Origin of the sequence: Acinetobacter kyonggiensis, assembly GCF_900107285.1 — a bacterium.
In the GTDB taxonomy this organism is placed as follows: Bacteria; Pseudomonadota; Gammaproteobacteria; order Pseudomonadales; family Moraxellaceae; genus Acinetobacter; species Acinetobacter kyonggiensis.
This window is the reverse complement of the sequence record NZ_FNPK01000014.1, coordinates 1-57671: the sequence shown is the minus strand read 5'-3', so window position 1 is coordinate 57671 and position 57671 is coordinate 1. Positions and strand designations below refer to the sequence as shown.

Below are 57671 nucleotides of genomic sequence, written 5' to 3'. Positions count from 1 at the left end.
GTTATTTTCAAAGTAGATTCAGTATAGGGCTTAGAAATTTCGAAGATTGTTATGCTTCTGTTTGTAAAGTGTTCAATTGAGTGGTAAGTATATGATTAAAAGTAAAAATAACATTCCATACATCATGAACTTGAACACGCTATAATAAGCAATATTCTTTATTTTTTCACTTTTATGATCGAGCAATTACGTCCGCAATTCTGGAAAAAATATCCTTTAGCTGAACTGAATCATGCTGAATGGGAGGCATTATGTGATGGCTGTGGTTTATGTTGTTTAATCAAATTGGAAGATGAAGAACTTCAAGAAGTGGCCTATACCAAAGTGTCCTGTAAACTTTTAGATTGCAAAACGGCACAGTGTAGTAATTATGCGCAGCGCCTTGATTTTGTCCCTGATTGTATTCAATTAACCCCAGAGAAATTAGCGACCATTCATTGGCTGCCAGCAAGTTGTGCTTATCGTCGTTTAAAAGAACAGAAAAAATTACCTTCTTGGCATTATTTAAATACCGGTACACGCAGCAGTGTGATCCAAGCCAGAAAATCGGCAGCAGGTCGTTGTATTTCTGAAGTTGAAGTCAATGAAGATGAGATTGAAGATTATATCGTGCGTTGGGTACGTTAAGTGGATGGATGGAATAATTCAAAAAAAGCCGTTTCTGAGATCACGTTAAAACCATGTTGTCTCAATAGTGCAGTTGTTACGCCCATCGCACTGACTTTTTGATTGGAAAAAGTACCATCATAAATAAAGTTACTTCCACAGGAAGGGCTATTTTCTTTTAGCACCACAGTGGATACATGATGCTGCTGAGCCAAAGCTAAGGTTTGATACGCCCCTTCAATAAAAGCGTGCGTGACATCAACACCATCTAGATCGATGACTTGCGCACGACCTGTTAACACATCTTCTCCAGTACCCCCAAAAATTTCTGCGGGTTTACGTGGAATGGAGAGTCCTGCTAAAACTTCAGGACAAGCCGTGATGACTTGTTTTAGTTCAATGAGGTGTTGAATTTGATCATGCAAATATGATTTTCCATCATAACGTACCGCTTCACCTGCAAGACAAGCACTGATTAAATACATGGTAGCCCCCAAGTTTATTGGTCATATGATCTGAATCGAATAAAGTTTTGCAATAAAACAATGTGCTCAGACATTTACTGTGTCATAGATTGGCGCAGCAGTGAGTAGCGATTTAAGATTCAGAATCAGGTGCATCCACAGGCTGTAATAATGCTGTGATATGATCAAATGCCATCGGACGATGAAAATAAAAGCCTTGTCCAATATGACAGTCACATGCTTTAAGTGCATCTAATTGTTCTAGATGTTCAATGCCTTCAACCAATATATTTAACGAAATGCTGGCGCCTATTTGGCTAATGGCTTTGACAATTGCCATTGCGGAAGGATCATCATGCATATTTTCGATAAAGTTACGATCGATTTTAAGACAATCTACAGGATAATTTCTTAAGCGGGTTAAGGATGAATGTCCTGTACCAAAATCATCTAATGAAATGTGAATTCCCGCTTTTTTTAATAATTTAAGGGCACGAATGACATAGTCTGAGCCGCGTTCTGAAAGACTTTGCTCAGTAATTTCGATTTCCACCATTTCATATGGAATATTAAACTGCGCCAGTCGATTTAATAACGTTTCTGCATAATTATCTCTTAAGAATTCAACCGGTGCAGCATTAATTGAAATGGGTAAAAGCTGCATGCCTGAGTCTAGCCACTGCGTCATATCTTGAAAGACTTTTAATTGCATAATTTCGCTGATGCGCGTCGCCAGTTCATAATCTTGAAAAGATGAAAAAATATGCGAGGGCAGTTGTATGCAACCTTCTTTATCGTACCATCGCAGTAAAGCCTCAAAGCCAATCACTTTCGCATCAGCCAGACGTACTTTAGGCTGATAGAACGGAACAATTTTATCATTTTGAATGATTGCTCGAGCAAGGGCCAATTGTTTTGTGGCGACCTCGATGGCTTTAAACATGGTACTTTTAAACATACGAATGCCACCACGGCCACTGATTTTAAGATCATTCAAGGCGACATCTGCGCATTGCAGTAACGTTGAGCTATTTTGCGCATCGCGAGGATAAATGGCACAGCCAGTACTCATGCCACCATTGATATATTGGCCTGCATAACAAATCGGGATATCCAGCTGTAAACGAGCTGTTTTTGCAATCTGTAATAATTCTGATTCATCAGTCAGATTGGGGACAATAATCGCAAATTCATCACCACCTAATCGTGCAACCACGACCCCACTTTTAAAACAACCACTTAAACGTTGACCTAAAATTTGAAGTAAATAATCTCCAGCAATATGACCGAGAGTGTCATTGATATGTTTGAAATAATCTAAATCAATCAGTAAAAAGCCGACCGATTGTTGCTGCTGACGTGCATTTTGAATGGTTTTTTTAAAGATTTTATTAAATGCCCGACGATTATATAAACCTGTTAATTCATCTAATTCAATGACTTGTTTTAGTTTTTTTTCAGCCATTTTTTGTGGGCTGATATCACGAGAAACACAGAGGATGCTCTGGATTAGACCCGCATCATCCAGTACAGGACTTAAAGTATGCTCCCAATACTGCGCTGGTTGACCTGCAATGACCATCATGCCATCAAAATGTGAATTTTCTCCTTTTATGGCATGATTGAACGCATTTTGGCCTGAATTTCGCATGGATTCAGGTAATAAGTTTAACCAAGACATGCCGAATTTTTTTGCATTTATGGATACGCCAAGCGCAAGACAAGCTGAGCGATTCATATCGCTGACCCGACCATCCGCTGTTAACATTGTAATGCCATCTAGACTTGCATCTAACATTTGGCTTTTTACGGTGACTTGGTGAGCTAATTCAAGTTGTTTTAAATAATGCTCATGGATATCGTTCACGGTGACCATCCAAGCAAAATTATTTAAATTTTTAGGGTGGTGCTGTACGGAAATCAAACAAAATCGATATCCTTTTTGCACATGCTTAATGCGACATTCTTTTGCAAAATCGTGTTGTGTGAGTAATGCTTGTTGCCATAAAACAATGAAGTGTTCAAAATCTTCAGGATGAATAAAGTTTTGCCAAAAAATTATCTCATGTTGATTGAGATTTTTACCAAGATATTGGCATATTGCTTGATTATAATAATACTGATTTTGTTTGCTTTTCACCCAAATAGGTTGGGGTAATTCATCTAATAAGGCTTGGGACGTTAAAGTTTCTGTAGGTAATTGAACATTACTTACTTCATTGATATGGTCAAGCTGAATATTAAACTCCTGTCTAAGAGGTACTAGCTTGCTTTTGAAAGTATATTTCATACAGCCTACCCATTTAAAAACGACCATAATAATGAGAGAAATGTGATGCTATTCACATAATAATTATACACTTTTTTGATAAAAAGGAGAATTATTAATCTATAATCACAGTAAATATAGTTTATTTTAGTTCAATCTGGATTCAGATAATCAACAGTAATATGGCATAAACTTAAAAAAAAGCGATATGATTTTTTTGTAAAAGCCTTAAATTGAAATACGCGAGCTTAAAATTACATAGTAGACTTGTTTTAAGCACAGTAAAGAAATAACAAGATGTCAGACAGTAACATTCCTCTTCCTGAACGGCTCCGCCCACGCGATTTATCCGAGATTATGGGTCAAGACCATTTGTTAGGTGCTCAAGCACCGTTACGCCAAATGATTGATCAGGGGCATTTACCCTCCATTATTTTTTGGGGCCCGCCTGGTGTTGGAAAAACCACCATTGCTTTGCTGTTGGCACAAGCGGTAGATCGACCTTTCGTCAGTCTATCGGCACTCAATACTGGGGTGAAAGAGCTTCGTGAAGTGATTGCCGAAGGTGGGGATTTACTAACGCCTGTGGTCTTTATTGATGAAATTCATCGCTTTAATAAGTCACAACAAGATGCATTACTGAATGCTGTGGAAAAAGGCAAAATTACTTTAATTGGCGCGACCACTGAAAACCCTTCTTTTGAAGTCAATAATGCTTTGCTATCACGTTGTCAGGTTTATAGCTTAAATGCATTAACAGACGATGCTATTCAGACCTTGTTGAATCAAGCGTTGCAAAATGATGATTTTTTAAAACAGCGCTATATTCAAATTGAAGAATATGAGGCATTGATCCAATTTGCGGCTGGAGATGCACGTAAGGCATTAAACCTTTTGGATCTGATCGCCAGTACTTTTGAAGCTGAATTGGAAAATAGCATTACCAATGCTGTGGTGGTAAAAGTTGCACAGCAAAGTATTGCCCGTTATGACAAATCGGGTGAGCAGCATTACGATTTGGTTTCTGCCTTTATTAAGTCCATTCGCGGTAGTGATCCAGATGCGACCTTATACTGGATGGCACGTATGCTTAAAGGTGGTGAAGATCCAGTTTTTATTGCCCGTCGTATGTTAATTGCAGCCTCGGAAGATATAGGTAATTCCAACCCAAATGCCTTGTTGCTGGCTGGTGAATGCTTTCGTTCGGTTCAAGCGGTCGGCATGCCAGAATGCCGAATTATTTTGGGACAATGTGCTGTGTATTTGGCCACCAGTGCCAAGAGTAACAGCACCTATTTAGCCATAAATAAGGCGTTGGATTTAGCTGAAAAAACTGCTCATTTATCCGTGCCATTGCATTTAAGAAATGCGCCGACCAAGTTAATGAAAGAGCAGGGTTATGGCGTGGATTATCTCTATCCACATAACTATCCTGAGCATTTTATTCTGCAAGAATATTTGCCGCCTGAATTAAAAGGCACCAAGTTATATGAGTCAGCTCGAAATAAACGTGAAGTGGAAGGTGAAAAACTTCAACAACGTCGTTGGCAGCAGGAACAGCAGCAGCAATAAAAAAAAGCCCAACTCGGGAATGAGTTGGGCTAAAAAGGATGTCTGAGATTGGGAGAGGACATCCTTTAGGAATAATGGTTGAGCGCATTAAATTTGACTTCAAGACCTTAAAGTTGATCTTGTCTTCGATATGATTATTTTAGCGCGATAACTGAATTTTGTAAAAACGATCATTTTTATTAGTAACATTTGTTTTTTCGATTTATGGGCGCATAAAAAAACCGAGCCATCAGGCTCGGTTTTTTGAATCAGTATGCGGATTAGATATCAGAAAGGTCGATACCTAAACGTGTAGCCACTTCTTCATAGGCTTCAACAACACCGCCTAAACCTTGACGGAAACGGTCTTTGTCGAGTTTTTTCTTGGTGTCTTTGTCCCATAGACGGCAACCGTCTGGAGAGAACTCATCACCAAGAACGATACGGTCGTGGAACACACCAAATTCAAGTTTGAAGTCAACCAGAAGCATATTGCCTTTGTCGAACAAATCTTTTAGGACTTCGTTTACTTTGTAAGTCAGTACTTGCATTTGTGCAAGTTGTTCGGCAGTCGCCCAACCTAAAGCAATGGCTTGAGATTCATTGACCATTGGATCGCCAAGCGCGTCGTCTTTGAAGAATAATTCAAATGTAGAAGGGGTTAATTCTTTACCTTCTTCAACACCTAAACGACGGCACAAGCTACCCGCTGCGTAGTTACGAATTACACATTCAACCGGAACCATTTGCAATTTTTTCACTAAAACTTCAGTTGGAGAAAGAAGTTTCTCAAAGTGAGTTTCAATACCAGCAGCAGCCAATTTTTCCATGATAAAGGCGTTGAAACGGTTATTAACCTTGCCTTTGCGATCTAGTTGTTCGATTTTTTCGCCATTAAACGCAGAGGCATCATCACGAAAGACTAAAATCAGGTGATCTTCACTGTCTGTTTCATAAACAGATTTCGCTTTACCAGTATAGAGCAAGGTTTGTTTCAACATGGGGGAACCTTTTTCAAAAAAAAATACCTAGTACGACTAGGCTGGCCAATTTTGGTAAATCTGGGTTAATAGTTCAGCAGCGATTTCTTGGTCTGCAAAGCTATTATCGGCATTGAACACGGCTAGGTTATTACTTGCACCGACAGAGGTCAGTCTTAATACATACACTTTTTGATCGACCTTAATGGTTACTTCGTAACGATTTTTGCTCTGACCAACAATGCTATGGTTAAGGCTGCTGAGGGTAGCAAGTGTGTACTGCCAAATTGTAGCAGAATTTCCATCAATTTTGAGTAACGGATTTTGATTTCCATCACGAACAAGTTGTGGACGATTGACATTGGTATTGTCATCTTGACTATTGATTAAGCTGTTTTCTTGCACTTGATTTGGACGGGGAATCGCAAAACGGTTGCCCTTTTTATTTTCCAGTTTAGGTGCGTGTTCAAGGGCAAGAGGGTCAACCTTTGGAGCTGGGTACAATGGCGTTGCAGGTCGAACCATTGAACCTTCAGGATATTTCAGGGGTTCAAGGGATGCAGTATTTTTATAATCCAGAGAACCATTGTTGATTCCCATAGAACTACAACCCATTAAACCAAATGCTGAAAGTGCAAGGGTTAAACCAAAACGTAATTGCATAGTGTTGTGCTCTTTATTGAATGACACCCGAAGCGTTGAGTGCTTCACGCAACGGTGTGCGATATTGTTCTGCAAGAGGAGTTAATGGTAAACGAATACCCGTACCAATTAAGCCCATTTCATGAAGTGCCCATTTCACAGGAATTGGGTTGGATTCACAAAATAGAATATTGTGTAAATTTGCAATTTCGTTGTTCAAAGTTTCAGCACGTTCTGCATCACCTGAAATAGCAGCAGCACAAATTTGGCTCATTTCTTTCGGTGCGATATTTGCAGTCACAGAAATGTTGCCTAGTGCGCCTAGTGCGATCAGTTGATAAGCCGTTGCATCATCACCAGAGTAAACGGTCATTTCTTTACCGCGTAATCCTTCAATCAGCGCTTGACCACGTGGTACATCACCTGTGGCATCTTTAATCCCAACAATTTGCGGGATGTCAGCAAGGCGAATCACGGTTTCATTGAGCATGTCTACACCAGTACGGCCAGGGACATTATAAAGAATTTGAGGTAAATCAACTGCTTCAGCAATCGCTTTGTAATGCTGATATAAACCTTCTTGTGTGGGTTTATTATAATAAGGGGTCACTAACAGTGCGGCATCTGCACCCAACGCTTTTGCTTCTTTGGTGAGTTCGATTGCTTCATGGGTCGAGTTGGCACCCGTACCTGCAATGATTGGAATACGTTTGTTGGCTACACGAACGATTTCTTTAATGACTTGTTTATGTTCAGCCAGACTTAAAGTCGATGCTTCGCCTGTCGTACCAACCGCAACAATACTGTTCGTGCCTTGTGCAATATGCCACTCAACGAGCTTTTCTAGACCCTTCCAATCTACGCTGCCATCTTCAAACATCGGAGTGACGATTGCGACAATTGAACCTTGGATGATCTGTGCTTGCTGAGTCATTTTAAAAAAATATCCTATTTGTCCATCCGGCAGAGGTAGAAAAACATAAATTTGGATGGGTGCGTATTTTGATTTATAGCAATTTCAATACGATTAAAGCGAATTGAATAATGCTTATGCAAATTATGAACGAACAAACGATGAAGAACAATATGCTTTAGTCAAAGCATATAAAAACTTTATGCAAAGTCGTTAAAATAAATATAGCAAAGTTATGTTCAGAAAACCTTTAGCCCTAAAATTTTAATGAATATCATGACCAGTGTCAGGCTATTTTTGTATAAAAAATACGAGTAAAAATGTCCTATTTGCACTTTAAAGCCAACAGCAGCAGCAATTCCGTGTAAAAACATCAGGATTTAAGATTTAATAGAGATTAGCATAGACTTTTAAGCTATATAAAACAAGAATTTAATCTATGTAAAACCGTATTAAAAAGTTGCAGAATAATCAGTTAAAACGATGACTGCCATTTTTTTATTTCATTATAAACAGGCGTATAAAGTTGTAATTATAGAGAAAGACTTCAGTTTTTTACGCTGTGGATAATCCGATTAAGTGTTTTTGCGACTATTTGTTCTGCCCACGAAAAACGTTAAATATCTATTATTTTTGTTCATAAACTGTAAATCCTTCCACTTATTGGTAGTTATTTGAATTTCCTGAGTCATGGATGATGGCGTTCTATTTTGGACACTGATTGAATAGGGAAATTGCCAATGGAAAGATCAGATAACAGGCATGCTGCAATTACGGTGGCAATCTGCTTTTTAATTGCGGTTATTGAAGGTTTGGATATTCAGGCAGCAGGCATTGCAGCGGCGGGTATTCGTGAAGCCTTTGGTTTAGACAGTTCGCAATTGGGTGTGTTTTTTAGCGCAGGGATTTTAGGTTTATTACCTGGAGCGCTGATTGGTGGGCGATATTCAGATCGTATTGGGCGTAAAAAGGTATTGATTTGCTCCGTTGCAGTTTTTGCCTTATTTACTTTATGTACGGTATGGGTGAACAGTTTTAACAGTCTGTTATTGGTTCGTTTTTTAGCGGGTGCAGGTTTAGGTGCGGCAATGCCGAATTTAATTACGCTGGCTTCTGAAGCGGTTAAAGCTGAAAACCGAGGACGTGCTGTTGGTCTAATGTATTGTGGTATGCCTGTCGGCGCTGCAATTTTGTCGTACATTGCAAGTTTAGATTTTGGTTCAAATTGGAAAAACATTTTTTATTTAGGTGGCTTGCTGCCTATTTTTGTTATTCCAATCATGATGAAATTTTTACCCGAGTCACGTGAATTTTTAAAAGCAAAAAATACAGCGGAAACCACAGCAGTAACGACTCAAGGTTCTTTTAAAGATTTATTCAATAGTCATAACGTGGCGCGTACCTGCTTAATTTCAGTGAGCTACTTCTTTACCTTGATGGTGGTTTACATCATGTTAAGTTGGTTACCTTCACTGTTTATCGAGCTGGGCTTTACGCGTAAAGAAGGCAGTACTGCACAATTCTTCTTTATGCTCAGTGCAACCATTGGTACGGTAGTGTTAGGCATGTTGACCGACCGCTGGAAAAAAACCTATGTGATTATTTTAATGTACGGTGGTATTTTAGCTGGTTTATTTTGCTTAAATGCGGCAAGTTCATTGACGCAAATGTATTTGGCTTCAGCATTGGTAGGTGCCTTTGTGATTGGTTGCCAAGGAGTACTGTATGCGTTTGGCAGTATTGTCTACCCAACTGAAGTCCGTGCAACAGGTGTGGGAATGGCTTCAGCTGTAGGTCGGATCGGTGCAATGCTGGGTCCTGCAATTGCAGGTCAACTCCTTGCAGCGGGCTTTGGTGCAGCAGGGGTTATTTCAGCCGCTATTCCTTGTATTGTGATTTCAGCAATCTTCATGTTGATTTTGGTTCGTCGTTTACAAACATCAGCTTAAGTTTTCGTTTGATGAAATAGCTCGCATATTGCGGGCTATTTTTTTAACTTAAAATGTATTTCTATCTTTTAGCTATAGTAAAAAATTTCGAACTTTAAATGATGCTGTGTATCGAATTTGCCCAAGTATCGTAATTATTTAAGTTGTCAGTCATCTTATTTTTACTGTCCAGCCTAAATACTGAAATTTATTTTGTTATATGCTTAGTCACAAAAATGACAACTCACTAAGAATGGACTGAAAATGATGCAAAACAATACTGCGCTGATCGTCGTGGATGTGCAAAATGGTTTTACCCCAGGTGGAAATTTAGCTGTGGCGCATGCAGATCAGATTATTCCGAACATTAATCAATTGGCGCAGTATTTTAAAACGATAGTGATTACTCAAGATTGGCATCCTGAAAATCATGTGTCATTTGCTATCAATCATGATGCTAAACAGCCGTTTGAAACGATTGAGCTGGACTATGGTACGCAAGTCTTGTGGCCTGTACATTGTGTTCAAGGTACGCCAGATGCAGAACTGCACCCTAATCTTCATTTGCCCAGTGCCCAATTGATCATCCGTAAAGGCTGTCATGCGCATATCGACAGTTATTCTGCTTTTATGGAATCTGATCAAAAGACCACGACAGGCTTGGCAGGTTATTTAAAAGAACGTGGCATTGATACAGTGTTTATTGTCGGCATTGCTACCGATTTTTGTGTGGCATGGACGGCAATTGATGCATGTAAGTTTGGTTTTAAAGCCTATGTCATTTCCGATGCCACCAAAGGCATCGACTTAAATGGTTCATTACAGCAGGCATGGCAAGAGATGCTGGCGAAAGGGGTGAAACGGATTTTGGTGAAAGATATTATTCAGCAGCATGCATGAAAAATGCATAATCGGGTCGAAAACAGAAACACTTGAGTTCGATGAGCCTGTTAAAAGTGATCTCACGATTTGAGACTAGAATAAATAGGGGATGTCACCGTTATGTCTACTTTTTTGCGCTTTACCCAATTTATTCAGAAAACCTTTGCGCTCTGGGTGGTGTTATTTGCGGGTATTGCGTTAATCGTACCTGAAGCTTTTGTCTGGCTGAAAGTCTATATCATCTGGATGCTGGGGATTATTATGTTCGGTATGGGCATGACCATGACCGTAGATGATTTTAAAGGGGTGCTACACAGTCCTAAAGCGGTGCTGATTGGCGTGGTGGCACAGTTTATGGTGATGCCGGCACTGGCTTATCTGTTGTGTCAGTTGTTTCAACTGCCGCCTGCAATTGCGATTGGGGTAATTCTTGTCGGTTGTTGCCCAGGGGGAACCGCATCCAATGTAATTACCTATATGGCCAAAGGTAATACCGCTTTATCGGTGGCGTGTACTTCCGTTTCGACCATTTTAGCCCCTGTATTCACTCCAGCAATTTTCTATCTTTTAGCCAGTCAATGGATTGAAATTAATGCACTCTCGATGCTGGGTTCAATTTTAAAAGTGGTGTTATTTCCCATCATTTTGGGACTGATGGTTCGTTCGGTGCTGAAACAAAAAGTAGCGGCTTATATTCAAGTCATGCCACTGATTTCGGTGGTTGCGATTGTCGCCATTGTCGCAGCGATTATTGCAGGCAGTAAGACGCAAATTTTGGAATCGGGTTTACTGATTTTAGCCGTGGTGGCATTGCATAATGGTTTGGGCTATTTACTGGGTTTTGGGGCAAGTCGTTTATTTAAATTGCCCTATGCCGACAGCAAAGCGATTGCCATTGAAGTCGGTATGCAAAATTCGGGTTTAGGTGTGGCTTTGGCTGCGGTGCACTTTGCTGCATCACCGATTACTGCTGTGCCGAGTGCTATTTTTAGTTTATGGCATAATATTTCGGGGCCAGCGCTAGCGACATATTGGGCCAGCAAAGCCAATCAAATAAAAACAGATCCCATCGAATAGTCTGTTGTTTGAAGCGAAAAAAAACCGAGCACATCGGCTCGGTTTTTGGTTGCATCCGTTTTAAGATGCTTTCGATTGTTTAGCTTTTAAAATTTCAGTTCTAAAAGTTTGTGCCAGTTCAGCCACTTCGCTGTCCATACCATTCATCATAAATGCGTGACGCGTCAGCACATTGGTTGGATTAGGAATACTGACCAATTGGTAACGATCTGAAATGTCTTTGAGTAATTCATTGGGCAAATGAATCGCACTTTCTTTTGCAGCCAATTGTTGCACCAGACGTTCCGCTGCTTGTACTGGTGTTAGTTGCATGGCATCGACATGACTGGAAATGGCACTACGGGTTTGTAAAACAAAGCGCTTTTCTTCACGGTAGCGTTTGTATAAGACATCTGACAACAATTGGAATACGGTGCTGATCATGACCAAACATTGCACTGCATTTGGTGTTTCTACCGACATGCTAATGGTGGCACCATGTTCATCAAATTTATGTACTGTAGAAATATCTGAACTATTGAGTTTGTAGTGTTGTACACATAACTCTGCTGTTTTATTCAGGAAAATTTGACACAAATTAAAATAAGGCACCGAAACTGTTTTATTGACCGAATCCATCAGTTGTTTAGGGTCATAGAACTGAATATTTAAGGCAATACAGTTGTCATTCAGTACGACAGGCTTTGGCTCTTTGATTTTAGCTTTTGCTTGCGCATGGTGTTGTGCTTGAGCAATAGCGACAGCAGCATTGTGTTGTTCTTGTTGTAAAGCTTGAGTCAAGGTTTGAATTTCATGTTTTAGGCGTGATTCATTATTAATCCGCGCCAAATATTCGGTACGACTTGGGCGGGCAATTGCACGGTAAGCCAACCAAATTAAGCCATGAATGATAAATGACAATAAAATGGCCAACCATTGGGTACGTAAAATTTCACCAATACTGGATTGAATTAAAGTAATTTCAATACTGCCGACTTTCTTTTCATTTTGCAGCGCTTCACGAACAAAGACTTCACCTTGACGTGTTTTGGTTAAACCACCTGTTGCAAGTACCTGATTATTCGCATCTAAAATACGAATAGAAGCAACACTTGGGTTGGTTGCATAACGGTCGGCTAATAATGCTAAGGACACAGGATTGGCAGGTTCAAGCTCGGATAGGCTGTCTGTGACCAATTGTGTGGTCATCAGTTGTCCCTGACTGGCACGATTTGCATTGAGTTGGTGTGTCGTCGCAAGTACCAGTAAAAACGTGTGTAAAGCAAAACTTACAATTAGTAGGCTAGCAAATAGCCCTTGTCTAGGCGCATTCAACGTAAACTTCCAAGGCATTTATATTCAAATTGGATTATGATTCTTACAATAGTTGTAGCTCAGATCCGAGTCAATTCATGCGAGAAATCATTCTTATATCATTTTTGGGACCAGACCAGCCTAATCAATTTACACGATTAATGCAGGTGTTGTCCGTACATTCTTTACAAATTCTGGATGTTGGACAAGCCGTCATCCATAACCAACTGACTTTAGGTATTGTTGTTTCGTCAGATGACCAAACTGCTACAGCATTAGCCATGAAGGAGATCTTGATTCTAGCACATGATATTGGCTTAACAGTGCGCTTTAAACCAATCTCTACAACAGAATATGATCAATGGGTCAGTGAGGGTGGTCAGACCCGTTATATCGTTACGGCACTGGCACCAGAATTGACTGCTTCGCAATTACAAGCCGTGACCAAGATTGTCTCGAATCAAGGTTTTAATATTGAAACCGTGACACGCTTATCGGGTCGTCCAGATCTTCATCGTCAAGTCGATGAACCTAAACGTTCTTGCGTACAATTTGGTTTAAAAGGGCAGATGTTAGATGCCATTGCCATGCGTGCGGCATGTTTACGTTTATCCTCTGAGCTGAATGTAGATGTCGCGGTTCAAGAAGACAATGCGTTCCGTCGTAACAGCCGTTTGGTCTGCTTTGACATGGACTCGACTTTAATTGAACAAGAAGTGATTGATGAACTTGCGATTGAGGCAGGTGTAGGTGAGCAAGTCGCTGAAATTACTGAACGTGCGATGCAGGGTGAACTGGATTTCCAACAAAGCTTCCGCGCTCGTGTGGCCTTGTTGAAAGGGATGGATGCATCTGTGTTACCTAAAATTGCAGAACGCTTAACGGTCACAGAAGGGGCGGAACGTCTGATTTCAACCCTGAAAGCATTGGGCTATAAAACTGCGATTCTTTCAGGTGGTTTCCAATATTTTGCTGAATATTTGCAAGCAAAATTAGGCATTGACGAAGTGCATGCCAATGTTTTGGATGTGCAAGATGGCAAGGTAACAGGTGAAGTCAAAGGGCATATTGTCGATGGGGCGCGTAAAGCTTTATTGCTGCGTGAACTTGCCGACAATATGGGCATTTCATTAGAACAAGCGATTGCTGTAGGTGATGGTGCAAATGATTTACCAATGTTATCGATTGCAGGTTTAGGGGTCGCATTCCGTGCCAAACCTTTGGTTCGTCAAAATGCAAATCAAGCGATTTCAAGCGTGGGTCTAGACGGTGTGTTATATCTGCTTGGTGTACATGATAAAGACCTTAATCGTGCCTAAGTATTGAAGTTTATTGACGAAACGCGACACTAATGTCGCGTTTTTTGTGGCAAAAATCACTAAAATACGATGAACGGTTGACTTGGATTGCTGATAAAAACAGCGTTCAATCGGTTCTGAAAAAATATTTTTTTAAGGCTAAAAATGCCTATTTTTTTTGTAATGACACGGCAAGTCCTAGCCCATCTCACTTTTAGAAAAAGTTAAAAATAAAAAAATGTAATGACAAAATAATATTGCGACAAGGTATGTCGCTTTATAAAAATACAAGACTTTTTTTCTTGCAAAAACTCCGCATAATGTTTGCATAAGAAATTGATATAGATATATTCCATCATTTATTTAACGGTCATCGGGGATTCGATTTAGGCAAAACTTAAATGTCCAAATGGAGTCTTAGACGGAGGTTTTTATGGTCACAGCAAATTTAGCAACCATTGTGGGCTTAAGCTTTATTGCGGCTGCGTTAATAGCTGTTTTCTTCTCACCTTATCGTCGTTTGTTAAGCTTTATGTTCGCAGGGATGTTGTTTTGGGGTTTGATTGAAATCGTCCGTTTCAGTACAGAAATGGTGTTTGAATTGCCCATGACCTATAGCTATCTCACTGCGATCATGTCAGCGATGCTGATTGTGACGATGCTGTTATTTCGGGAAGACCACCGTGCAGAACGTGCTTTAGCCAAACGCCGTTGTATTGAACATACTCCCGTGTACGAAGATGACCAACAACAATGCTCGAGCCGTTAAAGCGACGGATCTAAAAAACTTCAAAAAGAGGTGCTTTGGGCACCTCTTTTTTGTGCATTATTATTATACAAAGCCTTAGTTCAAAAAACACAACTTATGTTAGGATAAGTCGTCAATTTTTCAACAATTACAATAGGCTTAAATGTCATGAAACTTTCTTCGATTCCTGTCGTAAAATTACCACTGGTCGATGTCAGCACGGATCCGCTTGATTTGTTAGTGGCGGGTTTGGCTTTGCGTATGAAGCAGTTGGCGCGTACCAGCCCAAAATTTATTGAGCTGGTTCATGAACGTCAATTCCGTATTCAAATTGGGACTGATTTGGGCGTTGCACGTCAAATTATCGTCAACAACGGGCAAATTGATAGCGTATCTGGTGCTGCTGAACAAGCTGACTTTATTTTGCAATTTGCAGACAGTGAACAAGGGGTAAAAACCTTAATGAAAGGTGATCCGACCGCTTTCATGACAGGCATGCAAAATGGCAGCATTAAAATGGAAGGCGATTTTGGTCTTTTGGTTTGGTTTAATAAAGTCGCGAAGTTGATTCCACCTAAACTACCAAAACCAATTAAAGAAAAAGTAAAATTGGTTCGTTCATTTATTCGTGAAAAAACGGGTAAGTAATTCAGTTTTAGCTGCTTAAATGCATTAAAAAAGCCCTGAATGATCAAACTTCAGGGCTTTTTAGTTTCTGATTGCTTTAACGGCTTATTCAACTTCCAAATTGAACGTCACAGGTCCATCATTGACCAAATGTACTTTCATATCAGCGGCAAAAATACCGGTTTGTACAGGTGCAAATTGGCTTTGAGCATAAACAACCAATTGTTCATATAATACTTTGGCTTCAGTAGGTGGCATGGCCGGTCCAAAGTCAGGACGTAAGCCTTTTTGTGTTTGTGCCATTAAGGTGAATTGAGAAACCAATAATAATCCACCCCCTGCTTGAGCAACATTCCAGCCCATCTTGCCTTGTTCATCATCAAAAAAACGATATTTTAAAATCTTATCAATCAGCTTTTTGCCTTTTGCGAGATTATCTTCTTTCGCTAAACCCAGAAAGACCACAATACCGTGTTGAATTTCTCCCGTTGTTTCAGCATCCACGACAACTTTTGCTTCAAGAACTCGTTGCAATAACGCACGCATAATTTAACCAAATCAGTAATTTCAAATTTGCTGTGAATTGTAGCAAATACACACTTAAAGACTAAACCAAGTCCGTCTTACTCTATGTTGAAATAATTGGTTTATTTTCACTGAGACTGGATTTAGATCGCCTTATTTGAAAATGGCTGGGTTTATTTTTTAAGATGCCATAGTGCGAATTGAACGAAGTGAGTAGGCGGGTTGAGCTTTTATACAGGCGCTGTAAATCATCCAATTGCTTTGAGCATTTACGAAAACTTTCGTTTTCAACTGAATAAAATATGCTTTAATGCAAGTAGTTGATAAAAACTGAAAGTTATATGTCTGCAATTATTCATTCATTATTAGATACCGACTTGTATAAATTTACCATGTTACAGGTGGTCTTACATAAGTTTCCTCAAACGCATAGTGTCTATCATTTCCGTTGCCGTAATTTGGAAGATACGGTTTATCCACTGACGGATATTTTGCATGATTTGAATGAGCAGTTGGACTATTTATGTCAGCTGAAGTTTAAAGAAGATGAGCTGCTTTATCTGCGCAGTTTACGTTTTATCAAAAGTGACTTTGTTGATTATTTAGAATTATTCCAACTGAAACGTCGTTTTATTAAAGCCAGTATTGATTCAGAAGGTCGTTTGGATATTTGGGTTGAAGGCCCGATGGTTCAAGCAATGATGTTTGAAATTTTTGTCCTCGCCATTGTCAATGAATTGTATTTCCGCCGTATTCGTAGTGATGAGGTTTGGGCAGAAGGCGAACGCCGTTTACAGGCCAAAATGGTGCTGCTGAATCAATATCAACAAGAACAAAATTCGAATGATCCACCCTTTTTAGTGTCCGACTTTGGCACGCGCCGTCGTTATAGTTATGACTGGCAAAAACATGTGATTGAAGCCTTTAATCACGCTGCGCCTGATATTTTTCGTGGCACCAGTAATGTCCTGATTGCTAAAGACTTGGGTTTGACCCCAATTGGTACTATGGCACATGAATTCCTGCAAGCCTTCCAAGCTTTAGATGTGCGTTTACGCGATTTTCAAAAAGCAGCATTGGAAACATGGGTGCAAGAATATCGTGGTGATTTAGGTATTGCGTTGACCGATGTGGTCGGTATGGATGCTTTTTTGCGCGATTTCGATCTGTACTTTGCCAAACTATTCGATGGTCTACGTCATGACAGTGGCGATCCCTATGAATGGGGCGATAAGGCCTATGCACATTATAAAAAACTCAAAGTCGATAGCAAAAGTAAGATGTTAACCTTTAGTGACGGGCTGAACTTAGAAAAAGCTTGGGCTTTACATCAATACTTTAAAGATCGTTTCCAAGTGAGTTTTGGTATTGGCACCAACTTAACCAATGATATGGGACAAACCCCCTTAAATATTGTGTTGAAACTGGTTGAATGTAATGGTCAATCGGTGGCGAAAATTTCCGATAGCCCCGGCAAAACCATGACCGATAATGATACTTTCCTTGCCTATTTACGTCAGGTGTTCCAAATCACAGAAACAGCATAAAGTTCGCTTTGCTATATCTGATTTTTTGCTAAATGAATGCAAAAAATCAGAATAATAGTGAAAATGACTTGTGCTAAGATCACAGATGCTGATCTAAATAAAACGCGAAAAGTATGACGATATCTACATTTAATTTTGCGCTGCTGATTGAAGCAGAACAACTGTTGCCACATTTGGGTCATGATAAATTACGTATTGTCGATTTAAGCCGTAGTTCTGTTTATGATCAATTACACATTCCGCATGCGATTCATGTCAAACCTAAGCAGTTGCTACGCCAAGAAGAACAAGCTTCGGGTTTACTGCCAGATGTGGAGGCGCTACAAGCACTGATTGAGTATTTAAATATTTCTCCACAGCATCATGTCGTGGTCTATGACGATGAAGGTGGTGCATGGGCAGGGCGTTTAATTTGGAATTTACATTGCTTGGGTTTTAAAAATACCAGCTTACTCAATGGTGGAATTCATGCTTGGTTAGCTGCGGGTTACCCAACTTCGTCAGAAGTGGAAAAATTAACCCCTGTCGAACATTTAGTTGAAATAAAGCAAACGGATATTGATCAATACCGGATTGAATATCCAGAACTGCTGGATAAAGTACAAAACAATGCAATCCAAATCTGGGATTGTCGTACAGAAGATGAGTACACTGGACTGCGACTTGCAGCGCGACGCGGCGGTCACATTCCAAATGCCCGACATTTTGAGTGGAGTACTGCCCTTAACCGTGAAAATCATTTAAAATTACATCCCTTAGAACGCACTCAACAACGCTTAGAACAATTGGGATTCAATTTAAATGAACCAGTCGTGGTGTATTGTCAGTCACATCACCGTTCAGGTTTAGCTTATATCTTGGGTCGATTACTCGGTTGGCATATTCAAGCTTATGACGGTGCGTGGAGTGAATGGGGCAACCGCCTCGATAGTCCGATTATTACCGGAGAGTTACCATCTTGAGCTTCACATCACGTTTAAAAAAACAAATTTTTATTCAAGCACAACGTGTTGTGCCACAACATCAATTATCACGTGTGGTGGGCAAACTTGCAGCCAGTGAAAACCCAATTGTAAAAAATACGGTGATTCAGGCTTTTAAAGCTCAATATGGTATTGATATGTCAATTGCTGAACAAAGCAATACATTGAAATATAAATCATTTAATGAGTTTTTTACTCGTTCATTAAAAGACGGTGTACGCGCGATTGATACTGATCCTAAAAGTATCGTTTCTCCAGCAGATGGCGCAATTTCACAATTGGGTAAAATTGAACAAGGTGATATTTTCCAAGCCAAAGGTCAAACTTTCTCGGTGGAAAAATTAATTGCCGATCCACAATTGGCTGAACCGTTTAAAAATGGTCAGTTCGCAACAGTGTATTTATCACCTAAAGATTACCATCGTGTACATATGCCTGTTGCAGGGACGTTAACTGAAACGCTCTATGTGCCAGGTGAATTATTTTCAGTCAATCAAACCACTGCGGAAAATATTCCGGGTTTATTTGCACGTAATGAACGCATGGTGTGTTTGTTTGATACTGAATTGGGTCGTATGGCCGTGGTTTTAGTCGGTGCGATGATTGTGGCTGGCATTGAAACTGTAGCAACAGGCAAGGTGAAACCTACAGGGCGTTTGGAACTCAATCAACATGACGTATTCCTTGAAAAAGGGGCAGAATTGGGGCGTTTCTATTTAGGTTCTACCGCAGTCATTTTATTTGAACAAGACAAAATGGTTTGGGATGCCGCATTTAAAGCCAATTCAACAGTGGTGATGGGTGAAGCTTTAGGACATGCGGTTTAATGCTTTTAGCCTCCCTTTTTAAAAGGGAGGTTGGAGGGATTTAAAGAATTTACTTTTATTAAGTGATGTAAATCCCCCTCACTCCCCCTTTTTCAAAGGGGGAGGCTCCTTCTCCTAAATGCAGAGGAGTCGGGCAAGGTCAAAAAAAGCGCCATTAGGCGCTTTTTCATATCTGGGGTTTATCGTTTCACCACAATTGAATCAATACCACTACGTTGTAGCGTTTGCTGAGCCATGATCGCAGCTTCAGGTGAATCATAAGGGCCAGACATAACACGATACCAAGTTTGACCATTTTCCACTGATTTAACCACATCGGCAGATAGACCATTTAAAATAATTTCAGCACGTCGCGCATCGGCACTATCTGGATCTGCATAGCTACGGACTTGAAGAATATAACTGGGCTGATGTACAACGGGCGCTTCTGATGCTTGAAGACTTGGTTCGGTGACGGGAGTGTTGGTCGCAGGTTCTGCTTCTGGTGCTTCCACAATGACTACGGTGCTTGCATTCTTGCTTTCAGGCACAGCTTGTTCTGGAATAGGTGTGACTTGCTGTTGAGGCAATAAATCGTAGAAACGATAGTCTTTATTGGTGTCTTCTTGATAATGTTCAGAATTAATCTGATTCTTCGGCTGAACAGGTGCCCACGGTTTCCATAGCATTAACGCTACGGCAAAACTTAACACGATTAAAATGACCACAAGCGTCCCCAGCCATGTTGGAATCAAGGGCTTTTTCGGTTTATTTGGTCGCTCTGATACACCGCGCTGCGTTTTTCCAAACACTTGTGAACCTCATTATTCTAATATTCAATTGGTTGTGCTTTAAGCATGGCCCACATCAGGAGCCATACCCAGTATTATTTCACATATGGACGCAGACAATAGTCGTCATCAAGTGAGCATAGCAGTGTTGATATGCTCACTCGGACTTTGTCTTGCAGCAATGTAAAATATTACATGCTCTCGGGAGCGGATACACCTAATAATTCTAAACCATTACGTAGCACTTGTTGTACGTTTACTGAAAGTAATAAACGTGCTTGCGTAAGTTCAGCATCATCGTTGAGTACTTTATGCTCATTATACCAACCGTGGAATAATGCAGCCAATTCTTTCAGATAGTTACCCACTTGATGTGGTTCATAACTATTTGCTGCGCGAATCACAATTTCAGGATAAGCGGCAAGTTTAGCTAAAATTTCCGTTTCAGCATCCAGATCAAGTTTTGCTGCAAATTGACGTGCATTCACAGCATCAAAATTCACCTCAGTCGCTGCTGCTTTTTCGAGCATACGGCAAATACGTGCATGGGCATATTGAATGTAATACACCGCATTGTCTTTGCTTTGTGACACAGCAAGGTCAAGGTCAAAGTCAATGTGTTGTTCAGATTTACGCATCACGTAATAGAAACGTGCGGCATCATTACCGACTTCTTTACGTAGGTCGCGTAATGTCACGAACTGACCTGAACGCGATGACATTTGTACCATCACGCCACTACGCCATAGGCTGACAAACTGAACCAACAGTACCGTCAATTTTTTCGAGTCATAGCCGAGCGCATCAATGGCTGCTTTGACACGGGCAATATAGCCATGGTGGTCAGAACCCCAAATATCGACAATGTCGGTATAACCACGTTGTAATTTATTCAGGTGGTAGGCAATGTCAGAGGCGAAGTAGGTGGTTTGACCATTACGACGTTTTACCACACGGTCTTTTTCGTCGCCAAATTCAGTCGATTTAAACCAGATGTTACCGTCTTGTTCATATAAGAAGCCACGTTGATCGAGCATTTGTAGTGCTTCATCAATTTTTTCAGTCAAACTGGCTTCACTGAACCATTGGTTAAAAGTTACCCCGAATTCGCCAAGGTCATCTTTAATGTCATCAAGAATGGCTTTTAACGCCGCTTGATGGAAAACACGGTAGCCTTCGCCAATCAAACGCTGTGAATTATAGATTAAGCCATCGATGTGTTTTTCTTTGTCACCTGAAAGTACCACTTTATTGCCATCGCTATCTGGCTCAGCTGCATATTGCACATCTTCAGGTACATCTTGATAGACTTCAGCGACAGGGCGTGCGTATGCATCACCATCTTTGTCGATAATACTTTGTGCAATTTCTTTAACATAGTCGCCCTGATAGGCATTTTTTGGAAAAACCAGTTCCTGACCTGTTAATTCAAGGTAACGTAAATACGTCGATGTTGCGAGGATGTCCATTTGACGACCTGCATCATTGACGTAATATTCGCGGTCAACCGTTGCACCCGTTGCTTCAAGTAGATTAGCAACAGTCATACCATACGCTGCACCACGACCATGACCGACATGTAGGCTGGATGTCGGGTTGGCAGAAACGAATTCTACTTGAACACGTTTGGCTGCATTTGCACTGGTGCGACCGAATTGATCTTGTTGTGCTTGAACCTGATCCAGTACAGCAAAGCGTTGGTCGGCATTTAAAAAGAAATTAATAAAGCCAGGGCCCGCAATTTCTGCTTTGCTGATATCAGCGACTTCGGGAAGATGTGCGAGGATTTTTTCCGCGAGATCACGAGGCTTGAGACCCGCAGCTTTAGAACCAATCATTGCAATATTTGACGCGAAGTCACCGTGGCTTCGGTCTTTGGTTCGCGTTAAGTTACCACTGTTATTAAAGTCGGATGGGAGTACACCTTCAGCTTGAAGAGATTGCACTGCATGTTCGAGAGCTGCTTGGATTGCCGTATTCATAATCAGTCGAAAAATAAATGTCGCGGAAAAACAATGAATATAGCAAATTTTGCCGTCTTTAGGTAAACCCATTTGTATTGAATAAAACATGTCCGATAGTCTGCATCGGGAGGAAGGGGATAAAACGAGGAAAATATTCAAAAAAGCATGATTTATGGCATATTAGAAGACTGTAAAAAATCCGAGTCGAGCATATGCAACCTGACCGTCCTATGATTATCGGTAATATTCCTAAGCTGCCTGCAAAATGGGCCACGGTAGTGATGCCGTTTATGTTGTCTTGTCTAATGAGTGGTATTATTTCTTTTATTAATATGCTGCGCAATTTGGGTTGGATCGACGGTTTTATCAGTTTATGGCTGCATAACTGGATGATTTCTTGGGCTTTTGCTTTTCCTATTGTGTTGGCTATTTTGCCGCTAGTACGTAAAGTGACGGGCAAACTGGTTGATATGCCTGCTCAGAATGCACCAAAGTAAATCAATACTTAAGTGCAGATTGCCTGTGGGTCGAAGATGATTTTTTATCTGAAACACATTTTTACAGTACTAAATCAACCAAAGCACGAATAATCCCAAGCACCAAGCCAATAAATGCACCGACAACCACGCCATTGACGCGGATCATGTGTAGATCACCACCGACTTCATTTTCAATTTTGTCGATCATTTCTCGTGAATCCCATTCATGAATGCGTTCGCTAATAAAACGAATGACTTTTTCACTATATTGATCACTTAAATTGATGGCAATAGCACTCATTTTTTCATTCAGTAGATCACGTACTGCTTGATTAGAAATAATATTTTCACCAACTTGTTGAATGGCGACCCGCAGATTTTGGGCAATGCCTGAATTGGCTTTCAGTAAGTCCGCTTTAATCGCATCACATAAAATCACCACCGCGCCACTAATAAAATTCAGCACTTGTGGACTATCGAGCAAGGCATTTTTGCTGCTGTTTAAGCGATGGCTGGCACTACTTTCATCATCCGACAGTTCTAGCATGAGCTGATGACCGATTTCTTCAATCTGTTGTCGCCACGGATGTTCTGGGTCGGCCAGCATGGATTCAACCCGTGCGATTAATGAATCAATGGTACGCTGTTGTACATCAATGCCAATCCAACTGGCACCTTTGGCCAGTTTTAACACCCCCAGTTCTTTGAATAATCTATGGGTCAGTTCGCGGGTTTCTTCTGGATGTGAAAGCATCCATTCATGCGCTAAGTCGAGTCCGTGTTGTAACACATCTTGGTGGAAATCATTTTCTAAAACGGCACGCAGCATTTCACTGGCGAGGGTGTTGATTTGGGTGTTACGTACCCATTGCACGCTATTATTTTGAATAAAACGTCCAATTTGTTCCTGTCCGACAAATTCAAAAATTTTCGGTACGGTTTGCTGAATAACCTGTGTAACTTGAGCATTATTTTCAGCTTTTGCCAGCCATTGGCCCACAGCAAGGCTAAGGTCAGTACTGTGTAGACTTCTTTCGACCACTTGTGGAGACAAAAAGTTTTCTTGAACAAAGCGGCCCATCGATTCTGCAATACGTGCTTTATTGCGTGGAATAATTTCGGTGTGATCGAGTAAAAATTTAGGAATGGGCATTTTGCCAAACGGGTTGCGAAACAGCACCGTAATGGCATACCAATCTGCTAAGCCACCTACGACCCCTGCTTCAGCAGCGAGCATTAGAATGTGAATCAGCCACACATATTCAGGAAGGAGCTTGGCAACCACCATCAGGATTAACCATGTGACAATCGCCATGATTAGGGCAATGGTGGCAAGGCGTTTACTGCGTTGCAAACTTGGGGTGGTTTCTGCTTCCGCTATGGTCATGCAAGCTTCCTGTTGATGTGTGACATCGGGTTATTTTGTTGTTGTCGGCATTTGCGGTGCTAAGACTTGACCTGTCGGGCTAAGTCCGTATTTTTGACCCAAAGACTGTAAAATTAAAGTGGCATCAAAAGCATCGCTCGGTGCTTTTTTCTGATCTTTATAGCATTCAATGGTATAGGAAACTTGCACGGGGTCAATCGTGACCACTTGTGGCATATCATAAAATGGATCAGGCCAGAAACCAGGGTAACGACGGTAATAACCGTATGGAGCGTACATTGGGGTTGGATAGACTACGGCTTTGCGTGGTGGTTGGTTGACATTGCTCGGATCATTCAGCACTTTAAAATAGCGGAATCCGTTTTGTATTGTGGTTTGCGCTGCTTTGACTAAGGTAATTTCTTCTGCTGTGCCAAAACTCATATTGGGACGGGCTTGAAAACTGATGCGATAGGATTGAGCATTCAACGGCGTGTTACTGAATTGACCCAGTTGGTCAAAAGTCAGCGGTTTTGAAGGCGTCATGGCACAGCCAGAGAGGGCCATCACCAGTCCTATACTTAGGATAAATTTATTCTTCATGTTAAACCTCCATACTAATTTACTGTGCAAGGGAGGAGACACAATAAATACTTAAAAGCTACTGTTGGGTTGAGTTAAAAATTCGAGTTCTTCGGCAGTCGAGGGACGCGCTAAAATTTGGTTACGATGCGGATAGCGCCCGAAACGATCAATAATGACTTTGTGCTTTTTTTCATAATCCAGACCGATAGGCAGGCCTAATTGTTGAAACAATTTTAGCCCAACCTCGTGGATCAATTTTGATTCACTGTGCATAAAGGGCATATATAAAAAAGCACGTTGTTCTGGGTTTAATTGCTGATCTAAATTTAACTCGATGACTTCTTGGGCAAGTGCCAAGGCTAAAGCATCTTGGGCAAAGGCTTGCGCCTGATCACGAAACAAATTACGCGAAAATTGGTCGAGTATGATCACTTCAGCTAAGCGACCTTCAGCGCTTTTACGCCAAGACCATAGCTCGGTTTGTGCGGCTTGATGATGTATGTCATAAAATTTTTGATGAATTAATCCATCAAAATCATCATTTTTTGCAAACCAGTAGGCTTGAGTGTCTGGATGAAACCAAAAGTCCAAAATATCTGAATAATTCATAATATTTACAATTCTTTAGCACTTATTATTCAATACAATCACAAAATTTAGATGTCTTGTAGAGTAACTTTGTGATAAAAATTTGCCAGAAATATAATTGACAGTTTACTTGAAAAATATACAGCAGATCATGTGACCGTCCCAAATCACGTTATACTGCTATAAACTGATGATTTTATTTTAGTAGTTATCTTCCGATAAGCGAGATTGTAATGAGTCAACCCGAATCGACCTCTCACGTTGTATTGCCAACTTGGGTGGATTCTTCGCTGTTTAAAGGCATGTTGCGCGGTATTGAGCGTGAAAGCCTGCGTATGCAAAGCAATGGTTTTTTATCGCAAGCCTTGCATCCAAAAGCATTCGGGTCGGCTTTAACACATCCGCATATTACCACTGACTATTCTGAAGCCTTGATGGAGTTTATTACCCCTCCACAAGACAGCATCAAAAAAGCATTACATTATTTAGCCGATATCCATGCGATTGCACATCGTCATTTGGAAAATAGTGAAAAGCTCTGGCCGTTGTCGATGCCGTGTATGCTAGATGATCAGGAAGAAAACATTCGTTTAGCCCAATATGGAACATCGAATGTTGGTCGCTTTAAGACCTTGTATCGTCATGGTTTAGGGGTGCGTTATGGTCGTCGTATGCAGACCATTTCAGGGGTGCATTATAATTTATCTTTCCCTGATCAAGTCTTTGAAGCACTGCAACAGCATGAGAGCGATGATGCTTTAAAAAGTTTGAGCTTGCAGGATTATCGTAGTCATCGTTATTTTGCTTTAATTCGTAATTTTATTCGTTTAACCCCATTGGTGATGTTCTTGGTCGGCGCAAGTCCTTCGGTCTGTCAGTGTTTTATGACCGGACGCGAACATCACTTATTGCCCTTACTCAAAGGCACGTTATTTCTACCTTATGCCACAGCATTACGCATGGGCAATTTTGGCTATCAAAATTCAGCGCAGAAACAGTTGGGTATTCACTACAATACCATGTCGGGTTATTTAGAAGGTTTACAAAAAGCAGTCAAAACGCCTTATGCACCGTTTAGCCATTTAGGTTTAACCGATGAACAGGGTGAGCCGATTCAAATCAATGATCATGTGCTACAAATTGAAAATGAATACTATAGTTTAGTGCGTCCGAAACAAGTGCCTAAAGCGGGTGAAACGCCATCGCAAGCGCTTGAAAATCGTGGGGTAGGTTATGTTGAATTACGTGCCGTAGATGTCAATCCGTACAGTTCAATTGGCATAGATGAAAATACCGCGGCATTCTTGGAAGTGTTAGCACTGCATTGTTTATTGCAAGATAGCCCCGATTTATTAGACGAAGAACAATTACAGATTGAGCGTAATCAAGCGGAAGTGGTCAATCGTGGCCGTGCACCCAATGCATCCATTATAGATGCGACAGGTGAGCATCCGATTGAAGCATGGAGCCGCATGCAAGTCATCGCAATGCAACCTTTGGCTGATTTACTGGATGTAACCTATAGCACAAATCTGTATTCAGCTGCCTTAGCGTTGATGCTTAAACGTATTGATGAAGTGGATGAAACGCTGTCTGCACAAGTGATTGCCGATACTTTAGAAAATGGCGGTACATGGGGCTTTGGTAGTCTGATGGCACAACAACATGCCATGAGCTATGAGCAGCATCCGTTAAGCCCAGATACCTTGTCGTATTTTGATGATTTGGCTGTACAGTCATTGCAACAACAACAGCAACTTGAACAAGATAGTAGCCTCAGTTTTGAGCAATATCTTGCTGATTATCGATAAAAATTAAGAGGATTTGCCATGCAATGGCGTTATCGTTCCGTGAGTGGTTTTTTATTTTTAGCCAGCGTTATTGGCATGGCTTTTGCGCTGTATTTAGAACATGTACAAGGTCTTGAGCCTTGTCCACTCTGCGTCTTTCAGCGTATTGGATTGATCGGGTTAGGGCTTATTTCTTTGCTTGCTTTCATTCATAATCCGAATTCAAATGTTGGGAAACGTGTGTATGCCTTTTTGGGCACGCTTTCTATTCTTTGGTCGGCAGGTGTGGCAGCACGTCATGTTTGGCTGCAAAATTTGCCACCTGACCAAGTGCCGAGCTGCGGTCCGGGCCTAGATTATTGGCTCAATACCTTGCCATTAAAATCGGTTTTCCAACAAGTTCTAACTGGTTCTGGTGAATGTGCAGTGGTTGATTGGACCTTTTTAGGGCAATCCTTGCCTGTCTGGTCATTCTTGTTTTTTGCTGTATTGGTGCTGGTGAGTGTGTGGCAATTATTGCGTAACTATGCTTTGACTACGCCTAAAGCAGGGAAGAAGAAATAAAAATGGTCATCTAAAAAAGCCACCGCAAGGTGGCTTTTTTATGATTCATTTAAATTGGTGCACTGTTGGATAAATCTTCGAACTGCATCCGATATTCATGAACCTGTTCTTTAATTGGGGCATCAGGAGGCGGATAAAACCATCTCACAATCTGTTCAGCTACATTGGAGTGATAGTGAATCTCAAAGTGATGGATGCCATAGAAAATGGCTTTATTTGATTTGGGCAGCTTCAATTGAAAACGCGGATTAGGATGTTCTCCCAACGCACTTTTAACACTGACTAAATAGTCACCTAGCAGGTCGAAATGACGATTTTTTCTATTTTCATAGACAACAGACCCTGCAATTAAAAAGGTGTTGATATGCGAAGGTAGCGGGGCAGGTTTACGATTGTCATCCATGCCACCAATGCGGGCCGTATTATGTTCCCAATCATCATCACGCACGCTGCCATAACGTAAATCCAGAATGCCATTGCTGCGAATATTCACAATATGTCGGACAATTTTTACAAACGGGAAGTGCCCCAGTCGATCTTGTAAAATAAAACCAAAACGTTCTAAAACTGCCCCATGATGTGGTGAGCCTAAGCAGACTAAATTTTCAGTCAGGTGCATCCATTGATGCATATTTTGTTTGCCATAAAATAAGGCACTGCGTAACACTAAGCCCCCCATACTATGTCCAATTAAATCAATACTGGTAATCAATGGGTTACGTTGAAGTAAATCTTCTAAAGTGTTGGCAAGGCTGCGACCATTGGCAGAAATACGGCGTCCAGTATTGTAGTTTAAGTAGAGCATGGTGTTATGGTCACGCTGAGCCAATAATTTTTCACCAATACCGCCGTATTGACGGGTTGACCAGTCTAAATGGTTCATGCATAAGCCATGGGTAAAAATAACCACACGGCCTGAAAGATCACCTTTTTGTAATTCAGTATAGTGGTCGTAGAGCACCATGGGTAATGCAAGCGGGTTTTGATATTTTAATAAATAATCACCCAGCACCCCGTTTAAAGCCCCAACTAAAAAATGCAATGCAGGGGTGAGTGGTTTTTCATGTAATTTTGGATATTTTTCAATAATTTGTCGCAAACTTGGCGCAATTAAGTAATGACCATAACTGAGTAAGCTGTCATAGGCAAACTGGTACATTTTGTCAATATAGGGGATTTTTTGTATTTTTTTCGAGCGTTGTTCACTCATCCCAAATATGCTGATCAAAATTTCACGTTGAATTTCTTGTATAAGGTCTTGCACCACATCCCCTAAACGAGTCGTTACCAATTGAGCAAGTCCTTCTAATACATCGGCTTGGCTTGGTGGTGTACGATCCCATTTACAATAGGTTTCATGCAATGGTGTTAAACTTGGCATTTTATCCTATCCCTTTTATGGCACTACTATCTGAGGCACTTTATTTTTTCTTAAGCTCACGCTATCAATTCGTTGCTTTTAATTTAATATGATTCATCTCGAATAGCTTTTACAATAACGAGGATGAGCTGTAAGTTTTAACTTTTTTGTCTGACAATTGCTGTTATATACACATTAAAATAAAGTTTCGCTAGGTATCTTATTTTTTATAACTTAAATTAAACCCATTGGTATGTCATAAAAAGCAATGAACATCATCTATTTGCATGGATTTCAAAGTAGTACTTTATCAATTAAAGGGCAATACATTCAGGCATTTTGTCAAAATCAGCATCATATTCAAGTGCATTTGCCTGATTTAAATATGCCTCCGAAACAGGTGTTGGCCCATGTTTCAAAGATGATTGAATGTTTAGATCAAGTGGTCTTAATTGGGAGTAGTCTTGGTGGTTTTTATGCGACACAATTGGTCGCAAAACATGCTGTGCCTGCTGTTTTAATTAATCCAGCTATGCGACCATGGCAATTATTTCATGATTTATTTGGCGGTGAGCTGCCTTATGTGGTGAATGGCCAATGGACTTTAGATCAGACACAACTTGATCAACTCGAGCAGATGGCTGTGCCATTGGTGCAAGATGCAGACAAAATTCTAGTGTTACTGCAACAAGATGACGAAGTTTTGGATTATCGTGAAGCACAGCGTTATTATAGCAATGCTGCGCATCCGTCGATGATGATCACGGAAGCAAATGGCAATCATGCGATGGATAATTTCGCAGACAAAATACCGATGGCATTACAGTTTTTATCGGATTGTATAAAATAAGGAAACAGTACAACGTGTCTCAATATACGGCTCAATCACTTGAAGTTTTATCTGGTTTAGATCCGGTTCGTCGTCGTCCCGGCATGTATACCGATACCACTCGTCCAAACCATTTGGCACAAGAAGTAATTGATAATGCAGTGGATGAGGCACTTGCAGGACATGCCAATAAAATTACCGTGACGGTCTATAAAGACGGTTCTTTGTCGGTAGAAGATAATGGTCGTGGCATGCCCGTCGATATCCATCCTGAATATGGTCAAAGTGGGATTGAAATTATCCTGACCAAGCTCCATGCAGGGGGTAAATTCAGTACCGATAACTACCAATTTTCCGGTGGTTTGCATGGTGTAGGGATTTCTGTGGTCAATGCACTGTCGAATCGAGTCGAAGTTGCCGTACAGCGCCATGGTAATCTTTATCAAATGGCATTTGAGCATGGTGAACCTGTCTCACAACTTGAAGTGTTGGAAGGTAAGGCACCGAAACGTGCTTCAGGAACCACCGTTCATTTTTGGCCAGATGCAAAATATTTTGATTCACCCAAATTTTCCTTAAAAGCGTTAAAACATAATTTAAAAGCCAAAGCCGTGTTAGCCGCAGGCTTACAAATTATTTATTTCGATCAAATTAATCACGAAAAAATTGAATGGCAATTTGAAAATGGTTTAGTTGATTATTTGATGGATGAATTGCAGGATCGCGATATTATTCCGTGTCCTGCCTTTGTGGCAACGGGTGAGGCTGAGCGTGCCAGTGCTGAATTTGCGATTTGCTGGAATGCTGAGGGTGGCGAGCAAGTTCAAGAGAGCTATGTCAATTTAATTCCAACCGCACAAGGCGGTACACATGTCAACGGTCTGCGTTCAGGTGTGACCGATGCGATGCGTGAATTTTGTGAACTGCGTAATTTGTTACCGCGTAATTTAAAATTGTCTGCGGAAGATGTTTGGGATGGGGTAAATTATATTCTGTCGTTAAAATTCCAAGAACCACAATTTTCGGGGCAAACCAAAGAACGTCTTTCCAGTCGTGAAGCATCGGGTATTGTATTGAATATTGCCAAAGATGCTTTTGCACTGTGGTTAAATCAAAACTCTGATATTGCAATGCAGCTTGCTGAATTGATGATTGCGAAAGCAGGTCGCCGTTTAAAAGCTGCCAAAAAAGTAGAGCGTAAAAAGATTGTTGCTGGCCCGACGTTACCAGGAAAATTATCCGATTGCGTTGGTCATACTTTGGAAGAATCTGAACTGTTTATTGTGGAAGGCGATTCTGCTGGTGGTTCAGCCAAGCAAGCACGCGATAAAAACTTCCAAGCCATTATGCCCATTCGCGGTAAAATTCTAAACACATGGGAAGTCTCTTCCGATGAGGTTTTAGCCTCACAGGAAGTGCATAATATTGCGATTGCAATTGGCGTAGACCCAGGCAGTGATGATCTTTCAGAATTGCGCTACGGCAAAGTGTGTATTCTTGCCGATGCTGACTCAGATGGTTTACATATTGCGACCTTATTGTGTGCTTTATTTGTGAAACATTTTCCGACCTTGGTGGAAGCAGGGCATTTATATGTGGCTATGCCGCCCCTATTTCGTATAGATGACGGCAAAGATGTGCATTACGCTTTAGATGAGGCTGAATTAGAAGTAACGCTCAAGAAAGCCAAGACCAAGTCTCCGCAAATTACCCGCTTTAAAGGTTTGGGCGAAATGAATGCCAGTCAGCTTCGCGAAACCACTTTAGATCCAGACACGCGTCGTCTGGTGCAGCTGGATTTAGACGATGCGCATTTTACTTCAGGCTTACTGGATAAATTGTTGGCAAAAAAACGAGCAGGTGACCGTAAGCATTGGTTGGAACAAAAAGGCAATTTAGCCGATTTGGCTGTTTAAGTATGTTGAGCCCCGAAAGGGGCTTTTTTATTTAAATCATCCATGAACAGGCAAGTGAACTTCTAATACCGTGCAAAATTTTTCTGTATCCTTAATCAAGAATGCGTTGCATCAAAACTAAATCACGCCATTGCCCAAATTTTTTTCCAACTTGTGGCATATAACTAGTTTGAATAAAGCCTAATTTTTCATGCAACACAATCGAGGCTTTATTTTCATGATCAATTGCCGCCACCATGACATGGATCTTATGCTGCTGAGCATGATCAATCAGTTTGAGCATTAAGGCTTTGCCCAGACCTTGACGGTTAAAGTCTGGATGAATAAAAACTGAATGTTCAACGGTCTGTTTAAAACCATGAATTTGACGGAAGGCGGAATAATCAGCGTAGCCCGCAATTTTTTTCGATGTGCGATGTTCCGCGACAAAGAGTGGAAATTGTTGCGCGACTAAGCTGCTAAACCATGTTTGAAAATCAGCGCTAGACTTTGGCGTATTATTCCAACTCGCAGTGCCATCTAGAATTTCAGCATTATAAATAGCCAGAACCTGTTCTAGATCTGATATTTGAGCGGGACGCAGGAGAAAGTCCATGACATATGCCGAATCAATAAAAAGAGTTTATTGTAGAAATAATCCTATTTTAGGGCAATAAAAAAGCAAGACCGAAGTCTTGCTTTTTTGACATCAACAATCAAGATTAGAAATGGTATTTAACCAATGCACTGACGTTATTTTCGTCCATGCCATCAATTGCATATTTATTTTTCCAAACTGAATGTTCGATACCAAGGTATAAACGCGTATCTGGAGAAATGTGTTTACCTGCATTCCATTTCCACTGTGTAGTCCAGTTCATTTCACTTGCGTGATTTGTACCTTCGTCAGTTGACCAGTCAAGGAAACCATCTACAAGAAAATCTTCAGCGCCTAATTTAAATGGCACGCCGTAAGCAAAAGTCATTTGATAGTCATCTTCTGATGTATCATTATTTGCACGGTAGAAGTTTAACTGGGCATATTGAAAATAAGGAATGGCTAAATCGACACCAACACCATAAAGATAGTTGTTGAAGCCTTCGCCACCTTCCCAAGTGGTTGCAATTAAAACGTCTTTAATTGGACCAAGTTCAAGTTTTTGGCCTGAAACTGCACCTAGGCTTAAACGAGGTGATACTTCGAAATAAGTTTCTTTCCCGCTAACATCATTGTCTGTACGGTCAGCAAAAGCAAAGAAATCACCATATTGTAACTTTGCAGCATATTCAAAAGTTACGGTAGATTGCTTGTCTTCACGTGCGATCAATTCATAGTTTTCACCATAAAGACCTGTCACGCTGAAATCTTGCCACACTGGTGCAGCTTGAGTAAGTGCAGCAGTTGAAGCCAATGCACATGTAGCAAAAATTTGTGTAAGTTTCATTAAAAAATATCTCCCCCGAGAAGCAAGCAAAGCATACAGATTCTTAAGCAAAAATAAAGCCAAAATTGATCAATGACCTAAAAATAATAGATTTTCTAAAACATTCGATGGCTAAAATAACAGTACAGCTTGAATACTTAAAAATACATACGGATAAAACCGATAAAACGAAGTGAAGCACAGTTTTAAGCGAGGAAAAAATAATGTGAGACTTATCAAATAACTTAAGCAATAAAGTTGAATCACATATTGGCTATAGGGAATTGCAAAAAATATCAAAATACTACTTGCATATGCTTCGCTTAGCCCCTTATATTCAAGGCATAAGGACACGATTCTGCAGACTCAAAAGTGTTCATCGTTCAATGTGGAGGAATTCGTTCCAAACTAAGTTGAAGATGCTCAGCGCTGTTTTTGACAGCAAAGTTAAACGTGCCAAGATAAGAAGTTTTGCACAAAAAAGATTCGAATAAAGAGGATGATATTATATGAACATTGAAATCCGTACTGATAAAAACATTCAAAATAGTGAACGTTTAATTACTTATGTTCGTGCAGAACTGAATGCAGAATTCCAGCGACACAGTGAACGTATCACCCATTTTTCCGTCCATTTAAGTGATGAAAATGGCCCCAAAGGTGGGGACGATGATATCAACTGTATGATTGAAGCACGCCCAGCAGGATTGAAACCTGTGGTTGTCAATCATCGCGGTCATAATATCGATACAGCGATTCATGGTGCGATCGATCGTTTAAAACGAAGTCTTGAACATCTCTTTGAAAAGAAAGAGAACCCACGTGGTGGAGCACTTGAATTTGCAGAAACCACTGATGTGAATGGTACAGATGATCTCGATGATGACTAAGCCAAATTTTGCTTAAATTAGACAGAAAAAAAAGCTCTTCGGAGCTTTTTTTATGTGCCGATGTTATGCAAGCCAAATGAAGAATAAATATGCTTGTTATACATTTACCCAAAACAAAGCAACTTTTATTGGGCATAATAGTTTAAAACTGATTAAAGAGAGCTTTCTCCATGTTAACCGCGCAACAACAAGTCTTTGTGCAAGCCATAGAAGAACTAGACCTTGCTCAAGTGCAAAGCCTTTTAGCAGACGGTCTGGATCCTAATTTTATTGATCTTGAAAAAGGCCCAGCTATTTCTGTCTGGTCAGATGGTTTGTTCAAGTGGTGGGAACAAATTTGTGAAGCTCATGAAGCGGGGACACCGTTATCTGAGCAAGAAAAACAACAAAATTTGGCGGCTCATATTGAAATTTTAGATGCACTGATTCAAGCCAAAGTAAATTTACATTTATGGGATGCAGAAGAACTGTATGGTCCATTATGGGATGCTGCAAGTTCCGCGTGTGTCCCTGCGGTGCAACGCTTATTAGCAGAAAACGTCGATCCAAATAGCAAAGATGAAGAAGGTCTCACCATTTTGTCTTCAATCAGTGATTTATTCTTTGATTGTGATTTTGACGAAATTAACTGGTCAGAAGCGTTGGCTGAAGAAAAACAAACTTTAGAGTTGCTTCGTAGCCACGGGGCTAAAATGAGCAAAGAACTCATATAAAAGAACCAACATCAGAGTGAGATAAAAATGTCAGCAGTAAAAACAGTAGGTTTTATTTTTGGCGCAGCTTTGAGCATAAATGCGATGGCTGCCGATTTTTCCTTTGACCGCCCTGGCGCAGGTATGGGGACAGGCATTACGCCTGTCGGGAAGCTGGCATGGGAACAAGCGTTACCCAGCGCCAATTATAACGAAACGATGGTGAATGGCGAAAAGCAAAAAACCGTTACTTTAAATGGTGACATGTTATTTCGTACCGGTTTGGCGAAAGACTTAGAGTTACAATTGGGGTGGCAAGGACCCGCATGGAGCAAAGTGAAACGTGCAGGTCAGTCAGTTGAAGAGGATGGTTTGGGCGATGTCAGTATTGGCATAAAAAAAGCCATTGATTTAGATGATGACAAACTCTCGATGGCTGTTGCAGCAGAAGCTATTTTAGCGACGGGCAATGATGGCTTCAGTAATGATGACGATATTTACAGCATCAGTTCTGCGGTTGCTTATGATTTTAGCGATTTAATTTCGACCTCCATCACTATGCGTTACGAAGTACAAGACAGTAATTGGGCTGTGACTGCCGTGCCGACGATTGAATATAAAATTGCCGATAAATGGTCAGGTTTCTCTGAATTGGTTTATCGTAAAGTTGAAAGTGAGCCTTATCAATATTCATTGGGTTCAGGGGTTATTTATGCTTTGAATACACGTATGCAATTAGATGCGAGTGTCGGTGTGGACTTAAATGGTAAAGATAAAAGCTATCAATCAGGTTTGGGTGTATCCTTCTTATTTTAATTAAAAATATAAAACCATATGAAAAAGCATCTTCAAGATCTTGAGTTCTTGGGCAAGTCTGCAATCAGTGGATTGATTTGTAGTGTCATTTTCTTATTTTCAATGACCTTACAAGCGCAGGATCAATTACTTTCCGCAGAAGATGCTTTCTCTTTTACGGTTGAATCGAATCGTGAGCATGAAGCACAACTGAGTTGGCACATGCCCGAGCGTTATTATTTATATCAGCACAAATTTGAAGTCCAACAAGGCACACAAAAACTGGCTTTAAAGTTACCGCCAGCAACGGATTTGTATGATGAAAATTATGGCCATACGCAAGTTTATTTTCACAATGTGCAATTTAATATCGCAACCGAAGTATCAAAAACCTATCAGGTGACTTGGCAGGGCTGCGCCCAAGACCGTATTTGTTATCCACCACAAACCATTGAATTTCAGACCGATGTCGATGGTTTAGTGCTGCTGCAAAATCAGGCCAAATCAAATAAACGTTTACTTGATCTTGCCCAAACAGCCAATAGTAATATAAGTAGTCAGCCGACTTTCACCGCTGAAAACCATCCTTCGCGCAGCACGGCTCAACCTGTGGACATGGATACTGCTCAAGACCAAATGTGGTCAGAAGAGTTGGCAGAAAGTTCTTTGGTTTATGGCTTATTGTTGTTTTTTGGCTTAGGCATATTACTGGCTTTTACACCATGTTCATTGCCGATGTTACCTATTTTGACCTCACTTATTGTACGGGACAGTAAAGGCTTAAAAGCATGGATGATTGCTTTGGTCTTTGTTTGTAGCATGGCGATGGTATATGCCATTTTGGGCCTAATTGCATCTTCGGCTGGGCTGAATTTCCAGCGCTGGTTACAGCAGCCTTCCACGCTGATTGCCTTTAGTGTGCTCTTTGTCCTGTTTGCCTTGAATTTATTTGGTCTGTTTGAAATTAAATTACCGCATGCTTTAGTGAACCGTTTAGATCGTGTGCATTCACTACAAAAAGGCGGCAGCTTAGTGGGTGCAGCGGTGATGGGGATCATTTCTGCGCTATTGGTCGGCCCCTGTATGACTGCACCTTTGGCAGGAGCGCTATTATTTATTTCTCAGACGCAAAGTCAGTGGCAGGGTGCATTGTTACTGTTCACATTGGGTTTTGGTATGGGCATGCCATTACTATTAGCGAGTGTTTTGGGGGCAAAGGTACTGCCTAAAGCAGGGTTGTGGATGCACCAAATTAAGGTATTTTTTGCCTTTATTATGTTGGCTTTAGCACTGTATTTTATTCGGCCTTTAATGTCTGAAGCATGGATGCAATGGCTCAGTCTGGCTTTGGGCTTAAGCTTTATTGTTTATCTACTTTCTCGCTTAATCACACAAAAGACCCAGTTTAGATGGCTGTATATTGTGGCTTTGCTGATGGTGATTCCTTATTTGGCATATAGTCAATATCAACAAAGTCAGCGCTTTTTTGTTGAACAAAGCACTACTCAAGCGACATGGCATATTGCGAAAACAGCAGCCGAATTTCAGGCATTATTAGCCCATGCACCATCGAATCAAGCCATTATTATTGATGTTTATGCCGATTGGTGTATCGCCTGTCAGCCAATTGAGCATCGTGTTTTAAAATCAGCCCAAGTTCAGCACACGATAGCGCCCTATTTTTTAATTAAACTGGATTTGAGTGCCTATGATGCAACACATCAGGCTTTGCTGAATCAATGGGATATTTTAGGCCCACCGACCTATTTATTTTTAGATCCGAAACAGCAGGAAATTCGTGGTTTGCGTTTAACGGGCGCATTTACCGAAGCTGAATTAATAAAACAAGTCAGTATGTTTCAAAAACATTTAGGGCAATAAAGAATGTATCAGCTGTATATCGCCAATAAAAATTATTCCAGTTGGTCAATGCGTCCGTGGTTGGTACTTCAAGCCTTCGACCTGCCTTTTGAAGAAATCATGCTGCCATTTCCATCAGAACGTCATACAGGCACTTTTAAGCAGGATATTTTAGCCATTAACCCCAATGGTAAAGTCCCTGTGTTAATGGATGATGGGCTGTTGCTTTGGGATTCTTTGGCCATTTGTGAATATCTGGCAGAACAACATCCAGAGCAAAATTTATGGCCAAAAAATTCGCAGCAACGTGCTCGTGCCCGCTGTATCGCTGCGGAAATGCACAGCGGATTTACACATTTGCGTAATGCCTGTGGGATGAATATTCGAGCCAATTTAAATGAGATGGGTAAGCGTTTATGGCAGGAAAATGCAGAACTGCGTGAAGAGGTTGCACGCATCGAGCAAATTTGGTCAGAACGGCCAGAAGCACAGGGTTTTTTATGTGGCGAATTTTCGATTGCAGATGCATTTTATGCACCCGTCGTGACACGTTTAATGAGCTATGCTTTACCTGTAAGCGATGCTACGCAGCAGTATATGCAAACCATGATGCAACATCCTGCAATGAAAGCTTGGGTGACTGCTGCATTACAAGAAGTGGCTTGGGTAAATTATTTAGAGCCTTATCAACACCACGTACTTTAGTATAGTTTGGCTTCGACCAAGCGTTCTGCATAGCATTTGACTTGATTACGACCACAGGCTTTGGCTTCATACAGGGCTTTATCGGCTTGGCTTAATAGTTTTTGTGGGTTGGTCTCTGTACTGGAGAATGCGATTCCAAAGCTTGCGGTCACTTTAATAATGTCCCCCACATTGCTAAGCAAATGCAGTGCTTGAATCGCTTGGCGACAGCGCTCAGCAATACTCTGTGCTTGTGCTAAAGAAGACTGATTGAGAATCAGAATAAATTCTTCTCCACCAAAGCGACCGACCACATCGTTATCACGAATGATTTGTGAGAGGGCTTGACTGACTTGAATAAGAGTTTCATCCCCTTTGTTATGACCATATTGATCATTAATTTGTTTAAAATGATCTAAATCAATCAAGACCAGTGCATAAGCTTTTGTGGGTTTATGTTCTAATTTTTCTAAACAGGCTTTAATGCTGCGTCGATTCAATGTATTGGTGAGTGGGTCAATTTGACTTAAATGTTGAATCAGTTGTTCTCTATGCCGCCATTGGCTAAGCAAAATTTCAAATAAAATTAAACAAATAATGAGAATAGGTACAATGAAATACAACATTGAGATGACCCAAAACTTATTTTGGTAAGGGCTTGTGCTTAGATTAAATAAAGGCGCGTAACTGATTTGACCTTGCAGGCTTAAATAATTGGATAAGATTAAAAATAGGGTGACGGGGATCAAAGTATAGTAAACAATTTTACGGTTAAACAGCACCAAACCCACCGTGACTAAACTGACGTAAGAGACCATGGTGGCAGGGCTGAGTACACCGATCATAGAGCCATTACGGCATAAGGAGAGCACCAAAATTCCAATGGATAAATAGGGCAGCCAGCGTTGTGCCCACTTTTTTTTATGCCAATAAGTACAAGGGAAAACCATTATGATTAGAAGGCAGCAGAATAAAATATCGAGCTTAAGTTGTAGTTTGAGTAAAGGTAAATGAACAAAATCCCATAAATTTGGAGAAAGTAGGATAAAACTTTTCCAAATAATCCAGATGACATGCACCAAGCTGCCTAAAATCAGGATGAGAATACATTTATTGAGGACACTCCAATTCATGATCACTTCATCTTCGAGCAAATATTTCGCAATTTTTGCTTTCAATGAGGTCAGGGGATTGGGGGGCAAATTTTTCTTCATTGAATAGCGCCGACCTCTCAATCTTTAAATGCTAATTTAAGGATAATTTGATCTAATTTATTTTTTATAATTCACAACATAGCACGTTTTTTTATGAATGGTAATGGCTATATTTCATACAGATTAAAATCTAAAAATAGAGTTCATTACAATGAAGTTTGTTCTAAAAATAAAACAGTGTGTTGTATATAAGTATATTATTCTATTTTTATAGATCGCTTAAACTGCTGTCATTGAATAAATACAGATGAAAGGTTTAAGCATGAAAGTTTTACATATCGATTCCAGTATTTTTGGTGATGCTTCTGTTTCACGTCAACTTAGTCAGGCCATTGTTACGCAATTAACTGCGAAACATAGCGATGCCAGCGTGGAATATTTAGATTTAGCGACACAGATGATTCCACATTTAACTGCTGAAATTTTGATGGGACAAGATGCTGAACAAGCCGCTTTAGGCGAAAAAATTATTCAGCAATATCTAGATGCAGACGTTGTGGTGGTCGGTGCTGCCATGTACAACTTTGGACTTCCTTCAACCTTAAAAGCATGGATTGATCGTATTAGCGTGGCGGGTAAGACCTTTCAATATACTGAAAATGGTCCTGTTGGTTTGGCCGGTGATAAAAAGGCCTATATTGCCAGTAGTCGAGGTGGTGTTTATGGTGAAAATAGCCCAGCAGACTTCCAAGAAGGTTTTTTGCAAACCGTCTTTAATTTCACTGGTGTGAAGGATGTTGAAATTATTCGTGCTGAAGGTGTGAATATGGGGCCAGAGTTAAAAGAACAAGCGATTGCAAGCGCTTTAGCTCAAGTACAGGCACTATAATTTTTAACTTAAGTCTTCCTCTTTGGTCAGCTTCGGCTGACTTTTTTTATCGGTGTGATTATATTTATTGAGATTTAATTTTGATTGGGTTGATGTGTAGATTTGGTAAAATAGACCCAAGCCAAACGTGTACAGAAGAATGATTAGATAAAATAGATTTTTGGCTTGAATGCTTTCATTGAACAAGTTGTCATAGAGGTCAAAAATGACATCCATCACTTCAGGTTAAGGGTGTACAGGTGACAAGGGATGTTTGACATAAATCACTTGTATTTGTGTATGTAGTGAAAGGGGCTAAAAATGCCCGATGGGTATTGAGTGAACCCAAAAAAGCAGGTTTCGCCATGCAGATGAAAACAGTGAATTATGATGATTTCTTTTGAGATTTTAATTGTTTAGCCATTCAGTCTAATGGTCGAATTTGAACCAGTTTATTGCTTGAAAACCCGCGTCATATTTGCTCTAATGTAAAACGTAGCGCGTCGGGAGTGCAGTTCAATTGGTTGGGTTTACGGATGGTAATTTTTAAAATACTTTCTGTAATGAGTTGTTTCCATAAAGGACTTATCTTCATTTTTTCCATCTCGTTTTTCTGTTATGAGATGCTGCTGTATTTACCAATACAAGTTACAAAGTTACACTAAACTAAATAGTCACATTCAAAAATTGCAAAAATGGTGTGACTTTTTAACAATAAACAAGTCTAAACCAGACTAGGGAAATGAACAAAAATGAAAAAAATTGCACTTGCATTAGGATTGCTTGGATTAACCGTTTTAGCGAACGCTGCTGACCCATTAAATGGTACGGTATGGAAAACAATTGATGACAAAACCAAACAACCCAAAGCTATTGTAAAATTTACTGAGCAAAAAAATGGTTCACTCTCAGCGAGTATTCAAACCATTTTGACACCAGGTGAAGAAAATGCATGTAAAAAATGTGAAGGTCCGTACCATAATAAATCTTTAAAAGGTTTAAGAATTGTTCAAGGCCTTAAAAATGCGGGTGATAATAGCTATGAAAACGGCACAATTCTTGATCCTCAATCTGGTAAAACCTATAAATTAAAAGGTGAAATAGTAGAGGGTGGTAAAAAATTAGAATTACGTGGCTTTATTGGCGTTTCTGTTTTAGGTCGTAACCAAGTTTGGATTCGTGCAAACTAATTCAAAAGAAGAATAAATCAATAAAAAAACCTAGCTGATATTCAGTTAGGTTTTTTTTATTGCAGCAGGCTACTACTGAATTTTTACTTTAAAGCGTGATAAGCGGCTTCATCATAACCCACAATATAGCCTTGCCCAGTTTCCAGTACAGGACGTTTGATTAAACTGCTATGCGTTGTTAACGTATGAATTAAATTGGTTTCATTGGAAAGTGCAGCTTGTTGTTCTGCTTCGGTTAATTTGCGCCATGTGGTGCCTTTTTTATTGAGAATCACATTTTCCCCAACCTCATTTAGCCATTTTTTGACCGTTTCAGCATCAATACCTTGTTTTTTATAATCATGAAACTCATATGCCAAACCAAGTTGATTTAAGAGATCGAAGGCTTTTTTCATTGAACTACAATTTTTGATACCATAAATTTTAAGCATAAGAGGATCATTCCATTTTCTATTGCGAGATAGCGTAACGAAAATCTTATAGAAGCTCTAGAGGAAATAAGCAGGATTAAATCTTTAAAGATCGTGAACAATGTCATGAAATTGACATTTAGATTTGCCAATATAGTGCTATAGATCAAAAGAACGCGATGATTAAAACAATACTATGATTAAAAGAATAGAGATATAAAAAGAGAAAACCCGCATTTAATCATCCTGATCATGCGGGTCTCAATATAACGTCCATTGTCACATCCTTGCAAAATAAACAACCAAAGTGGTTTATTTTGTTTTCATCCTACGGCGTCCTATCCTTTTGCTGTCATCCTGACATGTCCCTGTGCCGTGAAGCTATAATGCACTTAAAAAGGCTGTATAAAAATATACAAACGCGTCAAGTGTTGTAGGTTTTTGGGTGGTATTGAGTGAACTAGTGTTCACTCAAATGAACTATATTGCTTCGATTTTATAATCAATAATCACTGGGGCATGGTCGCTAAACCAGGTCTCTTTATACACCCAAGCATTGATGGTACGTGGCTTCCAGTCAGGCGAGCAGGCTTGGTAATCAATCCGCCAACCGACATTATTGGCACGAGCTTGTCCGCGATTTGACCACCATGAATAGATTTCAGCTTCTTTACGAACTTCACGGAAGGTATCGACATAACCTAAATCATCATAAATATGATCTAGCCATGCACGTTCATGCGGTAAACAGCCCGAAGATTTTTGGTTACCCGACCAGTTTTTAATATCGATGCGTTTATGTACGATATTGTAGTCACCACAGACAATGATGGATTTATCTTCATCACGCCATTGTTTTAAAATATGTTGATATTGATCTAAAAAATGGTCTTTACGTGCTTGAGCTTCTTCACCTGATGAACCTGAAGGTAAATAAAGTGAACAAATATGGACTGGTTTGTCTAAACCTAACTCGAATGCCGCAGCAATAAAGCGTCCTTGAGAATCCGCTAGTTCAAAACCTAAACCCTCCGTTACAGAAACAAAAGGTAGGCGACTATAAATTGCAGTGCCTGCATAACCTGCTCGTTCCGCAGGGAAGAGGTGGGCATACCAGCCTTCAGGTTTAAATTTATCCGTCCATTGAGCATGGGTGATCCTGCTTTCTTGCATGCAAATCACGTCTGCATCAGATTGTTCCATCCACTCCAGTAAGCCTTTGGTGACAGATGCACGCAAGCCATTGACGTTAATTGAAACGACTCGTAGAATTTTTTGATCACTTGGATAGCTACTCTTTGGTATCATGCGCAGTCATAACCTCTATATTATGAATTTCGGAGCACCTCATGACCTCGCAAGCGACTTTTAACCCTCAAGCTTTTATCGAACTTGCACTCTCACGCGGTGTGCTTAAATTTGGTGAGTTTACTTTAAAATCAGGTCGTGTGAGTCCTTATTTTTTTAATGCGGGTTTGCTCAATGATGGTGAAGCGCTAACACTGTTGGCTTCTGGTTATGCGGATCAATTAATCGCTTGTGATCATGTTGAAGTGATTTTTGGACCTGCATATAAAGGTATTCCATTTGTTGCAGCAACGGCGGTGGCTTTGTCTCAAAATCATGGTGTAAGTGTGCCTTGGGGTTTTAACCGCAAAGAAGCCAAAGATCATGGTGAAGGTGGTGTTTTGGTCGGTGCTTCTGTTGAAGGTAAAAAAGTTTGGATCATTGATGACGTGATCACGGCAGGGACTGCGATTCGTGAAGTGGTGACGGTTCTTAAAAATGCTGGTGCGCAAATTGCAGGTGTTTTGGTCGCTTTAGATCGTCAAGAAAAAGGTCAAGGCAAACTTTCTGCGATTCAAGAAGTGCAAAAAGAGTTAGAAATTCCAGTTCATGCATTAATTACCATGAAAGATTTAATGGACTTTTTGGATGCTAAAGGTGAGAAAGAGGCTTTAGCGAAAATGGAAGATTACCGTGTGAAATATGGCATCTGATTACAGTATTACTAGGATTTGAAAATAAGGAGCTTAACGCTCCTTATTTTATATATTGCAGTATGGATAGAAGAATAAAAATCATACATCACCGCCAGCATGGCGCGCTGATTTTGATTGCTGGTCGGGCTTATAACTATATGATTTGGTAGCAAGAATGTTGCTGTAAAAAGAGTATGGATTTGAAGTATTTTTGAACGTTTATCAGATTAAATGGCTTAAAATATGACGGATAAAAAGTGCTAGCTGTGAATTCTTTAAAATAATGATCAATATATAGAATTATTTTCTGTGTGATAATTTAACGAAAATGTTTCATTGTGTGTTTAAGTTCATATTTTTGTAGTATTATGTGTTGAGAATTGTAAATAAACTTTGTCTTTATAATAAATGTTGCAGGTTCATACACATGATAAGCCAATTCAAGAAAAGTGCTGTTGCAAAAACGTCATTGATCACTTTGCTTGGCTTATTTATTGGATTTCAAAGTTCAGCGGTTTTTGCTCAGCCTAAAGCAGGAAGCAGTATTACCAATATTGCGAGTGGTGATTTTTATGACGAGCAGGGCAATCTGCAAGTTATTAATTCCAATGCTGTTGTTCTAACTGTTCAGGCCATTTATGCGCTCAACCTGCAAAGCAATCAACAGAATATTGGTACCATTGGTAGTAAGCTCAATTTTCCACATGTACTGACCAATACCGGTAATATTGTAGATAATTACACATTAAGTTTAAGCCAGCTGAGCAATGATCAATTTAATCTAGACAATGTGGCTGTTTATATTGATCGGGATCAAAATGGTGAGCCTGATGATAACAATAATTTACTTAATTCCAGTGCCAGTCTTCGATTAGAAGCTGGTGAGTTTGCTTCGCTGATTGTTGTTGGAGGGATTCCGACCAATGCAGCAGCGGGCAACATCGCGAATTTTACTTTAACGGCTGTCAGTCAGTACGATAATGCAATTATAAAAACAGTCAGTGATACCGTAAAAGTTGTTGATGATGCTGTTATTCAAGTCACGAAGGCACAAAGTATTAGTTCTGGTAAAACCGGCACAGAAATTACCTATACCCTTGCTTATGCAAATACGGGTACAGCAGCAGCTCGACTGGTTTTACGCGATACATTAGCAGCGGACGTGAGCTATAAATTAGGTAGTGGTAGTTGGGGTAATGGTTCAGGTTCTCTTACGGATACAGATGCGGATATTGATTATACTGAAACGGGCACTAATGCTACGGTGAAGTATAAGGCAAATAATGGTTTAGTCGAATTTGAACTTGCCAGTGTTTCTGCTTTAAGTAAAGGTACAGTCAGCTTTAAAGTGACAGTGAATCCGAATGCGCTAGAAAAAGTTCCCAATACTGCGGACTATCAACAATATAATGCATCAAATACGGTGTTAAAAAGTACGACCACCAATACTGTAATCTTTAATGTGCAGCAAACTTTAGGCGTAGTATTGAACTATAGTTCTGCCAATGCAAATGACGATGGTGAGCCAAATGGTGGTTTGAATAATTTGCAAACCCAAAATAATACATTTGGTGGGATTGCTAAGGAAGTTCAATTTGATCATTATGTTTGGAACACAGGGCAAGCCACAGACACTTATAATTTAAGTTTCCTCAAAAGTAATGTTCCAAGTTGTGCAGTTGTTCGTTTGTATCATGCTGATGGTCGTACTTTACTGACGGATACCAATGGTGATGGCATAATTGATACAGGTGGTTTAGCGACTGGAGTTTCAAAGAGAATTAAACTTGGTGTTTATTTCCCTGCGAATTGTACATCAACAAGTACAATGGATTTTGACATCACTGCGACATCGGTTACGGATACAAGTATAAAAAATAGTACGCGTGATCGATTGATTAATACCGTTGCTGTCGGTGAAAGTGATTTATATAACAGTAACAATTCTGGTCTGGGTGTTGGAAATGTTGCTGGTTCAGGTGGACAGGCATTATTGGTTAAGAATGCTGTAAACGCTACTGATGTTGTTTTTCCGTTGGTGATTAAAAATAGTAGTGCAGTGTCAAATAATTATAATCTATACGCTTCGAGTACAAATATTGATATCAATAGTATAAGCACAACGTTACCAACAGATTGGAAGGTTAAATTTTATAATGGTGATACGACTTGCCAGTCCCTACAAAGTGAAATAACCAGTACAGGAAATTTAGCTGCTGGAGCAACAAAACAATATTGTGCGGTGGTTAGTGTTCCTGCCAATACAACTTTATCGAATTTACCCATTTGGTTCGCAATGAAATCTCCGATGAATGCTCAAGGAGATAGTATTAAGGATCAAGTGGATATTGCATTACGCAAATTAACCTTGGCGAATGATCAACAAGGGCGAATCAATATCGGTGGTACAGTTGTTTATCTTCACACTTTAAAGAATATCGGTTCATTTGTTGAGGGGGATACGACTGGCAAAGTGAGCCTAAATGTCGTACCGCAAAATATCAATGATGGCTTTAGCTATACCTTATATTATGACGCAAATAATAATGGGGTACTGGATGGCACAGATCCAATTGCCACGGATTTATTTATTTCCAGCGGTTTAGCACCTCAAAATTCAATTCAGCTGCTGCTAAAAGTTCAGGCGCCAACCACAGCAACCAATGGTATGGCGAGCACTGCCAATATTGTTGTATCAGCAACAAACACGATTCAAGGTTTAACACTTACATCTATTCAAAATACAGATTTAACCACTGTCGATCCTACACAACTTCGTTTAACCAAAGAACAAACTAAAGATGAAGCTTGTGTATTGATGAATGCTGCTACAGCAACATATAGCAGTACACCATTAATGATTAAACCGAATCAATGTGTGACCTATCGATTAACAATCAAAAATGATGGTTCAACACCAGCCGCTAATGTTGTGATTAATGATGTCGTACCTGCTTATAGTATTTTGCGCAGCAGTTTAGCGCCATCGGTAAGCAAAGGTGCTGTGGTGGTGAGTGGCAATCAAATTTCAGGAAATATTGGAGCACTTGCACCACAAGAGCAGGCTGCATTGTATTTTTCTATTCAAGTAATACCTTAAATTGGGCGGATAATAGAAGATGAATATAATGAATACATTCGAAAATTTCCGTACCAAAATCATTTCCTTTGCTGTTTTAGTCAGTACTGTGCTGGTGATGCAGCAGTCCAGTTTTGCAGCTGCTTCGACTCGGCAAATTATCAGTAATATGGCAATTGGTGAATATACTGAAGAAGGCTCTACGGTTGTTCAGGTCAGCCGCTCGAATTTAGTTCAAACCACGATTCTGCCTGTTTATTCAGTCAACTTAACGGCAAACAATACAAAAACTGTTGTTGCAGGGCAAACTGTGTATTTCAATCATACACTGAGCAATACGGGTAATGAGGTAGATCAATATACCTTTGCTGTCAGCAATAATACTGGCGATAGTTATGATTTGAGTAATTTATCCATATTTTTGGATAAGGATAATAATGGCGTGCCAGATGGTGCGGCAATTACATCTTATTCTTTAAGTGCGGGTGAATCTGTTGGTCTTATTGTGGCAGCGAATGTGCCGAGTGGCGCGACTGTCAGTCAGAATGGTTTATTAACATTAAATATCACATCTTCAAACAATGCCTCGGGTACTAAAACCAATACCGATACGACTAAAGTAACCAACCAATCTGCTTTAGTGGTGCGTAAAAAGTTTTCTCAAACCTCCGTAGCCAATGGTGATGTTGTGACTATTCGCTTGGATTATCAAAATCTAAGCAGTGTGGCAACCGGCAGTGTAACCTTAACCGATACGCTTGATTCTAGTTTGGTATATCAATCAAATAGTGGGGAAAATTGGAATGGCACAGCGGTTGATTCAGGTATAGGAAATGATCCAGCAGGGATTAATTACAGTGTCACATCCAATGTGGTCAGCGCTGTATTAAATACAGTAGCGGCAAATAGCGTCGGCTATATTGAGTTTAAAGTTAAAATAAATAAAGTGTTGGCTGGCACAGTTAACAATACCGTTAGTTTTCAATACGATCATGATAATGACAATAATGTTTCCACATTGCCAATTTCTGATTTAAGTAATACCGCAGTCGTCAATGTGGCACCAATTTATGCGGTCAAAATTAATGGCAGCACAAGCGATGTAAACAACAGTACTGCAATTACTGCTGCATCAGTCATGCAAGGTGGCGAGCTAGTTTTTAATAACTATGTTTGGAACACAGGAAACAGTGTCGATCGATTCAATCTAACTTTGACTGGGAGTACATTTCCTGCGGGTAGCCAAATTGAGTTTTATCGTGCGGATGGTGTAACACCATTATTAGATAGTAATGGTGATGGTATTGCTGACACGGGTTTATTGTCATCGAGTAGCAATTTACCCATCGTTGTCAAAGTACGTTTACCAAGTAGTTATGCGGTTACAGCAGATACAACATTTGAGGTTTCACCTCAGGCTCAGTCTTTAGGTGATACAACTAAAATAAGTGTGATTAAAGACCAAGGTAGTTTATTGGTAACGACAGCCGCTCGATTGGTCGATTTAACCAATAGTCCTGAAAATAATGCTTTGGGTAATGGCAATGTTGATAATGCGGGCGCTGCTTGGAAAACTGTAACGACATCAACCAGTATTAATCCAGTCGCTGGTGGTCAAGCAGTTTTTCCGTTGAAGGTAACTCATACAGGTGTTGGTACAGAATATTTACTCAGTGCAAATGCAAGCAGCGATTTTAGCAGTCTAACTTTACCCAGTGGCGTGAATCGAGTTCGTTTTTATGCTTCTACCCTTATTAATAATATTCCAAGCTGTGAGGCTTTAGACGCTGAAATTGGTAAAACCAGCTATCTGAATAATGGTGAAATTCAGCTTGTATGTGCTGTGGTTGAAATGGATAAAATAAATGACAGTGTGACTACATCCATTTATTTCCGTGTTCTCTCTACAAGTTTTGTCAGTGGCAATAACAGCAGTAATCCAAGTCAAGATACAATTAAAAATGCGATTACCATTCAAAGTGTAAATGCAGTTGCACAAGTGGAATTTATGCCGAACTCCCGCGGTCAAGTGGCCCCGCTCGGGACTGTGGTTTACAGTCATACATTAATCAATAACACGAATGCTGATCTTAGCGGCAACTATAGTTTTCTGATTAGTGATGATCAACAAGCCTTTAATAGCACACTTTTCTATGATGTGAATGGAAATGGGGTGTTTGATGCGGGTGATTTAGTCATGAGAAGTTTGGCTGATTTGCCAAGTGGTAAGTTGGCTGCACATCAGCAGGTAAAATTATTATTACAAGTGAAAAACATGGTGGCAAATAATATTGCTCAAGCCAATAACACAATTGTAAATCTAGCAAACTCAACGAATGGTCAAGTCTTAGCATCAATAACCGATGTTACAACAGTCAATCAAGCGCAGTTGAAGTTAAGTAAATTACAAGCACGAGATTTTGACTGCAATGGTACAGCGGACGAAGCATACAGCACCAATACTTTGAACATTGGTCAGCAAGTCAATGGTGATGGGCAATGTGTTTTATACAAAGTGATTTTGACCAATACCAGCGCAGCGGATTTGAATCGTGTTTTTACTTTTAGAGATATGACACCTGTTTATACAGTGCTATCACAATCTCCAGTGTGTACATCTTGCAGCAGTGTCACCAGTCCTGCAATGGGACAGGTGGGGGCATTAACTGGAACGTTAAATAGTGTAATGGCAAATCAAAGCTACGAATTTAATTTTGGGGTGCGCTATGTTGGGCAGTAATCAAAATATACAGAAAAAAATATACGAGTTCAGTGTGCGATATTGTTTTGCTTTATGGATAATAATAGCGACTTTTTTTATTAGCCAAAGTATTTTTGCGGTTACATTTGATTCAACAGCTGCTACAGCTCGTTTTGAAGTTACTGGTACGACACAATCGCCAATTGTACGTGGCGGATCGGGAACACAAGTGATTACGGTTCAGAACAAAGGACCTAATAATGCAACAAATACTGTTGCAATAGTAAAAGCAAGTTTATCTACAGGTGTAACGATTGCTTCTGTAACTTCATCTGTAGGATCTTGTTCTGGGAGTGGAGCTGGACCTTATACTTGTAGTATAGGTTCTGTGGTGAATGCAGGAACTTTTATTTTAAGTATTACCTATAATGTAAGTCTTGCTGCATCAGTTGGAACAGCACAGCAAATAGCAGTGAGTGTAAATAGTGATCAGTATAACCCAGGTAGTGGTTCAGGGGAAATATTGCACAATGCTTGGGGTGCGATTGGTGCTGAAACAACAGCTTCACAATATGGTGCATTTTGGGTTGGACGGACGAGTACTACTGCAACTTGTAATACAAAATCATCTCCTTGTTTATTGGGTTCTGCCTCGGAAGAAGGTGATGCTTTATTGTCAGCTTGGCCAAAAGATCAGGTCAATCCTACAGGGCAATATTTGAATAGTGCCGTAACAGGTAATAATAACGATACTTATTTTACTAGCGATACTACAAATCCAACAGTGAGCCAAGTTGTACCGAATATTAGTACTTATGCATATAAATCATTGGTTTTAAGTCAAGGCAGTAACTTTGTAAATAACCGTCGTGCATGGCAGTTTTCAAGTTATCTTTATATCCCAGCTTCAACCACCAGTGTTTCCCTCTGTGTGGGTACGAGCGGTGCAATGATTGATGATGGTGCTTATATTACGTTAAAAAAATCAACGGATAGTACTCGAACAGTAGTTCAAAGTCCGCGAGATACTTATGATAGTACCAATGCTTATGTTGTCACAACGACAGGTTTGAGTAGTGGTTATTATGAATTGGTTTATCGTATGGTCAACCAAAATAATGTGAGTAGTGGTGAGAATGCACCAGGTCAATATGGTGCTGTTGGTATGTCATTCAATGGTGGGTCTTGTACTGATGCAAATTTACAAAATGCCTTAACAGCAGGTTTTCCTACATATATTAGTATTGTTAACCCAGACTCAGATTTAGCGATTACTAAAACAAATAATACGAGTCTTGCTGTTGGTGGCACATCAACCGATTATATTGTGCGTGTAACAAATAATGGTCCTGATGCTGCGGTAGGTGCGATTTTAAAAGATGCTGCGGTGGCGAGTTTAACTAAAACAGCGATCGCATGTACCACAACTGCAAGTAATAAATGTACTTCTGGTACAACACCAACCATCATCGCGATTGAGTCGGGTTCAGGCTATACTTTACCGACTTTGGCGAATGGTGAGTTTTATGAGTTAAAAATTACAGCCACGGTTGCAAGTACAAGTACACTAACTTCAGTTAGTAATACAGCGACTGTAACAGCACCAGCAAATACAACAGATTCTGTATCAACCAATAATAGTGCAACAGATACGGATAGTATTCGAGCACGTATTCGAATTGCAAAAATCTCTAATAATGGATTTGGTTCTTTTAATTTTACGGGACTGACCAATTTACAAGATAGCAGTGGTAATAGTGTAACAACAGATACTGTGACTACTATAGCAAGTGGAAGTGCAGTTACATCTAGTAACTCTCTCTATAGTTCAAATTTAAATAATGCAGTTTTGATAAGCGAGACCATTCCTGCCAACTATAATTTAAGTTCTGCCAGTTGTATTGATAGTAATGCAGCGAACTCAGGGAATCCTGCAACAGCATTTGGTACATTGTCATCCGGTCAATTGACGATCCCTGCTGCAAATATTGTGGCGGGTGCAAATATTGTTTGTACATTTACCAATAATCGTAAGAGTGCAACTTTTCGAATTGCAAAAGCTTGGGGAGCCAATAGTGTGAGTGGTAATGTTGCTCAGATTGCGGCAACGACAGGTTTGACGAATAATACCAGTGCATTAACGAGTACAGCTCCAACCAATCTGAATGGCTCAAGTGTGACTGTGTATGCAGGAGAAACTGTTACTTTACCTGTAGAAACCATGACTACAGGAAATCTCAATAATTATAATACGATATTGTCTTGTAGTGCAGGAGGTGGGGCAACTGCAAATAGTCTTTCTGGTACAAATGGTCAAAGTAGCAACTCTTTAACTGTTGGCGATGGTGATGAATCTAAATTAATTACATGTACCTATACCAACACACGTAAGAGTACAACTCTAACACTAAGAAAGACATGGGCGAATGCCAAATTAAATGATGCGGCGACAGTCAGTGCGACAGGCTTAACCAGCTTAAGTTCAACAGCGAATACCGCGAATGAAACAGATGCAGGCACAGCACAAACTGTTTATGCGGGTGACGTGATTACACTTTTAGAAACGATCACAACAGGTGCAGGAAATTATACCGCTGGCTTGGCATGTACAGGAAACACAACTGCCTTAAGTGGTTCACAACTGACGGTAAATGCTTCAGATAGCTCAGTGGTGTGTACCTATACCAACACCCGTAAGAGTGCAACGCTTACCTTAAGAAAGACATGGGCGAATGCTAAGATTGCGGATTCTGTGACGGTTAATAGTGCAGGGTTTATTAATAATGCTTCTGTATCTTCGATTGTAACAACTTCAGGAAATGACACAGCAACAAGTACTATTGTGACAGTTTACGCTGGAGAGATCGGAACAATTGTTGAGAGTTTTATAGTGGGTAATCCTACGGATTATAATTCATCATTAGCTTGTTCTGGGACAACTGGATTAGTAGGTAATTCACTCACAATAAATGCAAATGATACAAATGTACTTTGTGTTTACACTAATAGTAGAGTGACTCAAGTCATAATCTCTGGAAAAGTGTTTGATGATAATAGTGGTACAACAAATAACATTGCTAATGCTTACAATGGTATCCAAGATAATGGTGAGCTTGGAATTGCGAATAGCTTAATTCTTCTGAATGATTGTAGCTCAACGCAAGTAGCTACAATCAAGACGAATGCTAATGGTGAATATAGCTTTAGTGTTAATCAGAATTCATTACCATCATCTTTTTGTATCGTTCAGCAAAATTTACCTGAGTATATTTCTGTAAGTGGAACCAATGGATATACTAGATCAACAGATACGATTGCTTTAACAAAAACAAGTGCAACGAGTTACACAGCAAATAACTTTGGAGATGTCATTGTTAATGTTGTGTTAAGCGAAGATGGGCAACACACCGTGATTGCGGGTGATGTTACAGACTATCCTCATCGTTTAACAACACAGACACCCGTTCAACTGACTCAATTATTGCAAACCCAAACGCAACAACCTAATTCCAGTATTGATCAGCAGTGGCAAGCTTTGATTTATCGCGATACCAACTGTAATGGTCAGGTGGATATGGGCGAAGTTGTATTTAGTCCAAGCGTAGCAAGTTCTATTTTATTACAACCAAGTGTTGATATCTGTTTAGTACAACGTGTACATGTGCCAACCAATGTTGTTGCTGGTGCTCAGCATATTGGAACACTTAAAGCAAATTATCAATTTGCTTTAACCAATCCAGCAGAGACGATTTCTAAGCAGACTGTTAAACGTCAAGATGTGACACTTATTGGTAGTGCTGGCTTAACATTGACAAAAAAGGTCCGTGCAGTTGCAAACTGTTCTTCAACGCCAGTAGATTCCAATGGTTTTGTTACAAATAACGAAGTGCAAAAAATAGATAATTTAGAGTACGAAATTATCTATAAAAACAATAGCAGCAAGAAACTTCAAAACGTAAAAATCAAAGATAGTTTACCAATAGGTACTAATTTTGGCAGTATCAGCTGCGCCTCAACGCCTAGCGGAAACACGTGTAGTGCAACTAGCTTGGGTAGTTCATTGCAATGGAATTTAACCGGAGTGTTAAATCCTGCTGCTACAGGGGCGCTCAGATTCTGCGTCACACAATAATGCTGAGCGTAAGCAAACTTTAAATTAGCAAAGATGGATTTTAAATCAGCAAAGGCAACTGGAACACCAAAATGGACAAAATTGGTATAAAAGTTGCTTTGCTTGAATCAATTCGTATTTAACGTAAAAAAGTGTGATATTTATCAACAAAAGCGTATCAAAATGATGTATTTTTGTAATTATCTGGCGTTTATTTGAATAGTGTATCGAAAAAGTCGAAGCTGCAGTTCAAAAAATGGGATCGTGCGTTTTGGAGCAAGAAAATATGTATTTAAAAAATCAATGGAAAACAGGTCTACTTGCAGTGGCAGCTTTACTTTTAGCTGTGAATGCAAGTGCTGAAACTAAAGTTTCAAAAGACCCTGTCTCAGTAGAATTAAAAACTTATCTGGTGAGTGCAAGTGCGGATGGAAAGCCGACGGCTAAGTTAGTTACCAAAGTTAAGCCGAATGATGTGATTGAGTATCGTGCAACGTATACCAATAACACGGCTGGAAAAATTAAAAATCTTGCAGCGACTTTACCGATACCGGTAGAAACCCAATTTTTGGCCAAGTCACAGCCAGACAATGCTCAAGCAAGTACAGACGGTATGAATTTTGCCCCGATGCCTTTAAAGCGCAAAGAGGGTAACCAAATGGTGAATGTTCCGCTTAAAGATTATCGTGCATTACGTTGGACCATTGCAGAGCTTCCAGCAGGAAAAGCTGTCACGGTTTCGGCTCAAACACGTATTAATAGTGAAAAAACCAAAAACTAAACAAATCGACATTAAATATTCAATCGGGGTAAGTTCCAAATGTCAAATCAAACACAACGTTTAAAGTTCACGCAACTCGCAGCATCTATTGCCTTGGTTGCTGGCGGTGCTGCATTTGTTCCAGCAGCGAATGCTGCTGCGCCAACTGCGGGTACAAATATTAGTAACATTGCATCTGCAAGTTATACAGACAGTACAGGTAATTCTAAAACAGTTACATCAAACGTAGTAACAACCACTGTTTTACAAGTGGCCAGCTTTACTTTGGTGTCTGACCAGACCAAAACTGCAAATGCCAATGGTCAAGTGTCTTTATCTCATACCTTAACCAATACAGGTAATGGTAGTGATACCTTTAACGTGGGTGTTGTAAATAACGATGCGCGTAATAACACTTCAGATCAGTATGACTTTAGCGGTTTAAATGTCTATCTTGATGCGAATAAAGATGGGGTTCCAGACAGCCAAACGCCTGTTACCAGTATCGCTTTAGCAGCTGGTGAGTCGGTGAACTTAATTGTACAAGCAACAACAGCAAGTACTAATGTGACCGCTGGGGATCTTGGTAAGTTGACCGTTTCAGCAACGAGCAGTTTCGATACAAATATCACTGCTCAAAACGTTGATACTGTTAAGATTACCAATGGTGCAGTCATTAGCTTGGTTAAGTCTGCAAGTGTAAAAAATGTAGATGCAACTCAAGCGAGTACGACAGCGCGTGAAGTTGAATACAGCTTAGCTTATCAAAATACAGGTAATACGACAGCAACTGACGTTACCATTACCGACATACTTCCTGCGGGTTTAACCTATGTTGCTGGTTCTGCAACGGTCAATGGTACGGTATTAACGGATGCTGCTGATACAGATAAATATAATGTTACTGGTGGTGTAGTAACATTAGTTGTTCCTACTGTTGTTGCCAACAGTGGTGGTGTTTTAAAATTCAAAGTTAGAGTTGATCTAAATACGCCTGCAGGTACTATTACCAATACTGCAGAAGTGGATCCAGATGGTCCTGGCACAGAAGGTAAAACACCGTCTAACCCGAATGACATTACAGTGTTAAGCGTTAAAAAAGGGACCATCAATGATAGTACTACTGATGCCTTTGCCGATGGTGTAACGCCAACAGCAACAACTCCTGTGGATGACATCATTACTAAGTCTACTACTCAAGGTACGCCAGTTATCTTTGGTGGAATGGGTACTGGTGTAGAGCCAATTGTTATCCATAATACGGGTAATGTTACTGAAAGTTTTAACATTACTGTGAATAAAGCTGCTTTACCGTCAGGCAGTATTGTTGAGCTGTTCAAAGCTGATGGTGTAACACCATTAACCGATACCAGTGGTGATGGTATTGTTGATACTGGGCCAGTAGCAAGCAATGCGGTATACCAAGTTGTTGCTAAGATTACGTTACCATCTGGGTATTCTACGGCATCCGCAATCAATACCATTTTAACCTCGGTTCCTGTTACCAATCCGACCGCGACAGATACCATAACTTTAAGCATTGATAAAGTCACCGCTTCTACAGTGGATTTACATAATGGTGATGCTACGAATAGTACAGGTTCTGTTACAGGTTCATCAGGTAAAGATACTGGGCAATACGTTGAAACTAAATCAGCTAAGCCAGGCGTAGCCGTTAATTTCCCATTAACGATAGAAAACAAAGGTGCAACTGGAGATAACTTTAATTTATCTACAGCACCAGCATTGCCTACAGGCTGGACAGTTCAATATTACCTAGCAGATGGTTCTGGTAATCCAACAGGTGCTGCAATCACCAATACGGGTAATATTCCCGCTGCTGGCACAGTTAATTTTGTTGCTGTTGTCACATCTCCTGCAAGTGCTCCAGCAGGTGACCAAGAAGTGATCTTCAAAGTTGCATCTCCTGCAACTGGTCTGACTGATGTAATGTCTGATCGTGTCACTGTAGAAACAAATCGCGTACTTAGCTTGCAAAATGATCGCACGGGTCAAATTGCTCCTGGGGGTACGGTAGTCTACAAGCATACTTTGACCAACAACGGTAACATTGTTGAAGGTGCTACTGCTGGTAGTTTGCCATATACGATTACGAATGATCAGGCTGCAAATGGTTGGGTAACAAGCTTATTTGTTGACTTAAATAACGATGGTATTGCGGATGCAAATGAGTTAGTCACAGGCAATGATCTTGCAGCATTAACTGGCAGTATTGCGCGTAGCACTGCTGTTAACTTACTGATTAAAGTTCAAGCGCCAACAAATGCGACTGCTGGAACACCAAGTTCAGTTGTATTTACCATCTTACCTACACCGGTGGGCAATCAGTCAGTTGTTGCACTCGTGAATACTGATTTAACCACGGTGACGAATGGTCAAGTGCGTTTGGTAAAAGAACAATCTCTAGCGAATTGTTCTAGTGGTGCTGCTACGGGTGCTTATACACAAAATACGGTCTCTGCTAAACCAGGTGATTGTGTGAAGTATAAAATTACAGCGACTAATGAAGGTAATGCTGATGTGACGAATGTGGTGATTAGCGATGCGACACCTGCTTATACTACGTTAAAAGTAATTGCAAGCGCGTCTCCTTTAGCAACTAATGCATCATTAAGTACATCAACGACTGCTTTAACAGATGGTTCAACAGGTACAGTTGCTGCTGAAAAAACACCTTTAGTGCCAAATACAAGTGCAGTATTAGAGTTTGTCATTAAAGTTAATAATTAAGATTCATTTGATGATCTTTGATCGTTAATTATGAATTGATTAAGCATGTGAGCATTTGCTAAATGCAGGTGCTCACATCACATAATTTTAAAATTTGTTTTTATTTAGACTATTTAGTTAAAGGGTAGAGCGCTGTGCAGCGACGGAAGCAATTTCAAGTATGTCAGAACATGAGTTTCATGTTATCCACGTTGGCAATATCGATATTGTCAGCGCAGTACGGTCATGCGGCGAATATGCCTGAAGTCGGAAGCACTATTCAGAATATTGCTTATGCAACCTATATCGCACCAAATGGTATACAACAACAGTCAGTTTCCAATGCTGTGGAAGTCAGTGTTTCAGCATTATATGCAATTGCGTTAACGTCACCACCTGTACAGGATATTGAACCGAGTGTTCGTGTGATTTGGGCGAATACACTGTCAAACAATAGTAATGCTTCAGTAAATGTTCAGCTAGAAGCACTAACAATAAATCAACTCAGTAATATTAAAATTTATATAGATAGCAACAAAAATGGTCAATTCGATGCCAATGACCAGCAATTAATAACGACTGTACCATTACAAGTGGGGCAGAGCGTTAATTTGTGGGTTGTTGCCACAGCCAGTGCAAATTTAATCGAAGCGCAGCAATTTAACTTGCCGATCAAGGCCGTAGTGGGTGAAGATCAGAATGCGACAGCTGCAGCGACCAATAGTGCTGTGAGTTATGGCGCAAAATTAGTGGCCACAAAAGAAGTATTACAAAAGACGTTTGAACCCTCTGCTGTAGCAAATTATGACTTGAACTATACTTTAAACATTAGCAACCAAGGTCAAAAAGCAGCGAAGCCTACGGATGTTATGGTGGATGGTCAACTACAGAAAATGGGGCACTGTTGCAAATAGGCTGACATGATAAGCTAAATATCTTATTTATTTCGAGATACAGCAGATGAATCCCTTCCATGGTCGGCACTTTCAAG

47 protein-coding genes and 1 pseudogene are annotated in these 57671 nt (G+C 40.1%); 30 read left to right on the top strand and 18 right to left on the bottom strand.

The genetic code is table 11. The features are described from left to right. Window positions 1-174: 174 nt before the first annotated feature. Complete coding sequence (locus BLV99_RS11880; protein ID WP_086184098.1) at window positions 175-627, top strand: YcgN family cysteine cluster protein; 453 nt, start codon at window positions 175-177, stop codon at window positions 625-627. Here the strand turns inward: BLV99_RS11880 and BLV99_RS11875 are convergent. Further along, window positions 624-1091 carry a 2-thiouracil desulfurase family protein gene (locus BLV99_RS11875; RefSeq protein ID WP_086184097.1) on the bottom strand — a complete coding sequence of 156 codons (468 nt, stop codon included), beginning with the start codon at window positions 1089-1091 and terminating at the stop codon, window positions 624-626. The genes BLV99_RS11880 and BLV99_RS11875 overlap by 4 nt on opposite strands. A 112-nt stretch (window positions 1092-1203) precedes the next feature. Beyond that, entirely contained in the window at window positions 1204-3360 is a 2157-nt protein-coding gene (locus BLV99_RS11870) for a bifunctional diguanylate cyclase/phosphodiesterase (RefSeq protein ID WP_244516308.1), read from the bottom strand. A gap of 276 nt (window positions 3361-3636) precedes the next feature. On the opposite strand from BLV99_RS11870, the gene BLV99_RS11865 reads away from it, so the two are divergent. Further along, window positions 3637-4911, top strand: a complete 1275-nt coding sequence (locus tag BLV99_RS11865) for a replication-associated recombination protein A (protein ID WP_086184095.1) — start codon at window positions 3637-3639, stop codon at window positions 4909-4911. Window positions 4912-5171: 260 nt separating this feature from the next. Here BLV99_RS11865 and purC read toward each other — a convergent pair whose 3' ends face one another. Genes purC through dapA form a run of 3 tightly spaced genes read right to left on the bottom strand, consistent with a single transcriptional unit; the run spans window position 5172 to window position 7446 of the window. Then, on the bottom strand, window positions 5172-5891 hold the full coding sequence (purC, locus tag BLV99_RS11860) for a phosphoribosylaminoimidazolesuccinocarboxamide synthase (protein WP_074946872.1): 720 nt from the start codon (window positions 5889-5891) through the stop codon (window positions 5172-5174). Between the two features lie 36 nt (window positions 5892-5927). Beyond that, window positions 5928-6533, bottom strand: coding sequence for a lipoprotein-34 precursor (NlpB) (locus tag BLV99_RS11855; protein WP_092690897.1), 606 nt, complete (start codon window positions 6531-6533; stop codon window positions 5928-5930). 13 nt (window positions 6534-6546) lie between these two features. After that, window positions 6547-7446, bottom strand: a complete 900-nt coding sequence (dapA, locus tag BLV99_RS11850) for a 4-hydroxy-tetrahydrodipicolinate synthase (RefSeq protein WP_092690894.1) — start codon at window positions 7444-7446, stop codon at window positions 6547-6549. 719 nt (window positions 7447-8165) lie between these two features. Here dapA and mhpT point away from each other — a divergent pair. From mhpT to BLV99_RS11835, 3 genes are all read left to right on the top strand, one after another. Continuing rightward, window positions 8166-9374 (top strand): 3-(3-hydroxy-phenyl)propionate transporter MhpT, encoded by a 1209-nt coding sequence (mhpT, locus tag BLV99_RS11845; protein ID WP_092690891.1) that lies wholly within the window; start codon window positions 8166-8168, stop codon window positions 9372-9374. A 246-nt stretch (window positions 9375-9620) separates the two neighbouring features. Continuing rightward, the gene (pncA, locus tag BLV99_RS11840; protein WP_086184190.1) at window positions 9621-10253 is read left to right on the top strand and encodes a bifunctional nicotinamidase/pyrazinamidase; all 633 of its coding nucleotides are present in this window, start codon (window positions 9621-9623) and stop codon (window positions 10251-10253) included. 102 nt (window positions 10254-10355) lie between these two features. Beyond that, the gene (locus BLV99_RS11835) at window positions 10356-11312 is read left to right on the top strand and encodes a bile acid:sodium symporter family protein (protein ID WP_092690888.1); all 957 of its coding nucleotides are present in this window, start codon (window positions 10356-10358) and stop codon (window positions 11310-11312) included. 60 nt (window positions 11313-11372) lie between these two features. Here the strand turns inward: BLV99_RS11835 and BLV99_RS11830 are convergent, their stop codons facing one another. Next, window positions 11373-12626: a hypothetical protein gene (locus BLV99_RS11830; protein ID WP_086184189.1), complete on the bottom strand. Its 1254-nt coding sequence runs from the start codon at window positions 12624-12626 to the stop codon at window positions 11373-11375. 77 nt (window positions 12627-12703) lie between these two features. Between BLV99_RS11830 and serB the strand changes: the two genes are divergently transcribed. From serB to BLV99_RS11815, 3 genes are all read left to right on the top strand, one after another. Further along, window positions 12704-13924: a phosphoserine phosphatase SerB gene (gene serB / locus BLV99_RS11825; RefSeq protein WP_092690885.1), complete on the top strand. Its 1221-nt coding sequence runs from the start codon at window positions 12704-12706 to the stop codon at window positions 13922-13924. A gap of 412 nt (window positions 13925-14336) precedes the next feature. Then, entirely contained in the window at window positions 14337-14672 is a 336-nt protein-coding gene (gene aciT, locus BLV99_RS11820) for a ciprofloxacin tolerance protein AciT (protein ID WP_086184089.1), read from the top strand. A gap of 147 nt (window positions 14673-14819) precedes the next feature. Further along, on the top strand, window positions 14820-15299 hold the full coding sequence (locus BLV99_RS11815) for an SCP-2 sterol transfer family protein (protein ID WP_086165369.1): 480 nt from the start codon (window positions 14820-14822) through the stop codon (window positions 15297-15299). An 84-nt stretch (window positions 15300-15383) separates the two neighbouring features. Here BLV99_RS11815 and dtd read toward each other — a convergent pair whose 3' ends face one another. Beyond that, on the bottom strand, window positions 15384-15824 hold the full coding sequence (gene dtd, locus BLV99_RS11810; RefSeq protein WP_092690882.1) for a D-aminoacyl-tRNA deacylase: 441 nt from the start codon (window positions 15822-15824) through the stop codon (window positions 15384-15386). A gap of 320 nt (window positions 15825-16144) precedes the next feature. Here dtd and pncB point away from each other — a divergent pair, with 320 nt between their 5' ends. The 3 genes from pncB (at window position 16145) to asd (ending at window position 19160) form a co-directional block, all read left to right on the top strand. Next, window positions 16145-17350, top strand: coding sequence for a nicotinate phosphoribosyltransferase (gene pncB, locus BLV99_RS11805; protein WP_086184087.1), 1206 nt, complete (start codon window positions 16145-16147; stop codon window positions 17348-17350). A gap of 113 nt (window positions 17351-17463) precedes the next feature. Then, window positions 17464-18312, top strand: a complete 849-nt coding sequence (locus BLV99_RS11800) for a sulfurtransferase (protein WP_092690879.1) — start codon at window positions 17464-17466, stop codon at window positions 18310-18312. Beyond that, window positions 18309-19160: an archaetidylserine decarboxylase gene (gene asd, locus BLV99_RS11795; RefSeq protein ID WP_092690876.1), complete on the top strand. Its 852-nt coding sequence runs from the start codon at window positions 18309-18311 to the stop codon at window positions 19158-19160. The genes BLV99_RS11800 and asd overlap by 4 nt, the downstream gene beginning before the upstream one ends. A gap of 179 nt (window positions 19161-19339) precedes the next feature. Here the strand turns inward: asd and BLV99_RS11790 are convergent, their stop codons facing one another. Both BLV99_RS11790 and argS read right to left on the bottom strand, forming a co-directional pair. Beyond that, a complete protein-coding gene (locus tag BLV99_RS11790; RefSeq protein WP_092690873.1) occupies window positions 19340-19951 on the bottom strand; it encodes an SPOR domain-containing protein in 612 nt (203 codons plus the stop codon). A gap of 170 nt (window positions 19952-20121) precedes the next feature. Continuing rightward, the gene (argS, locus tag BLV99_RS11785) at window positions 20122-21912 is read right to left on the bottom strand and encodes an arginine--tRNA ligase (protein ID WP_092690976.1); all 1791 of its coding nucleotides are present in this window, start codon (window positions 21910-21912) and stop codon (window positions 20122-20124) included. Between the two features lie 194 nt (window positions 21913-22106). Here argS and BLV99_RS11780 point away from each other — a divergent pair, with 194 nt between their 5' ends. Beyond that, the gene (locus tag BLV99_RS11780; RefSeq protein ID WP_092690870.1) at window positions 22107-22391 is read left to right on the top strand and encodes a DUF2798 domain-containing protein; all 285 of its coding nucleotides are present in this window, start codon (window positions 22107-22109) and stop codon (window positions 22389-22391) included. Window positions 22392-22452: 61 nt separating this feature from the next. Here the strand turns inward: BLV99_RS11780 and BLV99_RS11775 are convergent, their stop codons facing one another. The 3 genes from BLV99_RS11775 to BLV99_RS11765 are packed head-to-tail and all read right to left on the bottom strand — an operon-like array spanning window position 22453 to window position 24933. Beyond that, entirely contained in the window at window positions 22453-23760 is a 1308-nt protein-coding gene (locus tag BLV99_RS11775) for a DUF445 domain-containing protein (protein ID WP_092690867.1), read from the bottom strand. 30 nt (window positions 23761-23790) lie between these two features. Then, a complete protein-coding gene (locus tag BLV99_RS11770; RefSeq protein ID WP_092690864.1) occupies window positions 23791-24342 on the bottom strand; it encodes a CC0125/CC1285 family lipoprotein in 552 nt (183 codons plus the stop codon). Window positions 24343-24393: 51 nt separating this feature from the next. Next, entirely contained in the window at window positions 24394-24933 is a 540-nt protein-coding gene (locus tag BLV99_RS11765; protein WP_092690861.1) for a DUF924 family protein, read from the bottom strand. Between the two features lie 212 nt (window positions 24934-25145). On the opposite strand from BLV99_RS11765, the gene gshA reads away from it, so the two are divergent. Next, the gene (gene gshA, locus BLV99_RS11760) at window positions 25146-26723 is read left to right on the top strand and encodes a glutamate--cysteine ligase (RefSeq protein WP_092690855.1); all 1578 of its coding nucleotides are present in this window, start codon (window positions 25146-25148) and stop codon (window positions 26721-26723) included. Between the two features lie 18 nt (window positions 26724-26741). After that, entirely contained in the window at window positions 26742-27266 is a 525-nt protein-coding gene (locus tag BLV99_RS11755; RefSeq protein WP_086184078.1) for a disulfide bond formation protein B, read from the top strand. 49 nt (window positions 27267-27315) lie between these two features. On the opposite strand, the gene BLV99_RS11750 is transcribed toward BLV99_RS11755, so the two are convergent. Further along, window positions 27316-28647, bottom strand: a complete 1332-nt coding sequence (locus tag BLV99_RS11750; RefSeq protein ID WP_086184077.1) for a PGAP1-like alpha/beta domain-containing protein — start codon at window positions 28645-28647, stop codon at window positions 27316-27318. Between the two features lie 247 nt (window positions 28648-28894). On the opposite strand from BLV99_RS11750, the gene BLV99_RS11745 reads away from it, so the two are divergent. Both BLV99_RS11745 and parE read left to right on the top strand, forming a co-directional pair. Continuing rightward, complete coding sequence (locus BLV99_RS11745; RefSeq protein WP_092690852.1) at window positions 28895-29476, top strand: YqiA/YcfP family alpha/beta fold hydrolase; 582 nt, start codon at window positions 28895-28897, stop codon at window positions 29474-29476. Between the two features lie 14 nt (window positions 29477-29490). Then, complete coding sequence (gene parE, locus BLV99_RS11740; protein WP_092690849.1) at window positions 29491-31371, top strand: DNA topoisomerase IV subunit B; 1881 nt, start codon at window positions 29491-29493, stop codon at window positions 31369-31371. Window positions 31372-31462: 91 nt separating this feature from the next. Here parE and BLV99_RS11735 read toward each other — a convergent pair whose 3' ends face one another. Both BLV99_RS11735 and BLV99_RS11730 read right to left on the bottom strand, forming a co-directional pair. Beyond that, a complete protein-coding gene (locus BLV99_RS11735; RefSeq protein WP_092690846.1) occupies window positions 31463-31966 on the bottom strand; it encodes a GNAT family N-acetyltransferase in 504 nt (167 codons plus the stop codon). Window positions 31967-32072: 106 nt separating this feature from the next. After that, on the bottom strand, window positions 32073-32795 hold the full coding sequence (locus BLV99_RS11730) for an outer membrane protein OmpK (protein ID WP_092690844.1): 723 nt from the start codon (window positions 32793-32795) through the stop codon (window positions 32073-32075). 488 nt (window positions 32796-33283) lie between these two features. On the opposite strand from BLV99_RS11730, the gene BLV99_RS11725 reads away from it, so the two are divergent. The 5 genes from BLV99_RS11725 to BLV99_RS11705 all read left to right on the top strand — a co-directional run bounded on the left by BLV99_RS11725 (window position 33284) and on the right by BLV99_RS11705 (window position 37716). Next, the gene (locus BLV99_RS11725) at window positions 33284-33664 is read left to right on the top strand and encodes an HPF/RaiA family ribosome-associated protein (RefSeq protein ID WP_086184070.1); all 381 of its coding nucleotides are present in this window, start codon (window positions 33284-33286) and stop codon (window positions 33662-33664) included. Between the two features lie 170 nt (window positions 33665-33834). Continuing rightward, entirely contained in the window at window positions 33835-34377 is a 543-nt protein-coding gene (locus tag BLV99_RS11720) for an ankyrin repeat domain-containing protein (protein ID WP_092690842.1), read from the top strand. A gap of 27 nt (window positions 34378-34404) precedes the next feature. Further along, window positions 34405-35172, top strand: a complete 768-nt coding sequence (locus tag BLV99_RS11715; protein WP_092690839.1) for a transporter — start codon at window positions 34405-34407, stop codon at window positions 35170-35172. 18 nt (window positions 35173-35190) lie between these two features. Beyond that, complete coding sequence (gene dsbD / locus BLV99_RS11710; protein WP_092690837.1) at window positions 35191-37032, top strand: protein-disulfide reductase DsbD; 1842 nt, start codon at window positions 35191-35193, stop codon at window positions 37030-37032. A 3-nt stretch (window positions 37033-37035) separates the two neighbouring features. Then, window positions 37036-37716 carry a glutathione S-transferase family protein gene (locus tag BLV99_RS11705; protein WP_092690835.1) on the top strand — a complete coding sequence of 227 codons (681 nt, stop codon included), beginning with the start codon at window positions 37036-37038 and terminating at the stop codon, window positions 37714-37716. Here the strand turns inward: BLV99_RS11705 and BLV99_RS11700 are convergent. Beyond that, on the bottom strand, window positions 37713-38909 hold the full coding sequence (locus BLV99_RS11700) for a GGDEF domain-containing protein (RefSeq protein ID WP_167356327.1): 1197 nt from the start codon (window positions 38907-38909) through the stop codon (window positions 37713-37715). The two genes, BLV99_RS11705 and BLV99_RS11700, sit on opposite strands and share 4 nt — an antisense overlap. Window positions 38910-39171: 262 nt before the next feature. On the opposite strand from BLV99_RS11700, the gene BLV99_RS11695 reads away from it, so the two are divergent. Continuing rightward, on the top strand, window positions 39172-39738 hold the full coding sequence (locus BLV99_RS11695; protein WP_092690970.1) for an FMN-dependent NADH-azoreductase: 567 nt from the start codon (window positions 39172-39174) through the stop codon (window positions 39736-39738). Between the two features lie 731 nt (window positions 39739-40469). Further along, window positions 40470-40907, top strand: a complete 438-nt coding sequence (locus tag BLV99_RS11690; protein WP_086184065.1) for a DUF2147 domain-containing protein — start codon at window positions 40470-40472, stop codon at window positions 40905-40907. 83 nt (window positions 40908-40990) lie between these two features. Here BLV99_RS11690 and BLV99_RS11685 read toward each other — a convergent pair whose 3' ends face one another. Further along, the gene (locus BLV99_RS11685; RefSeq protein WP_092690832.1) at window positions 40991-41338 is read right to left on the bottom strand and encodes a Spx/MgsR family RNA polymerase-binding regulatory protein; all 348 of its coding nucleotides are present in this window, start codon (window positions 41336-41338) and stop codon (window positions 40991-40993) included. 459 nt (window positions 41339-41797) lie between these two features. Further along, window positions 41798-42625: an exodeoxyribonuclease III gene (locus BLV99_RS11680; RefSeq protein WP_092690830.1), complete on the bottom strand. Its 828-nt coding sequence runs from the start codon at window positions 42623-42625 to the stop codon at window positions 41798-41800. Between the two features lie 41 nt (window positions 42626-42666). Between BLV99_RS11680 and pyrE the strand changes: the two genes are divergently transcribed. From pyrE to BLV99_RS11645, 7 genes and pseudogenes are all read left to right on the top strand, one after another. Continuing rightward, window positions 42667-43317 (top strand): orotate phosphoribosyltransferase, encoded by a 651-nt coding sequence (gene pyrE / locus BLV99_RS11675; protein ID WP_092690827.1) that lies wholly within the window; start codon window positions 42667-42669, stop codon window positions 43315-43317. 409 nt (window positions 43318-43726) lie between these two features. Beyond that, window positions 43727-46399 (top strand): DUF11 domain-containing protein, encoded by a 2673-nt coding sequence (locus BLV99_RS11670; protein WP_092690824.1) that lies wholly within the window; start codon window positions 43727-43729, stop codon window positions 46397-46399. 19 nt (window positions 46400-46418) lie between these two features. Next, entirely contained in the window at window positions 46419-49118 is a 2700-nt protein-coding gene (locus BLV99_RS11665; RefSeq protein ID WP_092690822.1) for a hypothetical protein, read from the top strand. Further along, window positions 49105-53211 (top strand): beta strand repeat-containing protein, encoded by a 4107-nt coding sequence (locus BLV99_RS11660; RefSeq protein WP_092690820.1) that lies wholly within the window; start codon window positions 49105-49107, stop codon window positions 53209-53211. The genes BLV99_RS11665 and BLV99_RS11660 overlap by 14 nt, the downstream gene beginning before the upstream one ends. A 265-nt stretch (window positions 53212-53476) precedes the next feature. Next, window positions 53477-53971 (top strand): hypothetical protein, encoded by a 495-nt coding sequence (locus tag BLV99_RS11655; RefSeq protein ID WP_092690817.1) that lies wholly within the window; start codon window positions 53477-53479, stop codon window positions 53969-53971. A 39-nt stretch (window positions 53972-54010) separates the two neighbouring features. Further along, window positions 54011-56701, top strand: coding sequence for a beta strand repeat-containing protein (locus BLV99_RS11650; RefSeq protein ID WP_092690815.1), 2691 nt, complete (start codon window positions 54011-54013; stop codon window positions 56699-56701). 179 nt (window positions 56702-56880) lie between these two features. Beyond that, window positions 56881-57576 (top strand): annotated as a pseudogene (locus tag BLV99_RS11645) (SdrD B-like domain-containing protein); the annotation flags it as partial. Window positions 57577-57671 lie beyond the last annotated feature (95 nt).

Coding starts and splice junctions, on each gene's coding strand:
- BLV99_RS11730 (WP_092690844.1), bottom strand. CDS start 32,795: ATGAAACTTACACAAATTTTTGCTACATGTGCATTGGCTTCAACTGCT.
- dtd (WP_092690882.1), bottom strand. CDS start 15,824: ATGCGTGCGTTATTGCAACGAGTTCTTGAAGCAAAAGTTGTCGTGGAT.
- BLV99_RS11875 (WP_086184097.1), bottom strand. CDS start 1,091: ATGTATTTAATCAGTGCTTGTCTTGCAGGTGAAGCGGTACGTTATGAT.
- BLV99_RS11670 (WP_092690824.1), top strand. CDS start 43,727: ATGATAAGCCAATTCAAGAAAAGTGCTGTTGCAAAAACGTCATTGATC.
- BLV99_RS11835 (WP_092690888.1), top strand. CDS start 10,356: ATGTCTACTTTTTTGCGCTTTACCCAATTTATTCAGAAAACCTTTGCG.
- BLV99_RS11745 (WP_092690852.1), top strand. CDS start 28,895: ATGAACATCATCTATTTGCATGGATTTCAAAGTAGTACTTTATCAATT.
- BLV99_RS11870 (WP_244516308.1), bottom strand. CDS start 3,360: ATGAAATATACTTTCAAAAGCAAGCTAGTACCTCTTAGACAGGAGTTT.
- BLV99_RS11660 (WP_092690820.1), top strand. CDS start 49,105: ATGTTGGGCAGTAATCAAAATATACAGAAAAAAATATACGAGTTCAGT.
- aciT (WP_086184089.1), top strand. CDS start 14,337: ATGGTCACAGCAAATTTAGCAACCATTGTGGGCTTAAGCTTTATTGCG.
- BLV99_RS11770 (WP_092690864.1), bottom strand. CDS start 24,342: ATGAAGAATAAATTTATCCTAAGTATAGGACTGGTGATGGCCCTCTCT.
- mhpT (WP_092690891.1), top strand. CDS start 8,166: ATGGAAAGATCAGATAACAGGCATGCTGCAATTACGGTGGCAATCTGC.
- BLV99_RS11690 (WP_086184065.1), top strand. CDS start 40,470: ATGAAAAAAATTGCACTTGCATTAGGATTGCTTGGATTAACCGTTTTA.
- BLV99_RS11655 (WP_092690817.1), top strand. CDS start 53,477: ATGTATTTAAAAAATCAATGGAAAACAGGTCTACTTGCAGTGGCAGCT.
- BLV99_RS11720 (WP_092690842.1), top strand. CDS start 33,835: ATGTTAACCGCGCAACAACAAGTCTTTGTGCAAGCCATAGAAGAACTA.
- BLV99_RS11765 (WP_092690861.1), bottom strand. CDS start 24,933: ATGAATTATTCAGATATTTTGGACTTTTGGTTTCATCCAGACACTCAA.
- gshA (WP_092690855.1), top strand. CDS start 25,146: ATGAGTCAACCCGAATCGACCTCTCACGTTGTATTGCCAACTTGGGTG.
- BLV99_RS11775 (WP_092690867.1), bottom strand. CDS start 23,760: ATGACCATAGCGGAAGCAGAAACCACCCCAAGTTTGCAACGCAGTAAA.
- BLV99_RS11880 (WP_086184098.1), top strand. CDS start 175: ATGATCGAGCAATTACGTCCGCAATTCTGGAAAAAATATCCTTTAGCT.
- BLV99_RS11800 (WP_092690879.1), top strand. CDS start 17,464: ATGACGATATCTACATTTAATTTTGCGCTGCTGATTGAAGCAGAACAA.
- serB (WP_092690885.1), top strand. CDS start 12,704: ATGCGAGAAATCATTCTTATATCATTTTTGGGACCAGACCAGCCTAAT.
- pncA (WP_086184190.1), top strand. CDS start 9,621: ATGCAAAACAATACTGCGCTGATCGTCGTGGATGTGCAAAATGGTTTT.
- BLV99_RS11865 (WP_086184095.1), top strand. CDS start 3,637: ATGTCAGACAGTAACATTCCTCTTCCTGAACGGCTCCGCCCACGCGAT.
- purC (WP_074946872.1), bottom strand. CDS start 5,891: ATGTTGAAACAAACCTTGCTCTATACTGGTAAAGCGAAATCTGTTTAT.
- BLV99_RS11855 (WP_092690897.1), bottom strand. CDS start 6,533: ATGCAATTACGTTTTGGTTTAACCCTTGCACTTTCAGCATTTGGTTTA.
- BLV99_RS11815 (WP_086165369.1), top strand. CDS start 14,820: ATGAAACTTTCTTCGATTCCTGTCGTAAAATTACCACTGGTCGATGTC.
- BLV99_RS11755 (WP_086184078.1), top strand. CDS start 26,742: ATGCAATGGCGTTATCGTTCCGTGAGTGGTTTTTTATTTTTAGCCAGC.
- dsbD (WP_092690837.1), top strand. CDS start 35,191: ATGAAAAAGCATCTTCAAGATCTTGAGTTCTTGGGCAAGTCTGCAATC.
- BLV99_RS11780 (WP_092690870.1), top strand. CDS start 22,107: ATGCAACCTGACCGTCCTATGATTATCGGTAATATTCCTAAGCTGCCT.
- BLV99_RS11725 (WP_086184070.1), top strand. CDS start 33,284: ATGAACATTGAAATCCGTACTGATAAAAACATTCAAAATAGTGAACGT.
- BLV99_RS11750 (WP_086184077.1), bottom strand. CDS start 28,647: ATGCCAAGTTTAACACCATTGCATGAAACCTATTGTAAATGGGATCGT.
- dapA (WP_092690894.1), bottom strand. CDS start 7,446: ATGACTCAGCAAGCACAGATCATCCAAGGTTCAATTGTCGCAATCGTC.
- pncB (WP_086184087.1), top strand. CDS start 16,145: ATGTCTGCAATTATTCATTCATTATTAGATACCGACTTGTATAAATTT.
- BLV99_RS11685 (WP_092690832.1), bottom strand. CDS start 41,338: ATGCTTAAAATTTATGGTATCAAAAATTGTAGTTCAATGAAAAAAGCC.
- BLV99_RS11695 (WP_092690970.1), top strand. CDS start 39,172: ATGAAAGTTTTACATATCGATTCCAGTATTTTTGGTGATGCTTCTGTT.
- argS (WP_092690976.1), bottom strand. CDS start 21,912: ATGAATACGGCAATCCAAGCAGCTCTCGAACATGCAGTGCAATCTCTT.
- BLV99_RS11735 (WP_092690846.1), bottom strand. CDS start 31,966: ATGGACTTTCTCCTGCGTCCCGCTCAAATATCAGATCTAGAACAGGTT.
- BLV99_RS11650 (WP_092690815.1), top strand. CDS start 54,011: ATGTCAAATCAAACACAACGTTTAAAGTTCACGCAACTCGCAGCATCT.
- pyrE (WP_092690827.1), top strand. CDS start 42,667: ATGACCTCGCAAGCGACTTTTAACCCTCAAGCTTTTATCGAACTTGCA.
- BLV99_RS11715 (WP_092690839.1), top strand. CDS start 34,405: ATGTCAGCAGTAAAAACAGTAGGTTTTATTTTTGGCGCAGCTTTGAGC.
- BLV99_RS11700 (WP_167356327.1), bottom strand. CDS start 38,909: ATGAAGAAAAATTTGCCCCCCAATCCCCTGACCTCATTGAAAGCAAAA.
- BLV99_RS11680 (WP_092690830.1), bottom strand. CDS start 42,625: ATGATACCAAAGAGTAGCTATCCAAGTGATCAAAAAATTCTACGAGTC.
- BLV99_RS11705 (WP_092690835.1), top strand. CDS start 37,036: ATGTATCAGCTGTATATCGCCAATAAAAATTATTCCAGTTGGTCAATG.
- BLV99_RS11665 (WP_092690822.1), top strand. CDS start 46,419: ATGAATATAATGAATACATTCGAAAATTTCCGTACCAAAATCATTTCC.